The organism is Xanthomonas sp. NCPPB 3200 (genome assembly GCF_056393585.1).
In genome coordinates, this window is record NZ_CM150785.1 from 4,075,592 (window position 1) to 4,131,338 (window position 55,747).

Sequence of the window (55,747 nt, forward strand, 5' to 3'; positions counted from 1 at the left end):
GCGGCGCAGTAGTTCTGGTAGCTCTTCCTAGATGCAGGCGCCATCCTGCGGCATCACGCGTTACCTCAGTTGGAGGTGGCAACTGCCTCTCTATCCGGGAACCACTGCGGTAACTGCTCGGCAAATTTTGTGGCGCATTCCTCGCTGTAGGCCTGTGCGGCCTGCTTGACCAGCGCGTAGTCGTTTGCCTCCCACTCCTCGAGCGATGCGGTGCGCGGTGTGGGCGCGCAGTCCAGATTGACCGGACTCGCCTTGCGCTTCAACAGTCCGGAGCGTTCACCGCCGATCGTCACCGCGTAGCGCAACTCGTAGGGCGACTTGGTATTGGCCAGGCTCTGGTAGACGAGCAGCCAGTCGGACATCAGGACCTGCAGCGGGAACGGTTCTGCCGGCAGTGCTGCCGGATGTCCGGTGAAGTAGCTCTTCAGGCGCGCATTGACCGCATCGCGCTGCAGTTGATAGCCGGGATTGCCCACGCCCTCCATCCTTTCGCCTTTCAGCTGCCCCTTGCCGAAGGCCGACACTGCGACGCCGCGTGTGAACAGGCTGGTGGCGATCTGCAGGCCCACCACTGCCCCGGTGTGCCCGCGCCGCACCACGCGCAACATTTCGTCGCCGTTGGGCAGGCCGTTGGACCCCACGCGCATGCTGGCATGCAACGGCAGCTGCAACGCCCAATCCGCCGACAGCGCAATGACCGTGCCGGCATCGCCCTGCGTCTGTGCGGAGGGCTGTTGCTGTGTCTCGGCGACCGACAGCGTGCCGGCAACTGCAGCCGCGGCGTAAGTCATTGCCGTCGAAAAATCGCCGTTGGCAAATGCGGGCACCACTGCCACCGCCTCGGCACCACGGGTGGCGGTACAGAACGTGCTGGAGGCACGCATCTGCACTTCATGAAATGCGATGCCGTTGACTTGATGCACGGCCGCATCCTGGCCGTACTGCGCGACCAGCCTGGCAACGATGGCGTCCTGCTCGACAGGCTGCTGGCCGCAGACCTTGGCCGCAGCGATGCGCGACCAGGCGAACTGCAGCGCCGGATCCCACCCCATCGCGTCTTCGCCAACGAAGCCATGGTCGTAGTGATAGGCATAGATGGCCGGGTCGATGTCCTGCAAGGTCATGCCGCCCACGCCCGCATAACCGGGCGGCACATCGCTGGCCATTATGGCGCCGCTCAGCGCCGAGATCGCCACTGCAATTAATGCTTTCATGGATTCCTTCCCCTGGAGAGCGTCGCATTGCGTGTCCCCCACGCAATGCGACATGGCACTGTCAGATCGCGCGGACAGCGATCAACGGCACAGTGCTTTGGTCCATCAGACAACGGTCCGCAGTCGGCTAGAACGCTCAGTTGCGAACTTAGTGTGAGCGCATCATGCGCAATTGGCAGTCGGGGCGGTCCCCACAGCTGTAGGGACGGCCCCGGAAGTGACGCTTATCTACGCATGCAGCAGCCCGCCGTGACTGCGCTGCCACTCGCGCGGCGGGCGCAGCGCCGCAAGCGTGCGGACCAACTCGCGATAGGTGGCGGCCAACTGCGCGAACAGACCCGCATCGCTGTAACGCGTGTCGGCTACTTCGAAATACGCGCCGCGGCCCAACGCGATGAAGTAGTCGACGCTGAGCCGCCGGCGCTGCGCAATCCCGGGAAACAGGCCTGCAATCAGCAGGCATTGATCTCCGATGTCGCGCAATGCATCGGCCCGCAGACTGCCGATCTGGTCGTGCGCGTGCAACCAGGCCAGGGCCTGCGTGCGCGAAAACAGCTGCGCATCGCGCTGCAGGCGCAGCAACACGAAAACCAGATAATGCTCGCGCGATTCGTCCAGCGGCTGTGCAATCCGCTGCCCCGCCTCACGTACCAACGCCTGCCACAATTCCGCTGGCGCGCCCTGTTTGAAAGACTCGTGCATACGTCCTCCTGCGTGATGGGACCCTCGCAGGAAGCGTATGCATAACCTGGGCCATCGCGTTGGCAGCCGGAGCGGCAGTCTGCCAAGCTTGGGTTGCTGCGGCACCGGCAGCGACCCGGGCACGTTGCGAAACACGCCTCTGCGCGGCCACCGTGCGATACCGACGCGGGGCCCCAGCAACGCCACCGATGTCCGCAGGCTGCAGGCAATCGCGACAAAGAAACAGGGCGGGCAGTCGTTGGGCATGCGCACCGAGCCACAGCGCATGCAGGGAGATGCCGCACCCGGCGGCCGCGACGCTGATCGCGGCGAGCGCAGCCCCCTCGATCGGCCGCGCTACTCCACCGTCACCGACTTGGCCAGGTTACGCGGCTTGTCCACATCCGTGCCGCGCGCCAGTGCGGTGTGGTAGGCCAGCAACTGCACCGGGATGGTGTGGATCACCGGCGACAGCACGCCGGCGTGGCGCGGGGTGCGGATCACGTGCACGCCTTCGGACTCGCTGAAGTGGCTGTCCTGATCGGCGAACACGAACAGCTCGCCGCCACGGGCGCGCACTTCCTGCATGTTGGATTTGACCTTTTCCAGCAGGCGATCGTTCGGCGCGATCACCACCACCGGCATCGCCGCGTCCACCAGGGCCAGCGGGCCGTGCTTCAACTCGCCGGCCGGATACGCTTCGGCATGGATATAGGAAATTTCCTTGAGCTTGAGCGCGCCTTCCAGCGCGATCGGGTAATGCAGGCCGCGGCCGAGAAACAATGCGTTTTCCTTGGCCGAAAAACGCTCGGCCCAGGCCATGATCTGCGGCTCCAGATTCAGCGCGTGCTGCACGCTGCCCGGCAGGAAGCGCAGCTGCTCCAGATACTCCGCTTCTTCGGCCTCGCTGATGCGCCCCTGCAACTTGCCCAGCACCATGGTGAGCTGGAACAACACCGCCAGCTGGGTGGTGAACGCCTTTGTCGAGGCCACGCCGATCTCGGCGCCGGCACGTGTGTAGCAGACCAGTTCGCTGGCGCGCGGAATCGCGCTTTCGGGCACGTTGCAGATCGACAAGGTGTGCAGGTGCCCCAGCGATTTGGCGTATTTCAACGCCTCCATCGTGTCCAGCGTTTCGCCGGACTGGGAGATGGTGACGATCAGGTGCCTGGGATTGGCGTACGCCGCGCGGTAGCGGTATTCGCTGGCGATCTCCACGCTGCACGGCAGCCCGGCGATGGCTTCGATCCAGTAGCGCGCAGTCATGCCGGCGTAGTAGCTGGTGCCGCAGGCCAGGATCTGCACGCCTTCGATGTCGCGCAACACTGCTTCGGCATTGGCGCCGAACAATGACGCAGGGAAGCCCTTGGCGTCGATCGCCGCCTCGATGGTATCGGCCAGCGCACGCGGCTGCTCGTGGATCTCCTTCTGCATGAAGTGGCGGAACGGGCCCAGTTCCAACGATGCCAGCGACACGTCCGACAGATGCAGCGGGCGTTCGACCGGGGCGTCGTTGCCATCGAAGATGCGCACGCCATCGCGGCGCAGGTCGGCGGTGTCGCCCTCTTCCAGGAAGATCACCTGGCGGGTGGCCTGCACGATGGCCGAGACATCGGAAGCGACGAAGTTCTCGCCCTCGCCCACGCCGATCAGCAGCGGGCAGCCCATGCGCGCGCAGACGAAGCGCTCCGGTTCGGCCTGGCTCATCACCGCCAGCGCGTAGGCACCGGTGAGCTCCTTGACGGTGCGCTGCAGCGCGGTCAACAGGTCGCCTGCGCTGCCCAGATGGTGATGGATCAGGTGCGCGATCACTTCGGTATCGGTCTGCGACTCGAAGGTGTAGCCCAGCGCGCGCAGCTTCTCCCGCTGCTGTTCGTGGTTTTCGATGATGCCGTTGTGCACCAGTGCCACGCCGTCACTGATGTGCGGGTGCGCATTGGCCTCGGTGACGCCGCCATGGGTGGCCCAGCGGGTGTGGCCGATGCCCAGCGTCGCGCCGAACTGCTCGGCCTGCGCGGCCTGCGCCATCTCCGCCACGCGCCCGGTGCGGCGCACGCGGCGTACCTGCGCGCCATCGAGCACGGCGATGCCGGAGGAATCGTAGCCGCGGTACTCAAGGCGCTTGAGTCCTTCGATCAGGACCGGGACCACATCGCGCCCGGCGATCGCTCCGACAATGCCGCACATAGGACAACCCTTGAGGACGAAGCCGGGCATTTTAGCGTGTCCGCTCTTGTCCGCTGCATGACCGTGCCCGGACAGCGTGTCCGCGCCGGTGTCCGCGGACACTGCGGACACCGGCCACGAACGTCTAAAAGCGATTTTATTCAACGACTTGGAGGTTGGCACAGACCCTGCTTTATCACCGTCACGCCACCGAGCCAGCCGACCATGATTCGCGATACCTCCGCCCAGGACCAGGTTCTCCGTACACCCACCCAGAGCGCGCCCTGGCGCCGCTGGCTATGGCCCGGCATCGCGGTGGTCGCCTTGTTGGCCGGTATTGGTTGGGCGGTCACCGCGTGGAGCGCCGGCAGCCGCTCGTTCGATGCCAGCCGGGTGCGGATCGCCACGGTCAGCCAGGGTGACCTGGTGCGCGACATCGCCGCCGACGGGCGCGTCATCGCCGCCAACAGCCCCGTGCTGTACGCCATCTCGGCCGGCACGGTGACGCTGAGCGTGGTGGCCGGCGACGTGGTCAAGCAGGGCCAGGAGCTGGCCCGTATCGACAGCCCGGAGCTGCGCAGCAAGCTGGCGCAGGAGCAGGCCACGCTGGCCGGGCTGGAAGCCGAGTCCAGCCGCGCCGCCCTGGATGCCACCCTGGCTCGCGCCACGGCCAGCAAGCTCACTGACCAGGCCAAGATCGACAAGCAGGCCGCCGCGCGCGACCTGGAGCGCTACCAGCGCGGCTACGATGGCGGCGCGGTGCCGCAGGTGGAGCTGGCCAAGGCGCAGGACACCTTGAAGAAGACCGACATCGATCTGCAGCACGCCCAGCGGGATGCGTCGCTGAAGAGCCAGGGCGCGGACCTGGATTCGCGCAACAAGCGCCTGCTCGCCGACCGCCAGCGCGCGGTGGTGGCCGAGGTGCAGCGCCAGGTCGATGCGCTCACGCTGCTGTCGCCGTTCGATGGCCAGGTCGGCCAGGTGCAGGCGGTGCAGCACACCCAGGTCGCGGCGAACGCGCCGATCCTGGGCGTGGTGGACCTGTCCAAGTTCGAAGTGGAGATCAAGGTGCCGGAAAGTTTTGCGCGCGATCTGGCAATCGGCATGCCGGCGCAGCTCACCAGCGGCAGCGGCGAACCGTTCCCGGGCGCGATCTCGGCGGTGTCGCCGGAAGTGGTCAATGGCGAAGTCACCGCGCGCATCCGCTTTGCCGACAAGCAGCCGCCGGGCCTGCGCCAGAGCCAACGCATGAGCGCACGCGTGGTGATGGACACGCGCCGCAACGTGCTCAAGGTCGAGCGCGGCCCGTTCGTCGAACAGTCCGGCGGCAGCTACGCCTATGTGATGGATGGCAACACCGCGGTGCGCCGTCCGGTGCGCATGGGTGTCAGCAGCCTGGGCGAGGTGCAGGTGCTGTCCGGGCTGCAGGTCGGCGACCGCGTGGTGGTCTCCGGTGCAGACAACTTCGGGGATGCACCGCGCGTCACCGTTCACTAAAGGCGACCAGCACCTGCTGCGCAGCCGTCAGGCTGCTCGCCACGGTTTGTCAGCCACTCTCAATCTCTTTCGCACACACCTCATTCGTAAAGGAATCGGCAATGCTCAAGATGCAATCGGTCTCCAAGGTCTTCCGCACCGAACAGGTGGAAACGCACGCGCTGCGCTCGCTGGACCTGCATGTGCGCGAAGGCGAATTCGTTGCGGTCACCGGCCCCTCCGGCTCGGGCAAGACCACCTTCCTCAACCTGGCCGGGCTGCTGGAGACCTTCACCAGCGGGCAGTACCTGCTCGACGGCGAAGACGTCAGCCACCTGTCCGACGACGCGCGTTCGCGCTTGCGCAACCGCAAGATCGGTTTCATCTTCCAGGGCTTCAATCTGATTCCCGATCTCAACCTGTTCGACAACGTCGATGTGCCGCTGCGCTATCGCGGCATGGCCGCGGCCGAGCGCAAGCAGCGCATCGAAGAAGCCTTGACCAAGGTCGGCCTGGGCTCGCGCTTGAAGCACTACCCCACCGAGCTGTCCGGTGGCCAGCAGCAGCGTGCCGCCATCGCGCGTGCGCTGGCCGGCAGCCCGCGCCTGTTGCTGGCCGACGAACCCACCGGCAACCTGGACTCGCAGATGGCACGCGGGGTGATGGAACTGCTGGAAGAGATCAACAGCCAGGGCACCACCATCGTCATGGTCACCCACGACCCGGAACTGGCCGCACGCGCGCAGCGCAACGTGCATATCGTCGACGGCCAGGCCACCGACCTGGAACGCAACCCCACCCTGATGCGCGCGCGCGACAGCGCCGCCGCCCTGGCCGAGTAAGAGGCACATCCATGTTCGGCTACTACTTGAATCTTGCCTTACGCAGCTTCCGCCGCAACAAGGTGCTCACCGCGCTGATGGTGCTGGCCATCGCACTCGGCATCGGCGCCAGCATGACCACCCTGACGGTGTTCTATGTGCTGTCCGGTGATCCGATCCCGCAAAAGAGCGACCGGCTGTTTAGCGTCCTGGTGGATCCATACCCCAAGGCCGGATACCAGCCGGGAGAAGAGCCAGGCGACCAGGTCACTCGCTTCGATGCCGAAGCGCTGCTGCGTGAAAAGCACGCAAAACGCCAGGCGCTGATGACCGGCGGAAGAGTGGCGATCGAGCCAGACAAGAGCGGCATGACCGCCTTCAAATCAGAAGTTCGCTTTACCTCGGCCGATTTCTTCCCGATGTTCGAAACGCCTTTCCTGTATGGCCAAGGCTGGTCAGCAAGTAGCGACGAGGCGCACGAGCGCGTTGCGGTAATCACCCGGGAACTCAACGACAAGCTGTTCGACGGCGGCAACAGCATCGGCCGCGATTTGCGCATGGACAAGAACACCTTCCGCATCGTTGGCGTTCTCGCTGACTGGAAAGCCAATCCGCGCTTTTACGATCTCAGCAATAGCTATGGCTCGAACGAACAGGTGTATCTGCCGTTTTCCGTGGCGATAGATCTGAAGATGGACCATTACGGCGGTATGAATTGCTACGGCAAGAGCGACAACAGTGATCAAACCGCGCTCAACGCGTCCTGCACCTGGATGCAGTACTGGGTGGAGCTGGATAGCCCAGCGCAGGCTGGCGACTACAAGGCCTATCTGGATAACTACTCCGATCAGCAGCGCGCTGCAGGGCGTTTCGAACGTCCGAACAATACCCGCCTGCGTAACGTGATGGAGTGGCTGGATTATAAGGAAGTGGTTCCTGGCGACGTTCGCCTGCAGCTGTGGCTGGCGATGGGCTTTCTACTGGTGTGCCTGCTTAATACCGTTGGTCTGTTGCTAGCCAAGTTCCTGCGCCGCAGTGGCGAGATCGGTGTGCGTCGCGCCCTTGGCGCCTCACGCGGCGCCATCTTTGCGCAGTGTCTGGTCGAAGCCGGAACCATCGGACTTGCGGGCGGTATTACAGGGCTTGGGCTGGCATGGTTGGGCTTGTGGGTGGTGCGCCAACAACCTGTCGACTACGCCAAGCTTGCGCACCTGGATCCAAAGATGCTGTTGCTCACCTTCGCATTGGCGCTGGTTGCCAGCCTATTGGCCGGCTTGCTGCCGTCCTGGCGCGCCATCCAGGTTGCGCCCGCACTGCAGCTCAAAGCGTCCTGACCACCACGCCCGCCGCGCTGCGGCGGGCACGCCTCTTATCGAAGGTACCACCCATGGACATCCGCCCCATCATTTCCACGTTGCGCCGTCACAAGACCGCAGCAGCACTGATCGTGCTCGAGATCGCACTGGCCTGCGCGATCATCTGCAATGCCATGTTTCTGATCGGCAACCGCATTGAAACGCTGCAGCAGCCCAGCGGCATCGCCGAATCAGAACTGGTCAGCATCCAATTGGGAGGCATCGGCACCCAGGTCAACGCAGAAGCGCGCACGCGTGAGGATCTGGCAGCGCTGCGCAGCCTGCCCGGTGTGCGCGGGGCGACAGCAATCAATCAGATTCCCTTCGTCAATTATTCCTGGAACAGCAGCATCTCCCTGACCCGAGAGCAAGAACGTCAGACGCTCAATGCTGCGCAATACATGTCGGGCGAAAGTGCTGTGAGCACGCTTGGCCTGCAACTGGTGGCAGGCAGGGATTTCACTGCAAACGAAATCATTGATATGGAGCAGGCGAATAACGACAGGTCTCTCGATAAAAAAGGCATTTCGGTGATCATCGCGCAGACCATGGCCGACAAACTGTTCCCGATCCAACCTGCGTTGGGCAAGACAATTTACGCGGGCGAGACGGCGTTACACATCATCGGCATCGTGCAGACACTGGCACGCCCCAACAACAGCAATTCCAATGGCGTCAACCAGAGCAATTACTCGATGCTGCTGCCAATCCGCATCGATTACACCTCAGGCCAGTACATGCTCCGTGTGACCGATCAGACGCGTCGCGCAGAGGTGTTGCAATCTGCGGTCGCCGCATTGATGAAGCTGGACAACAGCCGGCTGGTGCTGAAGCAACAGACCTATAGCGAGATCCGCGAGGAATACTTCCAGAACGACCGCGCGATGGTCTGGTTACTTGGTGCAGTCTGTATCGCACTACTGATCGTCACCGCGCTGGGCATCGTCGGCCTGGCCAGCTTCTGGGTGCAGCAACGCACCAAGCAGATTGGCATCCGCCGTGCACTGGGTGCGACACGCGGCCAGATCCTGCGCTACTTCCAGATCGAGAATTTTCTGCTGGCCTCAGTCGGCATCGTGCTCGGCATGTTGCTGGCGTACTCGATCAATGTCTGGCTGATGGCCCGCTACGAATTGCCGCGCCTGCCGGTGCTGTATCTGCCGATCGGCGCACTGTTGCTCTGGGCGCTGGGCCAGATCGCCGTGTACTGGCCCGCACGGCGTGCCGCGATGGTGCCGCCGGCGGTGGCCACACGCAGCGCGTGATGCGCACGCTGCGCGTCAGCGGTCGCTGTCGACCCGCTGACACGCGGCACACGGCACACGGCACACGGCCATGTTGCGCAGATCCTGCGCGATGGCAGCATCGCTACAAGCGACTTTGCCGTCGGCCGCCCGGGCAATGCCGATTCCGTCACCACCGCCCTGTCTACCAAGGCGCCTGTGTCGCAGGCGCCTGCCCCGTGCTGATAGCCAGCGTTGCGCCGGGACCTTCGCTTGAGCTCGGCATCGACGCACGCCCGCTGCCAACCTCGTCGCACCGATCAGACCATCACGGCATTGCCGGAATCAGCTCCGTCTGGCAAAGGCCTGTCAGTCGCACGCCCTCCCTATTGCCCGCACAGTTCCGCCACGCGCCGAATCCTGTTCTGATAGCCCTTCCCTCCCGCGCCTTTCACCGAGCACCGCGATGCCGCAGATCCTGATCATCGACGACAACACCGCTGTGGCCACTGCGCTGGAGGTGCTGTTCTCGCTGCACGATATCGAGGCGCGGCATGCGCACTCGCCGCAGGCCGGGTTGGCGCTGCTGGACGAGCAGGGGTTCGACCTGGTGATCCAGGACATGAACTTCACCGCCGACACCACCTCCGGCGAGGAAGGCGAAGCGCTGTTCACCCAGATCCGTCAGCGCCACCCAGATTTGCCGGTGATCCTGCTCACCGCCTGGACCCACCTGGGCAGCGCGGTGGGCCTGGTCAAGGCCGGTGCGGCCGACTACATCGCCAAGCCTTGGGACGACACCAAGCTGCTGACCACGGTCAACAACCTGCTGGAGCTGTCCGAAGCGCGCCGTGAGCTGGAACGTCGGCGCGAGCGCGAGCGGCGCGGTCGCGAGCAGCTGACCCAACGTTACGACCTGCGTGGCGCGGTGTTCGCCGACCCCGCCAGCGAACGCGCGATCGCGCTCGCCTGCCAGGTCGCACGCTCGGATCTGCCGGTGCTGATCACCGGCCCCAACGGCAGCGGCAAGGAGAAGATCGCCGAGATCATCCAGGCCAACTCACCGGCCAAACACGGCCCGTTCATTGCGCTCAATTGCGGCGCATTGCCGGGCGAATTGATCGAAGCCGAACTATTCGGCGCCGAAGCCGGCGCGTATACCGGCGCCAACAAGGCGCGCGAAGGCAAGTTCGAAGCCGCCGATGGCGGCACGCTGTTTCTGGACGAAATCGGCAACCTGCCGCTGGCCGGGCAGATGAAGCTGCTGCGCGTGCTGGAAACCGGCCGCTACGAGCGCCTGGGCTCCAACCGCGAACGCCACGCCAAGGTGCGCGTGATCAGCGCCACCAATGCCGACCTGCAGGCCATGATTCGCGATGGCAGCTTCCGCGAAGACCTGTACTACCGCCTCAACACGGTGGAAATCGCGCTGCCCGCCCTGGCCGAACGCCCCGGCGATATCGGGCCGTTGGCCGAGCACTTCCTGGCCGGCGAAAAACCCTTGTCCACGCAGGCGCGTGATGCCTTGCAGCGGCACGCCTGGCCCGGCAACGTGCGCGAGCTGCGCAATGTGCTGCAACGCGCGTCGCTGCTTGCGCAAGGCGTGCGCATCGAGGCCGGCGATCTGAACCTGCCGCGCGCAGCCGCGTCGCGCCCGGCCGCGCCGGCAACCGGCGAGCCGGATCGCGCCCGTATCGAGCAGGCACTGGCGCGCGCGCAGGGCGTCATCGCCCAGGCCGCTGCCGAGCTGGGGCTGAGCAGGCAGGCGCTGTACCGGCGCATGGACCGCTACGGCATCACTTCGGAATGATTCCCGACATGTGGCAACGTTCCTTCACGTTCTCGCTGTTCCTGCGGCTGTTGCCGGTGCTGGCGCTGGCCGCCGCGCTGCCCTGGTTCATGGCGTACTGGATGGACCGTGGCTGGCAAGTGGCCGCGGTGTCGGTAGTCGTGCTGCTGTCGGCGATGTGGTTCAGCCTCAGCCGCGCCACTGCGCCAATGCGCTCGCTGTTCCGTGCGCTGGCCGGCACCACCAGCAGCTACCGCGATGGCGAATACAACTTCGGCGTGTACTGGCGCGGCAACGACGAGCTGGCGCAGCTGGTGCAGGCGCACGCGGAACTGGGCGAGGTGCTGCGCGCGCAACGGCGCAACCTGGTGCAGCGCGAACTGATGCTCGACACCATGCTGCAGAACACCCCGGTGGCGATGCTGCTGGTGGTGGCCGGTGGCGATGGCGTGCGCCGCATCGGCTTTTCCAACAACGCCGCACGCAAGCTGCTGCACGATGGCCGCAAGCTCGAAGGCCAGCACCTGGACGACGTGCTGGCGCGCATGCCCGGCGAACTGCGCGATGCGCTGGCCCGCGGCGGCGATTGCCTGTTTGCGGTCCGCGAGGACGGCGATGACGAAGACGACGAGCAGATCTATCACCTGTCACGCCGCAGTTTCCATCTCAACGGACGCGGTCACGAGCTGCTGCTGATCCGCACCCTCACCACCGAACTGCGGCGCCAGGAAGTGCAGACCTGGAAGAAGGTCATCCGGGTGATCAGCCATGAATTGAACAACTCGCTCGCGCCGATCGCCTCGCTGGCGCATTCCGGTGCCGAGTTGCTGCGCCGCGAACGCACCGACCGGCTCGGCACGGTGTTCGAGACCATCGAAGAACGCGCACGTCATCTGGAAGGCTTCATCCGCGGCTACGCCCGCTTTGCCAAGTTGCCGCAGCCACAGTTGCAGACCATCGAATGGGCACCGTTCCTGGAGCGTTTGCGGCAGCAGATTCCGTTTCAGCTGCAGGGCGCACTGAACGATGTCTCCAGCCGCATCGATGCCGCGCAGATCGAGCAGGCGCTGCTCAACCTGCTCAAGAACGCGCACGAAGCCTGCAGCGAAGCGCAGCCGCCCAACAGCGATGTCGCCGTGCGCGTTACGCGTGTGCCGCAATGGCTGCGGATCGAAGTGCTGGACCGCGGCAACGGCATGAACGAGGCCGTGCTGCATAACGCACTGATGCCGTTCTACTCGACCAAGCGCAATGGCACCGGGCTCGGGCTTGCGCTCACCCGCGAGATCGCCGAAGCACACGGCGGGCGCATCTCGCTGCATAACCGCGAACACGGCGGGTTGTGCGTCACCTTGCTGCTGCCGGCTGCGGCAGCCGGCTAGTTGCCGCGCATCGTTCCGCGCTCTTGGATCCGCGGTTGTTTCAACGCACCACAGGCATCGTCGGCACCGCTGGTGCGGGTGGCGGCGATGGCGCCGTAATAGCCGGCTCCCACGGTGTTGTCGACAAACTTCCCGCCTTGCGACGGACATTCGCCATCGGGCTTGATCCAGTCCGAAAAGGCCGCGTACTTGCCGGCCCGGACGAAACGGTTGGACGCCACGTAGGTGTTGTCGGAGGCATCGCGGGTACGCACGGCATCGCCGTTGACGTCGGTGAAGGTATTGCCTTCGATGCGGTTGCCGGACGAGTGGCGTGCCAGGTAGATCGCGTGCACGAAACCCGAGGTCCGGGTGTCGTTTTCGATCGATACGAAGCGATTGCGTTCGATGCGGTTGTCGCGCGAGTTCTGCAGGCGGATCGCCGCGAACGAATAGGCGGCCTCACTGCTGCTGCCATGGACACCGCCGATCCGCTCGAAGGTCATGTTGCGGATGATGTTGCCGCTGTTGCCGTCCACGCTGCGCTTGCTGCTGCCCAGGTCCATCGCCATCCAGTAATTGCTGACCTTCAACCCGGTGAAGGTCAGCCGGGTGGCAGCATCGCCGCCGCCCTTCAGCGTGAACCAGGTCGCGCCACCGCGCCCGTCGAACCACGGTGGCGCGGCAGCGTCGGACGCGGCGATGAAGCGAATGGGCGCCCCGTTGGTGAACGTCCATTGCACCGACTGCCGCAGATACGTGCCTGCAGCGATCACCACGTCCACCGCACCGCTGGGCCGCTGCTCCAACAGCCGCTGCTGGGCGGCCGCCAGACTCCGCAACGCGGTCGTTGCGCTGGTGCCTGCCGCCGCATCGTTGCCGTCCGGCGCCAGATACAGCCGGTAGGTCTGCGCATGGGCCGCAACTGGCAGCATTGCCGCCAATAGCAGCAGCCATGTCACCAGCAACACGCAACGCGGCGTTCGCACCATGCACCTCCTGAGCCATCGTGACGGGCATAGCCTATGCATGGCATCGCTTTACAGCAGCTGTGCGCGCTGCAGCGACATGCAGCCAGGCCGCAGGCCTGCAGGCAGGCTACTTCTTGGTCGGGCGTTGCCAGCCTTCGACCACGGTCTGACGCGCACGCGTGACGCTGAGCTGCCCGGCAGGCGCATCGCGGGTGATCACCGAGCCCGCGCCGATGGTGGCCATGGCGCCGATCTCGATCGGTGCCACCAGTGCGCTGTTGGAACCGACAAAGGCGCCATCGCCGATGCTGGTCTGCGACTTGTTCACGCCATCGTAGTTGCAGGTGATGGTGCCGGCACCGATGTTGACCTTGCTGCCGATCACCGCATCGCCCAGGTAGGTCAGATGGTTGGCTTTGCTGCCCACGCCCATCGTGACCTTCTTGGTCTCGACAAAGTTGCCGATATGCACGCCATCGGCCAGCACGGTGCCAGGACGCAGCCGCGCGAACGGACCGATCTGCACCGCCCCTTCCGTCACCACGCCTTCCAGATCGCAATGTGCGCGTACCTGCGTACCGGCGCCGAGCGTCACATCGCGCAGGCGCACGAACGGACCGACCACCACGCCATCGCCCAGCGTCACATCGCCTTCCAGGATCACGTCGATATCCAGCTGCACGTCGCTGCCCACCGTCACCGTGCCGCGCTGCTCCACGCGCGCCGGGTCGGCCATGCGCACGCCCTGCAGGCAAAGCGCACGGGCGGCACGCAGCTGCCAGGCGCGTTCCAGCTGCGCCAGTTGCCAGGGGTCGTTGGCGCCTTCCACATCCTGCACGTCGGCCACATGCACCATGTCGGCCGGGGTGAAATCGGCGGCGGCGCTGGCAAACACGTCGGTGAGATAGAACTCTCCTTGCGCATTCTCGTTGGACAGACCGGCCAGCCAGCGGCGCAGCGCCGTGGACTCGGCAGTGAGGATGCCGGTGTTGATGGTGCGGATGCGGCGCTGCTCGTCGTTGGCATCCTTCTGCTCGACGATCGCGGCGACCTTGCCCTCGGCATCGCGCAGGATGCGGCCGTAGCCGGTGGGATTGGGCACATCGGCCACCAGCACCGCCATGCGCCCGGGTGCGTGCAGCAGCTGCAGCAGGTCCTGGGACTGGATCAGCGGCACATCGCCGTACAGCACCAGCACCGTGGCCGCATCCGGAATCGCATCCATCGCCTGCTGCACTGCATGCCCGGTGCCCAGTTGCTGCCGTTGCTCGGCCCAGTGCAGATCGCTCTGCGCGGCAAACGCCGCCTGCACCTGCTCGCCGCCGTGCCCGTGCACCACATGGATCGCTGCCGGCTGCAGCTGCCGCGCCGTGGCGATCACATGTGCCAGCATCGGCTGGCCCGCCAGCGGCTGCAGCACCTTGGGCAGGGACGAGCGCATGCGCTTGCCCTCGCCCGCGGCCAGGATCACGACGTGCAGGGGCAGAGTCATCGAAGCGTTCCAGAACATGGGAGAGCCAAATTCTAGTCGCTGTCCAAGCAGTGCGTCGTGTCCTGCCCGCAGCACGCGCGACGATGACACTTTTCAAGCGCCGCTGCCGTTAGCATGAGCGCCCTTCCACGATGACACGGCCTGCATGAGTCTGTTCCGCCAAGGCAGCCAATTCATGATCATTGGCGCCCTGCAGCTGGCGGTGGACTGCGGCATCTTCATCGCCGCCACCGCGGCCGGCATGCCGGCCGTGCCTGCCAATCTGCTCGGGCGGATCAGCGGCGCGGTGCTGGGCTTCTGGCTCAACGGCCGCTACACCTTTGCCCAGGAAGGCGGCGCACGTCTGGGCTGGCCGCGTTTTCGCCGCTTTGCGCTGATGTGGCTGGCGCTGACACTCATCAGCACCTGGCTGTTGTCGGCAACGGTGGATCTGGTCGGCCTGCGCCAGGCCTGGCTGGCCAAACCGCTGGTGGAAGGCGGCCTGGCGATCGTGTCGTTTTTCCTGGGCCGGCACGTGGTGTATCGCTGAGCGAGCGTCCCTGAGCCCGGGCAGTGTCGGACCCGGCGCGTATCAGTGGCAGAAATCGCCTAGGCTTCTCACCAGTGCCGCACGATGCAGCGCGTCCAGCTGCCATTGCGCGGCGTAATGGGCCGCCGCACGCGCGGTGCTGGTCGCGCATTGCGGCGCTGCACGTGCCGGCGCGACCTCGGCCAGTGCGTCGAGCAATTGACCTTGCAGTTGATCCAGACGCGTGCGCAGGATCGCCAGATCCGGACGCGCCGTGTCCGGCGCGCGTCCGCGTTCGCGCCAGTGGTGCAACAGCGCGTATTGCACCGCCTTGTTGGCCTCGATCTGCGCCGCGAAGAAACGCGCCGCATCGTCGGCCTCCAGCCCATGCGCAGGCGCTTGCTCGCGCACGCTCTGCAGCACCGCCGCCTCGCGGGTCTGGTCCAGCACCGGCTTGCCGCTGTCCCACTTGCTCAGCGCCACCGCATCGCCGATGGCATTGCGTTGCACGATGCGATCCAGCAGCGGATCCAGCGGCGGCTGGCTGCGGGCCGGCAGCGCGCACCCCAGCATCGCCACGGCCAGCAGGCCGCTCAGCGCATAACTACGAAAGCCATCGATCGTGCGGGTCATCGGGTGTTCCTCGACGTGCGTGAGTGAGAGGCTGCGCCGCCTGCAACCGGCGGCACGGCACAAGGCAGGCAGTGTGCCTGCTGTCCCCAGGCATGGGGGCGGCGCCACGCACGCGCAGCTCCAGAAACGAAAACGCCGACCCTGAGGTCGGCGTTTCCAGTCCACACCGGCGTGCGGCGCTGCATCGGGTATCACGTCTGCGTGCGCTACCAAATGCGCGCACGCCCGCGTGCTTAGTGCTTGAGGTTGCGACGCAGGCGTTCCAGTGCCTGCAGCTGCACGGTCGCCTCGGCGAGCCGACGCTGCGCATCGGCCACATCCACCGTGTCGCCACGGTTGGCCAGCAGACGCTCGGCCTCTTCCTTGACCTTGCGCACGGCAGCTTCGTCGATGTCCTGCGCGCGCACCGCGGTGTCGACCAGCACGGTCACCACCTGCGGCTGCACTTCCAAAATGCCACCGGAAATGGCGAAGTCCAGCTGTTCGCCGCTGGCGGTGGTGACCACCACCTTGCCCGGCTTCAGGCGCGTGATCAGCGGTGCGTGCTTGGGCGCGATGCCCAGCTCACCCAACTCGCCGGTAGCCACGACCAGCGTCGCCTCACCGTGGAAGATTTCCTTCTCGGCGCTGACGATGTCGCAACGGATAGTGCTCATGGTGCCTCACTCTGTGAGGCGGGGAATCGGCAATCGGGATTCGGGAATGGGAAGAGCGCCTGGCTGCGCACGCTTCCTGGTTCCCGCACTCCGACTCGCCTACAACCCGCCTTTACGATTCCCAATTCCCGATTCCGATTCCAGCCGCACAGCGGCTGGAATCCATCAGGCCTTGGCGCTCATCTTGTTGGCTTTCTCGACGGCTTCTTCGATGCTGCCGACCATGTAGAACGCCTGCTCCGGCAGGTGGTCGTACTCGCCGTCGCAGATCGCCTTGAAGCCGCGGATGGTGTCCTTCAGCGAGACGTACTTGCCCGGCGAGCCGGTGAACACTTCGGCCACGTGGAAGGGCTGGCTGAAGAAGCGCTCGATCTTGCGTGCGCGCGACACCGACTGCTTGTCTTCTTCGCTCAGCTCGTCCATGCCCAGGATCGCGATGATGTCCTTCAGTTCCTTGTACTTCTGCAAGGTCTGCTGGACGCGCTGGGCGGTGTCGTAATGCTCGGTGCCGATCACCAGCGGGTCCATCTGGCGGCTGGTGGAATCCAGCGGATCCACCGCCGGGTAGATACCCAGCGAAGCGATGTTACGGCTCAGCGTGACGGTGGAGTCCAGGTGGGCGAAGGTGGTCGCCGGCGACGGGTCGGTCAGGTCGTCCGCAGGCACGTACACGGCCTGGATCGAGGTGATCGAACCGCTCTTGGTCGAGGTGATGCGCTCCTGCAACACGCCCATTTCCTCGGCCAGGGTCGGCTGGTAGCCCACTGCCGACGGCATGCGGCCGAGCAGCGCGGACACTTCGGTACCGGCCAGCGTGTAGCGGTAGATGTTGTCCACGAACAACAGCACGTCCTTGCCCTTGCCGTTCTCGTCCTTCTCGTCGCGGAAGTACTCAGCCATGGTCAGGCCGGTCAGCGCAACGCGCAGACGGTTGCCCGGCGGCTCGTTCATCTGGCCGTACACCATCGCGACCTTGTCCAGCACGTTGGAGTCTTTCATCTCGTGGTAGAAGTCGTTGCCCTCACGGGTACGCTCGCCCACGCCGGCAAACACGGACAGACCCGAGTGCGCCTTGGCGATGTTGTTGATCAGTTCCATCATGTTGACGGTCTTGCCGACGCCGGCGCCGCCGAACAGGCCAACCTTGCCGCCCTTGGCGAACGGGCACATCAGGTCGATGACCTTGATGCCGGTTTCCAGCAGCTCGGTGCTGGAGGACTGGTCTTCATACGACGGCGCAGCGCGATGGATTTCCCAATGGTCCGATGCCTGCACGTCGCCGGCTTCGTCGATCGGACGACCCAGCACGTCCATGATGCGGCCCAGCGTCCCGGCACCGACCGGCACCGAAATCGCGCGCTCGGTGTTGGTGGCCAGCAGGTTGCGCTTCAGGCCGTCGGTGGAGCCGAGCGCAATCGTGCGCACCACGCCATCGCCGAGCTGCTGCTGCACTTCCAGGGTGATTTCGGTGCCTTCGACCTTCAACGCGTGATAGACCTTCGGCACTTCATTGCGCTGGAATTCGACGTCGACGACCGCGCCGATGATCTGAACGATCTTGCCCTGACTCATTTGGATAACTCCACTAATGTCTGTTCGATTCTTGTGTCGGGAATAGGGAAACGGGAGTCGGGAATGGGAAGATCAAGTGCTGCTGCTTCGACCATTCCCGATTCTCCATTCCCTATTCCCGGCTATACGGCGGCCGCGCCGCTGACGATTTCCGAAATTTCCTGGGTGATCGCCGCCTGACGCGCCTTGTTGTAGACCAGTTGCAAGGTGCCGATCATCTTGTTGGCGTTGTCGCTGGCGGCCTTCATCGCCACCATGCGCGCAGCATGTTCGGAGGCCACGTTTTCCAGCACGGCCTGGTACACCAGCGACTCGATGTAACGCGTCATCACGTGCTCCAGCACGGTCGCGGCATCGGGTTCGTACAGGTAATCCCAATCGTGGTGCGCCACCTTGTGCTCGGCGGCCGGCAGCGGCAGCAGCTGATCGAAGCTGGCCTTCTGCGTCATCGTGTTCACGAAGCGGTTGTAGACCAGATACACGCGGTCCACCCTGCCCTCGACGAAGGCATCCAGCATCACCTTGATCACACCGATCAACTGCTCGATCTGCGGACTGTCGCCCAGATGGGTGACGCTGCCGACCATGTTGACCTTGATGCGACGGAAGAACGCCGAAGCCTTCTGGCCGATGGTCACCACGTCGATCTCGGCACCCTTGTCCTGCCACGGGCGCACTTCGCCCAGCATCCTGCGGAACAGGTTGTTGTTCAGGCCGCCGGCCAGGCCGCGGTCGGAAGAGATCACGATGTAACCGACCCGCTTGACCTGCTCGCGCTCGACCAGGAACGGATGCTGGTAATCGGTGCTGGCCTGCGCCAGATGCCCGATCACCTGCTTCATCGCCTGCGCGTACGGACGCGAGGTCTTCATACGGTCCTGCGCCTTGCGGATCTTGGAGGCCGAGACCATTTCGAGCGCGCGCGTCACCTTGCGGGTGTTCTGCACGCTCTTGATCTTGGTTTTGATTTCGCGTCCGCCTGCCATACTCGCTCGCTTCGCTCGCTTAGTGGGAATGGGGAATCGTGAGTCGGGAATTGGCACAGCCAACCCGCTTTGACGATTCCCTATTCTCTATTCCCGATTCCCGCAGCTGGATTTACCAGCTGCCCGTGGTCTTGAACTCTTCGATGCCCTTCTTGAAGGCAGCTTCGATGTCGTTGTCCCAGCCGCCGGTGCTGTTGATCTTGGAGACCAGCTCACCCTGGGTGTTGGCGAAGTGCGCGTGCAGGCCTTCTTCGAACGCCAGCAGCTTGTTGACCGGCACTTCGTCGAGATAGCCCTCGTTGACGGCATAGATCGACAGCGCCTGGTTGGCGATGGACATCGGCGCGTACTGCTTCTGCTTCATCAGCTCGGTGACGCGCTGACCACGCTCGAGCTGCTTGCGGGTGGCTTCGTCCAGGTCCGAGGCGAATTGCGCGAACGCGGCCAGCTCACGGTACTGCGCCAGCGAGATACGGATGCCGCCGGACAGCTTCTTGATGATCTTGGTCTGGGCCGCACCACCGACGCGCGACACCGAGATACCGGCGTTCACGGCCGGGCGGATGCCGGCGTTGAACAGGTCGGTTTCCAGGAAGATCTGGCCGTCGGTGATCGAGATCACGTTGGTCGGCACGAACGCGGACACGTCGCCGGCCTGCGTTTCGATGATCGGCAGCGCGGTCAGCGAACCGGTCTTGCCGGTCACCGCACCGTTGGTGAACTTCTCCACGTACTCCTCGGACACGCGCGCAGCACGCTCGAGCAGGCGGGAGTGCAGATAGAACACGTCACCCGGATAGGCTTCGCGGCCCGGCGGGCGCTTGAGCAGCAGCGAGATCTGGCGGTAGGCCACGGCCTGCTTGGACAGATCGTCGTACACGATCAGCGCGTCTTCGCCGCGGTCCATGAAGTACTCGCCCATGGTGCAGCCGGCATACGGGCTGATGTACTGCATCGCGGCCGATTCGGACGCGGTCGCAGCCACCACCACGGTGTGCGCCAGCGCGCCGTTCTCTTCGAGCTTGCGCACGATGTTGGCAACGGTCGAGGCCTTCTGGCCGATCGCCACGTACACGCACTTGATGCCGGTGCCCTTCTGGTTGATCACCGCGTCGATCGCCAGCGCGGTCTTGCCGGTCTGGCGGTCACCGATGACCAGCTCGCGCTGGCCGCGGCCGATCGGGATCATCGCATCGACCGACTTGTAGCCGGTCTGCACCGGCTGGTCGACCGACTTGCGCCAGATCACGCCGGGCGCAACGCGCTCCACCGGTGCGGTCTGGCTGGCGCCCAGCGGGCCCTTGCCGTCGATCGGCTCGCCCAGCGCGTTGACCACGCGACCGAGCAGTTCCGGACCGACCGGCACTTCCAGGATGCGGCCGGTGGTCTTGGCCACGTCGCCTTCGCGCAGGTTCTCGTAATCGCCCAGCACCACGGCGCCGACCGAATCGCGCTCCAGGTTCAGTGCGAGCGCGAAGGTGTTGTTCGGCAGTTCGATCATTTCGCCCTGCATCACGTCGGCCAGGCCGAAGATGCGCACGATGCCGTCGGACACGCTGGTCACGGAGCCTTCGTTGCGCGACTCTGCGGACAGCTTGACCGCCTCGATGCGGGTCTTGATCAGGTCGCTGATTTCGGAGGGGTTGAGCGTGGTTGCCATCGTTCAGTCCTAGGTGCCGGCCGCGAGGGCCATGCGTTTATGTGAATTCAGTGGGCGAGCGAGCTTTGCAGACGCGCAAGCTTGCCCTTCAGCGAGCCGTCGATGACCACGTCGCCGGTGTCGATCACCGCGCCGCCGATCAACGAAGCATCCACCGCGGTGGTGATGTCCACCTCGCGGCCGAAACGCTTCTTCAGCGCAGCAGCGATCGTGTCCAGTTCCGCCTGGCTCATTGCAGCCGCCGAGGTCACCGTCGCCTTGACGACGTGTTCGGCTTCGGCCCGCAGTTGTTCGTACAGTCCTGCCACTTCCGGCAGCAGCGACAGCCGCTGCGCGTCGGCCAGCAGGCCGAGGAAACGCAGGTAGTCTTCGCTCGCCTGCGGCGGCGCCAGCAACGTCACTGCCTGATCCTGGCCCAGGGCCGGGTTGAGCAGCAGCGCGGCCACGCGCGGGTCGCCGGCCACCTGCGCCGAAAACGCCAGCGCATCGGACCAGGGCGCGAAGTTGCCGCCCTCACGCGCGATCGCAAACGCGGCGCGGCCGTACGGACGGGCAAGTGTGAGGGCCTGACTCATCGATTAAATCTCCGCCGCCAGCTCGTCGAGCAGCGCCTTGTGGGCGTTGGCATCGATTTCGCGCTTGAGCAGCTTCTCGGCACCGCTGACGGCCAGCACGGACACCTGCTTGCGCAGTTCCTCGCGGGCACGCGTGGCGGACGCGTCGATCTCGGTCTGCGCCAGATCCTTCTGACGGTTGGCTTCGGCAATTGCCTCGTGCTTGGCCGCTTCGATGATCTGGTTGGCGCGCGCATGGGCCTGATCGATGATCTCGTTGGCCTTGGTGCGTGCGTCCTTCAGTGCTTCGTTGACCTTTTCCTGCGCCTGCGCCAGATCCTTCTGACTGCGATCGGCCGCAGCCAGACCTTCAGCGATCTTTTGCTGACGCTCTTCGATCGCCTGCAGCAGCGGCGGCCAGATCTTGGTCGCGACGATCCAGATCAGACCGGCGAAGGCAAGCGCCTGGGCAAAGATGGTAAGGGTGATATCCATGGGTCGCTCAATCGCTGTTTAGGGGTGAAAGCGCCACCGCATGGCGACGCTTTCCGACCTTCATCCGCGGACGCAACCGCGCACGGTTGCCTCCACATCCTGCTACCGCTGGATCAGCCGGCAGCCTGCGACAGACGCTCGATGAACACCTGGGCCAGCGGGTTGGCGAAGGCGAACAGCAGGCCGACGGCGACGCTGATGATGAACGCGGCGTCGATCAGGCCGGCGGTGATGAACATGCGGACCTGCAGCACCGGGATCAGCTCCGGCTGGCGCGCAGCCGATTCCAGGAACTTGCCAGCCATGATGGCCAGACCGAGGCCGGCACCCAGCGCGGCCAGGCCGATCATGATGCCGACGGCGAGGACGGTGGAGCTCTGGACTTGAGCGAGGTTGGTCAGGACGGCGAGGTACATGGTGATCTCCGAACGAAAGTTTCTAAGGGTGATGGATGAATCGGGATGAAGCGTATGAAGGGTGCAGCGAAACTCAGTGACTGTCTTCGGCAAGGCTCAGATACACGATCGACAGCATCATGAAAATGAAGGCCTGCAGCGGAATCACCAACAGGTGGAACAGCATCCAGCCGAGGCCGAATACGCCGCCAGCGACCATGCCGGCGATGCCCGCACCGCCCAGCACCCAGATCAGCAGGAAGACGATCTCGCCGCCGAACATGTTGCCGAACAGTCGCATCGCCAGCGAAATCGGCTTGCTCAGCCACTCGACGATGTTCAAAAGCAGGTTGAACGGCATCATCCACTTGCCGAACGGCGCCGTCAGGAATTCCTTGGTCATGCCGCCCACGCCCTTGGAGCGCAGCGAGAAGACGATCATCAGGAAGAACACGCTGATCGACATGCCCAGGGTGGCATTGACGTCGGCGGTGGGCACCGGCTTCCAGGCGTGGATGCCGGCCCAGCCCAGCGGGATGGCGATGAAATCGGCCGGGATCATCTTGATGAGGTTCATCAACAGGATCCAGAAGAAGATGGTGATCGCGATCGGCGTCACCAGCTTGCTGCTGCCGTGATAGGTGTCCTTGGCCTGACGGTCGACAAACTCGAGGCAGATTTCGACAAACGCCTGCCACTTGCCCGGCACGCCGGCGGTGGCATTGCGGGTCGCCGTCCAGAACGCGAAGACCATCACCAGGCCCATCAGCACCGCCATGACCAGGGTGTCGACGTGGATGGTCCAAAACGTGCCGCCACCCTCGCGAACCGGATAGATCAGGTTCTGCAAGTGATGCTGGATATAGGAGGTAGGTGTTGCTGCCTCGCCCGCCATGTGTCCGGAGCCCTTTAAGTTCGAATCAACGCCTGGCCAGAGCCAGAACCTGAAAAATCAGCCCGATGGCGATACCCGCCAGCAAGGCCAGAGGAGGCAGCCGCCACAGGCCGAAGCCAAGCGCCAGCGCCACGAAAACCAACACCCACTTCAACACCATCGCCAGGATCAGCCGGACCATGGCAATGCCGGCTGCCTGGATACCGCCACCTAGCGCGGTACGTGCTGCCACCCAACCGCCCAGCACCGTCGCAAACCCGGTCAATGCCAGACCGGCAGAGTAACGGGGACCGACCAACAGCAACCCCAGACTGGTTATAGCTACAGCGGCAAGCGGATATACCGCAGCGCGCAGCATCAACCGCCGACCCGCGTCAACGGAGTTCAGCACTACGGTTACCTTACGTGTGAATGAGTGGGAAGCGCAGATGCGCCTCGTCGAGCCGCGAAAGTATAGCAATGGGACAAATTGCGAGACAACCGGCAGAGGTCATCCGTTGCTGCGTCGCACCATACAGGGTTGCCGCGGCGGGTGGGAACTTTGCCACAAACCGGCGGTCATAACCCGCGAGGCCTGCACATCCTCGTCGAAAGGTCCCGCCGCAGGTCGCGTATGGGAGCCCCGGAGCATCGGGGCTCCTGCTTTTTACGCATTTTGTCGCACCCTGCGACCTTCCCGTTGGCGGTCCAATCGGTGCCATGGCGGCTTGACCCATGCCGCGGCGCTTCGCGCCTGGCGCCCGGATTGCGCAACGTACGACTAAAGTCTGACCCCTGCAGCAGCGGACCGTTTTGTCCGATTGCTATCCCGGCCTTCACGGCAATGCGACAGCTCCTTCACTTATGGAAGACGCCGTCTTATCGAAGATGCGCCGCACAGGCCGAAACGCCTGACCATTCCAAGAATTCGGAGCTCCCCATGAAACACCTTCTCGCACTGGCCATCCCGTGCGTATTGGCTGCCGCCTACGCCGCGCCGGCGCACGCCGAAGATACCGATGACCGCTTCCAGCTCCGTCTGGGTGCGATGAACGTCGACAACGACAACACCATCCGTGGCAACACGCTGGTGGCAGGCAACAATGTGTCGGTCAACGAAGACTTCAAGCTCGGCGGCAAGGAATGGGAGCCGCGCGTCGACGGCGTGTTCCGCATCAGCACCCGCCAGCGCCTGATCTTCGATTACTTCAAGTACGACAAGGATCGCCGCGAGACCCTGACCCAGGACATCAGCGGCGGTGGCGTCACCGTGCCGACCGGCAGCTTCATCAAGGGCGAGCTGAAGTATCAGGTTGCCACCCTGGTGTATGACTACTCGGTGATCGACTCGCCGGAATTCAGCCTGGGCCTGCAGATCGGCGCCGAATACGCCAAGGTCGAAGCCAACGCGTACGCCGACCTGGGCAGCGTCTTCAGCGGCGATGTGCTGGACGAAAGCGAAGACGGCGTTGCGCCGGTGGTCGGCATCCGCTTCACCGCGCGCCCGAGCGAGCATTGGCTGTTCAACGTGCAGGGCCAGTACCTCAACACCAGCTGGGGCGACTTTGGCGATTACGACGGCGACCTGAGCCGCGCCAACGCGATAGCCGAATACCGCTTCACCAAGAACTTCGGCATCTTCGCCGGCTACGACTGGTTCAAGCTCGACGTCGACCAGCGCGGCAGCGATGGCCTGATCGGTCTGAAGCAGGAGTTCAAGGGCCCGGTTGCGGGCGTGACGTTCGCGTTCTGATCGACGCGCAGCGTTGCACCAAAAGGCCCGCGTTTTGCGGGCCTTTTGTTTTCTTGTGCGGTGCCGACGGCACCAGCGAGTGCGCTGGTATCGCCATGCGCTACCTGTTGCGTCAGCGCACCCGGCATCTGCGCCTTGAAGACCGGATCGGCATGGCAATGCCGCACCAGCATCCACACCGTCACGCCCGCCTGCGCCGCACGGCAGGTCATTGTGCCCGGCGACGATGCGCCGGACCCTCGTCCCGCTGCGCAGCTGCAACGCGCCATGGGACCACAGCGCAGAGCATCAGCACTGCGAGCACTGCATTCCGTGGCGCATGCAGCGCCCCGGTGGGAACGGCCGCACCCTGCAACCCCTCCCGGCAGCACACCGAAACGACAACGCCCCGCGCAAGGCGGGGCGTCGCTGGCCGTGCCGCAAATGGCGGCGCTTACTTCTTCTTGGGGATGTACAGGTCGGTGATGGTGCCGTCGTAGACCTCGGCGGCCATGCCGACCGATTCGCTCAGGGTCGGATGCGCGTGGATGGTGTGGCCGATGTCTTCGGCCTCGGCGCCCATCTCGATCGCCAGGCCGATCTCGGCCAGCAGATCACCGGCATGCACGCCGACGATGGCACCACCGATCACGCGGTGGGTTTCTTCGTCGAAGATCAGCTTGGTGAAGCCTTCGGTGCGGCCGATGCCGATCGCGCGGCCACTGGCGGCCCACGGGAACTTGGCCACGCCGACCTTCAGGCCCTTGGCCTTGGCCTCGGTCTCGGTCACGCCGACCCAGGCGATTTCCGGGTTGGTGTAGGCGACCGACGGAATCACCCGCGCCACCCATTCCTTCTTCTCGCCGGCAGCCACTTCGGCGGCCAGCTTGCCCTCGTGGGTGGCCTTGTGCGCCAGCATCGGGTTACCGACGATGTCGCCGATGGCGAAGATGTGCGGCACGTTGGTGCGCATCTGCCGATCGACCGGAATGAAGCCGCGCTCGGTGATGGTGACGCCGGCCTTGTCGGCACCGATCTTCTTGCCGTTGGGCGTGCGGCCAACCGCCACCAGCACGCGGTCGTAGGCGGTGGCCTGCAGACCCGGCTTCTCGCCTTCGGTCGCCGCTTCGAACGACACCGTGATGCCGCCGGCGTCGGCCTTGACGTCGGTGGCCTTGGTCTTGAGATGGACCTCCACGCCCTGCTTCTTCAGGCGATCGGCCAGCGGCTTGACCAGGTCCTTGTCGGCGCCCGGCATCAGCTGGTCCATGAACTCGACCACGGTCACCTTGCTGCCGAGCGCGCTGTACACCGTGGCCATTTCCAGGCCGATGATGCCGCCGCCGACCACCAGCAGGGTCTTGGGAATGTCGTGCAGTTCCAGCGCGTCGGTGGAGTCCATCACGCGCTTGTCGTCCCACGGGAAGTTCGGCAGCTTCACCGCCTGCGAACCGGCGGCGATGATGCAGTGCTCGAAGCGCAGCAGCTGGGTCTTGCCGTCGTCGCCGACGATCTCCAGCTCGTTGGGCGACACGAACGACGCCACGCCGGTGACGGTGCGCACCTTGCGCTGCTTGGCCATGCTGGCCAGGCCGCCGGTGAGCTTGCCGACCACCTTTTCCTTGTACTCGCGCAGCTTGTCCAGGGTGATCCTGGGCTGGCCGAAGTCCACGCCGAAATCGCCGGCGTGCGCCACTTCGTCGATCACCGCGGCGGCATGCAGCAGCGCCTTGGACGGGATGCAGCCGACATTGAGGCAGACCCCGCCCAGGCTGGCGTAGCGCTCGATCAGCACCGTATCCAGGCCCAGGTCGGCGGCGCGGAATGCGGCGGTGTAGCCGCCAGGGCCGGCGCCGAGCACCACCATCTTGCATTCGATATCGGCCGGCTTGCCGCTGGCCAGCGCCGGCTTGGACGGCGCCGGTTCGGCCGGCGCGCGATGCGACGGCGTTACCGGCGGCTTGCTGCCGGGCGCGGCGGCAGGCGCCGCAGCCGCCGGTGCGGGCTTGCTGTCGGCCTTGGCGGGCGCAGCCGGTGCGGCGGCCTCGCCTTCGGCTTCCAGCAGCAGCACCAGCGCACCTTCGGACAGGCTGTCACCCACCTTGACCTTGAGCTCCTTGACCACACCGGCGGCCGAGGACGGCACTTCCAGCGTGGCCTTGTCCGACTCCAGCGTCACCAGGCCCTGATCCTTGACCACGCTGTCGCCGACGGCGACCAGCACTTCGATGACGGGGACATCGCTGTAATCGCCGATGTCGGGAACCTTGATTTCAATGACCGCCATTTGCTTCTCCTGTGGCTCAACCGGCCGTGCCGGCAAGCGTCTGCTGGAGTTCATCCAGCGACGATTCGATTTGGGTCCAGCGCTTGTCGCGCTTCTTTTCCTTGCCTTCGCTGGCTTCGATCAGCAACGCGGCCTGCTGCAGCAGCAACTCGCCGGCGCCGCAGCTCGGGCGGGTGCCGCTGTAACGCACGCCATCGACCTGGAACGACAGCACCTCGCCCTCGCTCACCGGGGCGCTGCGACCGCTCGGCGCCAGTTGCGTCAGTGCGCCGGTCCAGTTGCTGACCAGGCGCCTTGCCAACGCCGCCGGAATCGGGATCTCGACCGTTTCCGGGGTTTGCGCGGTGCGGAACTGCACGCTGCCACGATCGCTCTGGCTGACCCAGCTGTAGACGCGCTCGTCGGCGCGGCTGTGCCGCAAAGTCCAGTCGGCACCGTCCTTGCCCGGCACGAGCGATACGCCGCTTTCCACGCCGCGGGTAGGCAGCGTCAGCAGCGACAGGCTCGGCCTGGTGCCGGCGTCGAGCAGCGTGGTCACCGCGGTGCCGTAGTTGCCCACCGCCGGCGGCCAGCCGCGCCCGAGGGTGCTCTCGCACTCGCGTGCCGCCGCGGATGTCCACGGCAGCACGCCCAGCAGGGCGAAGGTCAGCAGCGCTGCTCTCACAGCAGGACGCGGCGCATGTCGGCCAGCACCTGGCTGAGGTAGGTGGTGAAGCGTGCGGCCAGCGCGCCGTCGATGACGCGGTGGTCGTAGCTCAACGACAGCGGCAGCATCAGCTTGGGTGCGAACTCCTTGCCGTTCCACACCGGCTGCATCGCCGACTTGGACACGCCCAGGATCGCCACTTCCGGCGCATTGATGATCGGCGTGAACGCCGTACCACCGATGCCGCCCAGCGAGCTGATCGAGAAGCAGCCGCCGCTCATGTCGGCCGGGCCGAGCTTGCCGTCGCGCGCCTTCTTGGCCAGCTCGCCGCTTTCCTGCGCGATCTGCAGCACGCCCTTCTTGTCGACGTCGCGGATCACCGGCACGACCAGGCCGTTCGGGGTGTCGGCGGCGAAGCCGATGTTGATGTACTTCTTCAGCGTCAGGTTCTCGCCGGCCGCATCCAGCGAGGCGTTGAACTCGGGGAACTTCTTCAACGCGGCGGCGCTGGCCTTGACCAGGAAGGCGAGCATGGTCAGCTTGATGCCGGCCTTCTCGTTTTCCTTGTTCAACGCCACGCGCAGGGCTTCCAGGTCGGTGATGTCGGCCGATTCGAACTGGGTGACGTGCGGAATCATCGCCCAGTTGCGTGCCAGGTTGGCACCGGAAATCTTCTTGATGCGCGACAGCGGCTGGGTCTCGGTCTCGCCGAACTTGCTGAAGTCCACCTTCGGCCAGGCCAGCAGGTTCAGACCGTTGCCACCACCGGCCGGTGCGGCCCCGGCTGCGGCAGGCGCGCCGCCGCTGAGTGCGGCCTTGACGAAGCGCTGCACGTCCTCACGGGTGATGCGGCCGCCCTTTTCGCTGCCCTTGAGCTGGTTCAGATCCACGCCGAGCTCGCGTGCGAACACGCGCACCACTGGGCTGGCGTAGGCCACCTTGGACGGCAGCACGCTGTCGGCGTCGAAGGTCACCGGCGGGCTGGACGGCTGCCCGGCCGACGGCTGACCGCCCTGCGCAGGCTGCGCGGCCTCGCTGGACCGGGCGCCCTGCACCTGCGCGATCTCGCGCTGGGCCAGCTTGTCCGGCACCGCAGACACGGCGACCGGCTCGACCTTGCCGGCGGTTTCGGCGGTGTCGGTGCTGGGCTTGGCCGGGGACTGCGCCGCTCCGGCGCCGCCATCGCTGGCAGCGATGATCGCCACCACATTGCCCTGCGAGAGCGTGTCGCCGACCTTGACCTTGAGTTCCTTGACCACACCGGCGGCCGAGGACGGCACTTCCATCGTGGCCTTGTCCGATTCCAGCGTGACCAGGCTCTGGTCCTTGACGACGGTATCGCCGACGGCGACCAGCACCTCGATCACCGGGATGTCGGTGTAATCGCCGATATCGGGCACACGGGCCTCGACCAGGCCGCCGTCCGAGGACGCGGCAGGCGCAGCCGGCTCGGCCTTGGCGGCAGGCGCCGGCGCGGCAGCGGGCGCAGCCTTGGCCGGAGCGGCCGGAGCGGCGGCCGGGGCGGGTGCGGCGGCGGTTTCGGCGCCGGCGTCGGCCACTTCGATCAGCGCGACCAGCGCGCCCTGCGACAGCGAATCGCCGACCTTGACCTTGATCTCCTTGACCACGCCGGCCACCGACGAGGGCACTTCCATCGTGGCCTTGTCCGATTCCAGCGTGACCAGGCTCTGGTCCTTGCTGACCGTATCGCCGACCGACACCAGCACCTCGATTACCGGGACATCGCTGTAGTCACCGATATCGGGGACAAGTGCTTCCTTGATTTCGGCCATACGGGGAACTCCGGCAACAGAATGGGGAAACCCCTATTGTGGCCGGCTGCGGGCCGCAGCGCCAACCATTGCCGTGGAAAAAGTCGCGCACCGGACGGGATGCAGCGTTCGCCGGCGCATGCGCCGGATCATTTCGACGCGCGTCGATCGACCCGCAACAGTTGCAGTGGCTCGCCCGAGGGCAAACGATACGCCAGCGCATTGTCCAAGCCGTCGAGCGCCTCGACACGCGTGCACAGTTGCTGCGCGCGTGGCCGCAACGCACGCGCCTGCGGCTCGATCAGGCGCTCGATGCGCGTTTCCACCCCTTCCAGCGACCGCAGCTGCAGATCGTTTCCGGTCAGTGCCGACTGCACCGCACCGGCGACGACATCGCCGATCAGCTGCGGCAGCAGCTCGGCCACCATCGCGCCGATGTCGTCATCGATATCGATCGAGGTGAGCTGGCTCTTGCCGAAACTCTGCTTCAGGCGGGTGTCGATCTTTTCGCGCACGGCCGCCAGCTGCACGCGTGTGGCCTCGGGGCTGCGGCTGAAGCCGGCCGCCACCTCGCCCAGCGCAGTGACGGCGATGTCGGCCGCTTCACGCCCGACCTCCTGCGCCAGCGGCACCACGTCGCGGGTCTGCCGCTCGAACTGGATCAACCGCGCGCGATCGTCCGCGCTCACCGCGACCCAGCGGTCGTCGACGAACAACGCGCCCTGGCGCATCACCAGCCGCTGCGGCGTACCCGACGCGCGGATCAGGATCAGGCTGCGCGGATTGAGCGTGAGGTCGTAGTCGCTGCTGACATTGCAATGCAGATCGTCGGCGCTGGCAGCCGGTACGGCGACCAACAGACCCAGCAGCAGGCCCGCTGCCATCGGTAGTGCGTGCTTGATCGCCATCTGGTCGCTTCCGTTATGCGTTGGCTGCAACATGCCTGCCCAGGAGCAGCACTGGCCCGTGCCGGACGCTGGCATGACTTCCGGCCGGTGGCTGCGCCCTGACCTACACGGCCGGCGTTGCGGTGGTGACAGGTGTCGGCCAACTCCGCCACGACGCAGGCACATGGCTCGCATGGCGCCATTGGCTCGCTGATGTCTTCGCTCATGGATTGGTTGCGCGGCGATCCGACGTCGCTAATCCAGCGCGTCGCGCAGCGGCTGCCACGCCGCGCACAGCCGTGGCAGCGACCATGCTGCATTGGCCGGGCTGGTGGACGGCAAGGCCCATACCGGCACCGTATGCAGGGCAACTGGCAGCAGCGGCTGCACATGGCGGCGCCATGCCTGCGCGGCGGCCGCCCCGTTGCAGGCGACCGCGCGCAGCTGCGGCAGCGTCGCCAGCCGCGCCGCCAGCGGGTTGACCACGATGCTGCTGGCGACGATGGCAGTGTCCAGGCTGCCGTGCCGCTCGCATTGGCCGATCACATCCCACAGGCCCACCCCGCAGTTGGCCAGCGCCTGCAGGCGCGCCGGATATGCCAACCCGGCGTGGATGCCCAGCAGTTCCTGCATCAGCGGCCAGAAACGGTTGCGCGGATGGGCGTAGTACATCGCCGCGTGCAACGAGGCGGTGCCCGGCATCGAGCCGAGCACCAGGACACGGCAATCGTTAGGAATGTGCGCTGGAAGGCCCTGCAACAGGTCGGTTTTCGTCACGGCGATCGCATCTGCGTGAATGTCTTTTTCAGCTTGCCTGTTGCAGCCACGGCCTTCTCCGGAAACTTGCTGAACAAACGAAATTTTAGCGAGCCACGGGTGGGCGTGGATTCAGATTTTCAGGAATAGCTTTGGCGCGGCCCACTCCACGGGCCTAACAAGAACACTGAGGAGACCCCCAATGCGTGCCATTTCCATCCTGAGCCTGGCTGCCGTATCCGCACTTGCGTTTGCGCCGTCGGCATTTGCACAAGACACCACCTACACCGGCGACACCTCCTCGGCTTCCACCAGCGCCGATAGCGCTTCCGGAAAGCATTGGGCAGTGGTCGGCGGTGTTGCTCTGATCAAGCCGAAGAACGATCCGGCTCCCGGCCTGGACGTCGATGGCGGCCCGGCACCGACGCTGAGCGCCAGCTACTACATCAACGACAACTGGGCCGTTGAGCTGTGGGGCGCCGCTGACAAGTTCAACCACCGTGTCAACGCCGATGGCGTGGGCAAGATCGGTACCGTCGAGCAGCAGCCGATCGCCATCAGCGGCCAGTACCACTTCGGCCAGGCCGATAACGTGTTCCGTCCGTTCGTGGGCGTGGGCTACTACGAGTCGAACTTCAGCAACGAGAAGATCGACGCGGCGTCGGCCACCGGCCAGCACGTGGGCCTGGACACCGCCAAGGGTGTCATCGGCACCGTCGGCGTGGACATGAACATCAACTCCACCTGGTTCGCACGTGCCGACGCCCGCTACATGCGTTCGCGTCCGGAACTGCGCGTGGGCGGCCAGGGCACCGGCAGCGAGCTGGAACTGGATCCGTGGACCGTCGGCTTCGGCGTCGGCGCGCGCTTCTAAGCACGCCGGCAAGCGACGTTTCAGTCGAACAAGAACGGGCCGCAAGGCCCGTTTTTTTATGCTTTGGAATCGTGGCGCCGCCCGCTCAGCGCCAGTAGACGCTGCCGCGCAGGCGCGCGCTGCGCCAGCGCCACCACAACAAGGTGGCATAGGCGAGCGCATAGCCGAGCAGTACGCCGGCCGCGCCCAACAGGCTGGCGTGACTGAGCCACCCTTCCGTGGGCCAGGCAGCACCCTGCCAAGTGCTGCGCCACCCCTGCACCATGCCGGCGATCACACGTACCACCACCAGCGCGGTCAAGGCCAGCACCAGCCACAGGTTGGGCCGGTAGAACAGCCCCTGCTGGGTGCGCTCGAAGCGGGTCAGACGCAGTGCCAGCAGCCCCAGCGCCAGCCCGCAGGCCCAGCCGAAGGCGGCATGGCTGATCGCGCCGGGCCAGAACGCGGCGGCGATCAACACGAAGATCACGAACAACACCGTGGAAAGGCCGGCCGAGACCAGATTGATCATCAACAGCCAGCCGCGTGCCTGCCGCCGCGCGGTGCCGACACGAAAGCGCTGCACCAGCGACAACGGCAACAGCACCGCGAACACCGCCAGGGCGATGATCACGGCCAGCGGTATGGCGAGGAGAAGTGGCATCACATGCTCGGTGGCGGCGAAGAGTGGTTGGCAACCCGAAACGCGCGGACGCCAGGTGAACGTGGACGGCGCGCAGCAACCGGCGTGTCCGCGAGGTGCATGCCGATGCCGGGCGCCGGCCGCACCCGCCTGGCGGTGAGCGCGGTCGGTTGGACCGCCGCTCTTAGAACGCCGGCAATACCGCGCCTTTGTACTTCTGCTCGATAAACGCCTTCACTTCCGGGCTGGTCAAGGCCTTGGCCAGCTTCTGCACGCGCGGGTCGTCCTTGTTGTCCGGGCGCGAGACCAGGAAGTTCACGTACGGCGAGTCCTTGCTCTCGATCGCCAGCGCGTCGCGGGTCGGATTGAGGCCGGCGTCGAGCGCGTAGTTGGTATTGATCAGTGCCAGGTCGACCTGGTCGAGCACGCGCGGCAGCATCGCCGAGTCGAGCTCGCGGAACTTCAGCTGCTTGGGGTTCTCGACGATGTCGCGCTGGCTGGACAGGGCATTGCTCGGGTCCTTGAGTTTGATCACGCCCGCCTTGTCGAGCAGGATCAGCGCGCGGCTGTTGTTGCTCGGGTCGTTGGGAATCACCACATCTGCGCCGGTAGGCAGCTCGGCCAGCGTCTTGAACCGGCGCGAATACGCACCGAACGGCTCGATATGCACGCCGACCACGGTCACCAGCTGGCTCTTGCGGTCGCGGTTGTAGGCGTCCAGGTACGGCTCGGTCTGGAAGTAATTGACGTCGATCTGCTTCTGCACGACCTGGTCGTTGGGCTGCACGTAGTCGTTGAACACGCGCACGTCCAGCTTGACGCCCTGCTTGGCCAGCAGCGGTTCGACCACCTCCAGGATCTCGGCATGCGGCACCGCGGTGGCGGCCACCGTCAGTGTGTCGCCGCCGCTGCTGCCACCGCTACCGCCACAGGAGGCCAGGGCCAGCGTGGCCGCAGCCAGGAGGGAACGAAACGCGAATGTGTTCATGTGGGGGTCCGTGGGAGGAGGAATGCGGCACTGCCGCAAGCGCTAAACCTAGCAGACCGCAGGTGGAGCCGCGATCGGCAGGCCCGTGTGCTTGCTGGGCCCTGCGCGCGCCGGCAACACGCGATCGCGGTCGAGCTCAGCGCCGGCTGTAGCGCGCCACCAGCCAGTCGCCCAGCATCTGCAGCAGCTGCACCAGCACCAGCAGGGCGATCACGGTGATCAGCGCGACATCCGAATGCGAGCGCAGATAGCCCTCGCGGTACGCGACATCGCCCAGCCCGCCGGAGCCGATCGCACCGCCCATCGCGGTGAAACCGATCAGCGCGATGGTGGTCACGGTGGCGCCGGCGATCAGGCCCGGGCGCGCTTCGGGCAGCAGCACGCGCAACACCAGCTGGCGGGTGGTGGCGCCCATCGCCTGGCTGGCTTCGATGATCCCGCGGTCCACTTCGCGCAAGGCGGTTTCCACCAGCCGCGCGTAGAACGGTGCGGCGCCGACCACCAGCGGCAGGATCGCGCCGCGCACGCCCAGCGAGGTGCCCATCAGCATCAGCGTGAGCGGAATCATCGCGATCATCAGGATGATGAAGGGCACCGAGCGCAGCAGGTTGATCAGTGCCGCGAGCACCCCGTACAGCACCGGGCGGCGGCGCAGCTGCGGGGCACCGCACAGGAACAGCGCAACGCCCAGCGGCAGGCCGATCAGCAGCGTCAGCGGCAACGCGCCGGCCAGCATCAGCAAGGTGTCGAGCGTGGCCTGGCCGATATCGCCCCACTTGGCGGCATCGAGATTGCGGAAAAACCCGCTTGTCGTGGCGATCAGAGTCATACGCGCAGATCCTCCACGTGCACGCCGGCAGCGACGAAGCCGGCGCGTGCCGCGTTATGGTCGCCGCCGGTCAGCGCGACGATGAGCTGGCCGTACGGGGTGTCCTTGATGCGGTCCACGCGCCCGGACAGGATGTTGTAGTCGACCCCGGTCTCGCGGGCGATACGGCCCAGCACCGGTTCGTAGGTGCCGTTGCCCAGGAAGGTCAGCCGCACGATGCGCCCGCCCACCGCAGCGAAGTCGCGATGCAGCTCGGCCTCGTCCACGTGCTCGGCTTCGGACACGAAGCGCCGGGTGGTGGCGTGCTGCGGGTGCAGGAATACCTCGGTCACCGGGCCGGTTTCCACCAGCTTGCCGGCATCCAGCACCGCGACGCGGTCGCAGACCCGGCGGATCACGTCCATCTCGTGGGTGATCAGCACGATGGTCAGGCCCAGCTCGCGGTTGATCTGCGCCAGCAGCTGCAGCACCGAGGCGGTGGTCTGCGGGTCCAGCGCGCTGGTGGCCTCGTCGCACAGCAGGATCTGCGGCCGGGTGGCCAGCGCGCGCGCGATGCCCACGCGCTGCTTCTGCCCGCCGGACAGCTGCGCCGGATACTTGCTGGCATGCTGCTCCAGCCCGACCCGTGCCAGCAGCTCGGCCACGCGCGCATCGACCTCGGCGCGCGGGGTGCCGGCCAGTTCCAGCGGAAACGCCACATTGCCGGCGACGGTGCGCGAGGACAGCAGGTTGAAGTGCTGGAAGATCATCCCGACACGCCGACGCAGCGCGCGCAGGCCCTGGCTGTCCAGCGCAGTGACGTCCTCGTCGCCGATCAGCAGCCGCCCGCCGCTGGGCTCTTCCAGCCGGTTGATCAGCCGGATCAGGGTCGACTTGCCGGCACCGGAATGGCCGATGATGCCGAACACCTCGCCGGGGCCGATCCGCAGATCGAGTGGATGCAGCGCCACGATCTGGCGACCGTCAACGGAATAAGACTTGTGCAGGCGCTGAAACTGGATCACCGCGCGTGGCCGATTGGGGGGCCGTGAAGCCTACCAGTCAATGTTTGCGGACGATATTCCAATGAGTTCTAAGTTGGGATTTGGGAGTCGGGATTAGGGATTGGCATAGGACGGGATTGGAAATTCGGGATTCGGGATTCGCAAAAGCCAGAGTGCCTTGCCGTTGCTCTGGCGAATCCCCAATCCCAAATCCCGAATCCCCAATCACGGCTTATCCAACGACATCGGCCGATCCGCCTTCCGAATCCGCTCCCGGCGCAGCAGATACAGCCCGCTGGCGACGATGATGCCGGCGCCAGTCCAGGTCCAGCTGTCGGGCAGGGTCTGCCACAGCAGCCAGTCCCAGCCGATCACCCAGACCAGGCCGGTGTATTCCAGCGGCGCGATCATCGAGGCCTCGCCGCGCAGGAAGGCCTGGGTCAGCGCAATCTGCCCCAGTGCGCCGGCCAGGCCCATGCCGGCGATCAGCCAGGCGTGCTCGCCCCGCAACGGCACCCAGTCGGGAATGGCCAGCAGGCCGGCACCGACCGCCATGAACAGCAGGAACCACACCACCATCGCCTGCGGGGTGTCGGTGCGGGTCAGCAAACTGACGGTGATGGCGGCGATGGCATAGGCGGTGGCCGCCAGCAGCACCATCAGCCCGGGCAGCGAGATCAGCCCGTCCACGCCCGGGCGCAACACCACGATCACCCCGACCAGGCCGATGCCGATCGCCGTCCAGCGGCGTGGCCCGACCCGCTCGCCCAGCAATGGCACCGACAGCGCCGCCACCAGCAACGGGGCGACGAAATACAGCGTGTAGGCGGTCGACAGCGGCATGCGCTTCAGGCCGTAGACGAAGCAGCCGATCATCACCATGCCCAGCGCCCCGCGCAGCAGGTGCAGGCCCCAGCGCACCGGCACGATCGAGCGCGGGCCGGCGGTGGCGAATACCCACACCAGCACGAACGGCAGCGAGGCGGCGCCGCGCAGCAGGGTGACCTGCAGCGGCGGGTAATGCGCCGACAGCAGCTTCATTCCCGCATCCATCAGCGAGAAGCAGGCCACGGCGGCCACCATCCAGGCGATGGCGGGAAGCGGAGAGCGGGTGGTGGGCATGGACCATTATCGCTGCGCGTGCGCGCAGCCTGGCAACCCTGTGTCGACAGGGGCGATGACGCGATGCCCTAGAATGGCGGCTGTTTACAGACAGCAGGAGCTTTGCATGCCTTCCTTCGACGTGGTGTCCGAAGTCGACAAGCACGAACTGACCAATGCGGTGGACCAGGCCAACCGCGAGCTGGATACGCGCTTCGATTTCAAGGGGGTCGAGGCCAGGTTCGAGCTGGAAGACGGCAAGGCGATCAACCAGTCCGCACCCAGCGATTTCCAGGTCAAGCAGATGACCGACATCCTGCGCGCGCGCCTGCTGGCACGCGGCATCGACGTGCGTTGCCTGGAGTTCGGCGACATGGAAACCAACCTGGCCGGTGCGCGCCAGAAGGTCACCGTCAAGCAGGGCATCGAGCAGAAGCAGGCCAAGCAACTGGTGGCCAAGCTGAAGGAAGCCAAGCTCAAGGTCGAGGCGCAGATCAATGGCGACAAGCTGCGCGTGAGCGGCAAGAAGCGCGACGATCTGCAGGACGCGATGGCGCTGCTGAAGAAGGCCGATTTCGAGCTGCCGCTGCAGTTCGACAACTTCCGCGACTGAGCACGCGTGATGGCTGACACGGCGCCTTGTCGTGCCGCGCTGTGCAGGCGGGCCGCACAGCGCGGCGTGGCAGCCGTCCGCTGCCCGGGCATCGGCCGCGCGCACACCGGCGCGTTACGGATCTGATGCAAGCATGCGCGGCCTGCTCTCCAGCCTGTTGCAACGCGCGCACCCGGCCACGGTGCCGCAGGCGCCGCCCGCTGCCGGGACGGCGTGCGCCGTGACGCACGCACAGCCACGCATCGAAGCCGGCTCGACGCTGCACACGTTGGCCGGGCTGGACCCGCTGGCGGCCGCGGCGTTTGCCGATGCGTTTGCGGTGGAAGTGCAGCGCGCCATCGCCAGCTGCACGCTCGGCCAGGCCAGCACCACCCAGGCGCAGGCACTGGAGCAGATCCATGCGCTCAAGAACACGCTCTCGCTGACCGGCTCTGGCGAACTGCTGAACGCCTGCGACCGGTTGCGCGGCGATGTCGACGGCGGCGAACCCGGGTCCGCGCTCGCGCAGCGCTACACCGCGATTGCGACCGCGGCCGGCCTGCTGGTCGAGAATTACCGGCGCACCCTCCCCAACGACGACACCGCCCCCGATGCGTAGTGGATCCAACCGTGCAGCGCCCGGCCTGATTCTGGCCGCCCGGCAGCTGCGCAACGACAGGCTGGTGCGGCTGTTCGAATCGTTCCTGGAATACCGCGCCTGCGTCGGCCGGGTGATCGTGCAGACCATCGTGGCGCTGTGGTGCTTCGGCTGGCTGTACGGGCCGCAGCCGGTGCTGGTCAGGGATGCACAGGCGGTCTTCCCCACCGCAGTGACGCTGTGGATGGTGGCGGTGATCTGGATGGTGCTGGTGCGACGCAGGATCATCCCGCCGGGCGAGTGGCTGGACGCGGTCGGGTTTGCGATGAACCTGCTGTTCATCGGCATCCAGACCTATCTGGCCTTTATCCTGCTGATGTCGCTGAACGCCTTCCTGCCCTTCATCACCATCGCCGCGGTGGCGCGCTATGGGCAGAAGGCGACGCTGCTGGTGCTGCTCAGCACCTTCGTGCTGATGCTGCTGACCGCGCCGGCGGGCTACTGGCTGTCGCGGCCGGCCTACTTTGTTTATGCAGTGGCGCTGAGCGTGGTGCTGCCGCTGCTGGTGGCGCGCATCGTCAGCGCAATGCAGGAGATCGCCCTGCAGGCGCTGGCCGCGCGCGATGCGCAGAGCCGCTTCATCAGCACCATGAACCACGAACTGCGCACGCCGTTGAACGCGGTCATCAACTGCGCGCAACTGATCGACAGCGACACCTTGTCGGCGCAACAGCGCGAACTGATGCAGGCGGTGACGGTCAATGCGATCGCGCTGCGGCATCGGGTGAACGAAGTGATCGACGTGGCCAGCATCGACGGTGGCCGGCTGCAGCTGCACAGCAAGCCGCTGAGCCTGCTCGACGTGCTGGCCACGGTCAAAGCGGTGTGCGCGAGTGCAGCGTCGACCAAGGGCGTGGCGCTGGCGCTGCGCAGCGATGCCGCGCAGACGCCTGACCTCATCGGCGACGAGGGGCGTATCGAACAGGTCATCACCAATCTGGTCATCAATGCGATCAAGTTCACCCCGGCCGGTGGCGCGGTCGATGTGCTGATCGCCGCCACGCAGGTGCAGCAGCGCTGGGCGATCGCGGTAACCGTGACCGATACCGGCATCGGCATCCCCGACGCCCAGAAGGCCTATATCTTCACGCCCTTCACCCAGCTCAGCACCGGTTTCAGCCGTGCCGAGGGCGGGGTCGGGCTGGGCCTGTTCATAGCGCTGTCGGTGTCCGAGGCGATGGGCGGCAGCCTGAGCGTGCGCGACAACCCCGGCGGCGGCAGCGTATTTCGCTGGACCTTCGCACTGGCCGCCGCCGCAGCGCAAGGCTGCCGCCCGCCGGCGCTGCGCGAGGCCCTGCAACAGCATGCCGAGACGGTGCCGCCGCTGCACTGCCTGGTGTTCGAGGACATGGACACCAATCGGCTGGTGATCGGCAATCTGCTCACCCGCGCTGGGCACCGGGTGAGCTTTCACAGCGATGGCAGCAACGCGGTGCAGCGCATCCGCGAGGCAGCGCCGGACCTGGTGTTCCTCGACCTGCACATGCCCGGCACCTCGGGCTGGGACGCGCTGGGTGAGGCGCGCGCGGCGATCGCCGCGCTGCCGCCGATCATCGTGCTGACCGCCGACACCCGCACCGATTCGATGCGCGAGGCCACCGCGGCCGGCGTGGCCGGCTATCTGTCCAAACCGATCAATGCGCACCAATTGCTGGCCATCCTCGCCGCGCATGCCACCCATGCAACCGGCTGACCTGAAACCGGGCAACGCGGCACGCCGGCACTGGCACACCGCCGCGCGCACACGCACGCCGCTGGCGCTGCTGTACCTGCACGGGTTCGCCGCCAGCCCGGGAGAAGCCGGCGAACTGCCCGAGCAGATCGCCGATGCGCTGGCTGCCAACCTGTACGTGCACCGTTGGCCCGGGCATGGCCGCAGCGCCGCCGATGCGATGCAGGGGCTGACGCCGGCAGCGTTACAGGCCTCGGCCCTAGATGCACTGGCGCAGGCACGGCGCATGGGCACACGCGTGGCGATCGTCGGCTCGTCCATGGGTGCCACGCTGGGCTTGTGGCTTGCGGCGCAGCGCCCCGACGCGGTGGCTGCGGTGGTCGCCTGGTCACCGGGCATCCGGCCGGCCGACCCGGCGCTGCTGGATCAGGTCTGCGCCGCGCAGACGCCCTTGACCGACCCGCGCCCGCGCACCGCCGCGTCGCTGGCGTTCTGGTCCGGCACCATCCACCCAGATGGATTGCGCGCGCTGCGCAGCCTGTTCGACGCGGTTGCCGCCGATCCACCGTGGCCACGCGTGCAATGCCCGGTGTTTCTGGGCTATTACCGCGCTGCCAACGGCGAGGAGGATCCCACCGCCTCGGTGCCGGCGATGCTGGCGATGTTCGCTGCGCTCGGCACCGCGGCGGAGCACACCTGCGCGATGGCCTTCGACACCGGCGCGCATGCGATCGGCTCGCCGCACAAGACCGCGCACGCCGATAAAGTTGCGCAGGCATCGATTGCGTTTTTGCGCGCGCATGTCGGCGCAAACACGCATGCGGATGCCACCTAGGCCGCCTCAGCGCTGCAACTGCTGCAGTTCTTCCCGCATTCCGCCAAGCGCCGGCTTTGCGCTGCGCTGCACCGGCACAGGCGGCCGCGCCGGCAGCGATCGCATACACTGGCCCACCATCACGCCGCCGCCACGATGACGACCACGCCTGCCACGCTCGACCCGTTGACCGCCACCCGCCAGTGGATCGAGCGCGCGGTGATCGGCCTGAATCTGTGCCCGTTCGCCAAGGCGGTCTACGTCAAGGAGCAGGTGCGGCTGGTGCTCAGCGATGCCAGCACGCCCGAAGCGCTGCTCGAACAACTGGCCGAGGAGCTGGTGTTGCTGCGCGACACGCCGGCCGAGCAGATCGACACCACCTTGATCGTGCATCCGGACGTGCTCACCGATTTCCTGGACTACAATGACTTCCTCGACAACGCCGATGCGGCGGTGGAAGCGCTGGATCTGGGTGGCGTGTTGCAGGTGGCCAGCTTCCATCCGGACTATCAGTTCGCAGGCGCGGCGGTGGATGACGTGGCCAACTTCACCAACCGCTCGCCCTACCCCACCCTGCACCTGCTGCGCGAAGACAGCGTGGAGCGTGCGGTGGCCGCGTTTCCGGATCCGGACGTGATCGTCGAACGCAATATCCAGACGCTGGAACGCCTGGGCCAGGACGGCTGGGAGCGGTTGTTGAGCGCATCGCAGCACTGACCGCCGCATCGGGTGCGGTTGCGCGTGCCTGAAACGCGCAGCGATGCCGGCGCGCAGCAGCGCGGCATGACGCGCTAACGGCGGGCAAGCCACCAATCTGCATGCCTCGCGCGCGGCGATCGCGTTGCTACGGCCACCACGGCGCCCGCGTTACAGTGCGCGCGACCTCACTCCCCTGGTGCGCCCGATGCCCCTGACCCCCGCCGTCTCCGCATGGAATCCCTCCCCGTTGCAGGACCGCGTGGTGGTGATCACCGGCGGCGCCCAAGGCATCGGCCGTGGCATCGCGCAGGCGGTGCTGGGCGCCGGTGGCAGCGTGGTGATCGGCGACCTGGATGCCGATGCCGGCAAGGCCTGCCTGCAGGAGTGGGCATTGCCGCGACGCAGTGCCTTCGTGCGGTGCGATGCCGCGCGCCCGGCCCAGGCAGCGCGCCTGATCGCCACCGCGCGCACCCGCTTCGGGCGACTCGATGGCCTGGTCAACAACGCCGGTGTGGCCGATCCGCATGTGGCGCCACTGCCGCAGCTGGACTGGGACGAGTGGAATCACCGGCTGGCCAGCCTGCATGGCGCCTTCCTGTGCAGCAAGCAGGCCTTGCCCGCATTGGCGCAGGCCCAGGGCGGCGGTGCGATCGTCAACATCGCCTCCACCCGCGCCTGGCAATCCGAGCCGCATAGCGAAGCCTATGCCGCCGCCAAGGGCGGGCTGGTGGCCTTCACCCACGCCTTGGCGCTAAGCGAAGGCCCGCAGGTGCGCGTCAACAGCATCAGTCCGGGCTGGATCAGCACCGACGCCTGGCGCGCACCGGCGCGCCGGCGCACACCCAAGTTGTCGCGGCGCGACCATGCCCAGCATCCGGCCGGACGGGTCGGCACACCGGAAGACATCGCGCAACTGGCGGTCTATCTGCTGTCGCCGCAGCTGTCCGGCTTTGTGACCGGGCAGGACTTCATCGTCGATGGCGGCATGTCGCGCAAGATGCAGTACGTCTGAAGCATTGCGGCGCACGCGGCCTGCAGTAGACCGCGCAGGCCCGGAGCGCCGCAGGCGCAAGCACTAGCGGCGTGGCTCAGGCCTGCTCGCTGCGGCCGAACAACACCGCAAGATCCCCTGCCTCCAGCGCGCGCCATTGCCCGGACGGCAGACCGTCCAGCGCCAAGCCACCGATGCGGCTGCGGTGCAAGGCCACCACGTGATTGCCGGCGGCGGCGAACATGCGCCGCACCTGGTGGTAGCGGCCTTCGTGCAGGGTCAGGCGTGCCTCGCGTGGGCCGAGCACTTCCAGTTCGGCCGGCAGCAGCGGCTTGGTTTCGCCGTCCAGCAACAGCGTGCCGCTGGCAAACAGCGCCGCCTCGTCGCCGCGCAGGTCGTCGGCCAGGGTGACGTCGTAGACCTTGTCCAGCGCCGACTTGGGCGAAATGATCCGGTGCAGCAGCGCGCCGTCGTCGGTCATCAGCAACATGCCGCTGGTCTCGCGATCCAGCCGCCCCACCGGCGCCAGCACCGGCGCGCGCGAACGGAAGCGCGGCGGCAGCAGTTCGTAGATCAGCCGGCCGGTGTCCTTGGTCGAGCAGGTGTAGCCGCCGGGCTTGTGCAGCAACAGGCTGAAACCAGCTGGCGGATCCAGCGGTTCGCCATCGATGCGGATCGCATCGTGCTCCACCTGGTCGTCGGCATACAGCACCTCGCCGGCGGCGTCGGTGACCGCGCCCTGGCGAAACAACTGGGTCACCTGCTTGCGGCTGCCGTAGCCGAGGTTGGCGATGTGCTTGACCAGCTTCATGCGCGCGCTCCGCGGCCACGGATGGCGGAAATCAGCTTGAAGCCGTCGCGTTCGGCGGCCACGCGCACCTGCCCGAAGCTTTCGTTGAGCACGGACTCGTAGGGCAGATGCCGGTTGGCGACCAGCAGCAGCTGCCCACCCGGGCGCAGGGCCTGCGCGGCTACGGCGATGAAGCGCTGGCCGATATCCGGACGATCGGCGCGCGAAGGCGTGTGGAACGGCGGGTTGCTGACGATGAAATCGTACTGCGCCCCCAGGCCGGCGGTGACGTCGCGCCAGTGGTACTGCAGCTGCGCCGGATGCGCGATGGCCTGCAGGTTGCGCCGCGCCAGGGTCAGCGCGCGCGCCTCGGCCTCGTACAGATCCAACCCGGTGACCTTGGGGCAACGCGCCAGCACCTCGGCCGACAGATAGCCGAAGCCCGCGCCCAGATCGGCGCCGTGTCCGGCCAGGGTGCTCGGCAGATGCTCGACCAGCAGCGCCGAGGCAGGATCGATGCGGTCCCAGGCAAACACACCGGGGCGACTGACGAAGCGCCCGTCCAGAATGGGGCGCGGCGCATCCAGCGCGGCCCAGCGCGCCTGCAGCGCCGCATCGGTGTCGGCAGGCAGCGGCGCGCTCCAGTAGGTGCGGCAATGGTGCTTGGTCAGGCTGCCGGCCAGGCCGGTGAGCTGACGCAGATCCGCCTCGCCCGAGCGCGCGCCCTCGTTGTTGGACTGGCAGGCCACCACGCGGCCGCCCGGTGCGGCCAGCGCGACCGCGCGCGCGAACAGGGCACGCGCTTCCTCGCGTTGCCGCGGCGGCAACACCAGCACCAGGGCATAACGGGTGCTGTCGGCCTCGATCTCGCTCTCTTCGCGCACGTTCCAGCCATTGCGCTCCAGCGCCTCGGCGAAGGGGCGAAAGCTCTGCTCGCAGGTCAGCGCATCGGCAGCCGCATGCTCGCGCAGCGGGAACCCGTCGCGCGCGCGCAGGAACAGCACCGGGCCGCTGGGCCATGGCAGCACGCCCTGGGCGAAGGGCAGAAACAGAGCTTGAAGCGGGGCATCGTGCGGGCCAGCCATCGGATCATCGGGTCGGGAACAGGCCGCCATTGTAAGGGAGCGCTGCCTGCCGCCCGCCCTGGCGCCCGCTTGGGCGGGCATTCGATTGCGTGACCCGCAGACGGCGGCCCTTCCAATGTCTATACGGTCTATTGATGCGCACGCAACATCCGCCCGCCTAGGCTGGAATCACACCAATACCGGAGAGACGCGATGCGAGCCCTGTTCGTGGGTGGAGTGGTCGACAACAGCGAAATGGATCTGGATGACACCCCGCCACCGATGCACTACCCCGAAAACACCGGTGCGGGCCGGCCGCGTTACCGCCTGCACCAGGTCGGCGAGCGCGACGACGGCAGCGTGGCATATGCGGTGTATGGCGCCCCGGAAATGGCCGATGACGACATCAGCCGGATCACCGAAGAACGTGGCTATGCGCGGCGCTTCAGTGCCTCGCCCGAACCGCCGCGCTGAGCGCGTGCGCATTGGCGTGATACCGCGCACGACTGCGGCACACGCATGAAAAAACCGGGCCTGGGCCCGGTTTTTTTCGCTTGAACGCCTGAGCCAGCGCGTTGTCTGGATCAGCGCGCCTTGGGTGTCACCCGCCAGATCACGTTGCCGACATCGTCGGCCACCAGCAGCGCCCCGGTATTGTCCGGGCTCACGCCCACCGGGCGCCCCTGCGCATTGCCTTCGGCATCCAGGAAACCGTCCAGCACCGTGATCGGCGTGCCGCTGGGCTTGCCGTCGACGAACGGCACGAACAGCACCTTGTAGCCGCTGGGCGGGTCGCGATTCCACGAGCCGTGCTGGCCGATGAAGGCGCCCTGGCGGAAGCGCTCCGGCAGCAGGCTTCCGCTGGCAAAGCTCAGGCCCAGCGAGGCGGTATGTGGGCCCAGCGCGTAGTCGGGCTTGATCGCCTTGGCCACCAGCTCGGGGTTCTGCGGTTTGACCCGCTCGTCCACATGCTGGCCGTAATAGCTGTAGGGCCAGCCATAAAAACCGCCGTCGCGCACCGAGGTCAGGTAATCCGGCACAAGATCGCTGCCGATCTCGTCGCGCTCGTTGACCACCACCCACAGCGATTTGCTCTGCGGCTCCCAGGCGGTGCCGACCGGATTGCGCAGGCCGCTGGCGAACACGCGGCTGCTGCCGGTGGCCGGATCGATCTCCAGGATCGCGGCGCGGTTGAGTTCGGCCTCCATGCCGTTTTCGGCCACGTTGCTGTTGGAGCCGACGCCGACATACAGCTTGCTGCCGTCGGCGCTGGCCAGCAGCGACTTGGTCCAATGGTGATTCAGGCCGCCGGGCAAGTTGGCCACGAAGGTCGGCTTGGCGGTGATATGCGTCTCGCCGGGCTTGTACGGAAAGCTCACCAGCGCATCGGCATTGGCCACGTAGAAACGATCGCCGATCAGGGCCATGCCGAACGGGGAAAACAGCCCGCTGATGAACTGGGTGCGCACTTCGGCCACGCCGTCGCCATCGGCATCGCGCAGCAAGGTGATGCGGTTGGCACTGGGCACCACGGCGCCGGCCTTGCTCATCATCGCGCCCTGCACCTTCTTGCGGATGCCGCCGCCTTCGGCGTCTTCCGGCTTGGGCGGCTCGGCGGTCTCGGCCACCAGCACGTCGCCGTTCGGCAGCACATAGACCCAGCGCGGGTGATCCAGGTCGCGCGCAAACGCAGCAACCTGCAGGTCGTCGGCGGCGATCGGCTTGGCGTTCTCGGTCCAGCGCTTGACCGGCGCCACCTTGACGGTGGGGATCAGGCGTTTGACCGGCTCGGGCAATTGCGGGTTCGGCCCGGTCCCTTGTTCGATGGCAAGCGTGGCGGTATCGCCGCAGGCGGCGAGGAGGGCGACGGTCATTAACGACAGCGGCCAGCGGGCGAGCTTCAACGCGGGAGCATTCATTGCGCGATCGATCCTGAACAGTTACGACAATCGGCCATCATGCCGTCAACGCCACGACGAGAAGTAAACACATCGTCAATGCGTGACTCAGGGAGCGGCTTGCGGGTCGCTGCCCAGCGGCAAGGGGTGCACTGCCACGATGCGGTCCATCCAGATCCAGTGCGGCTCCTGCGCGGCATCCAGCTGGTCGATGCGCAGCTGGCCATTGAGGCCTTCGCGCTGCTGGTCGTCCAGATAGGTCTGGATGCTCGGGCGCACGGCGACGGTGCCGCTGATCATGCTGCCGTCGTCGAGCTCGACGCGCACGCGCTCCTGACCACCGAGCAGCGACACCCAGTGTTCGAGCGTGGCGATCTGCACTTGTTCCGAATAGACATGCGGGGCGTATCTGGACATGGCGTCATCTCCATCGAGGGAATGCACCACGCTAGGCCATCGGCCGTGAAAGAGGCAGTAAACAGCCTCTTTCACCTGCTGCCTGTCAGCCGGAGCAGCGGCGCGACATCGGCGCCGCCTGCCGTCTCACTCCACCGATTCGCGCGCGGCACGCACCGCGGTGACCAGTTGGGCGACGCTGTAGGGCTTGGCCAGATGCTCCTGGAAACCGGAGTCCAGCGCGCGCTTGCGATCGTCGTCGCGTGCCAGCGCGGTCACTGCCACGGCCGGCAGTGCCGCCGCGTCCAGCCCCATGTTCTCGCGCACGGTGCGGATCAGCCCGTAGCCGTCCATGCCCGGCATGCCGATGTCGGTCAGCATCAGGTCGAAGCGTGCATGGCCGCGGTGATCGATCAATGCCAGCGCATCGGTGGCGCTGCCGGCGGTGACCACTTCGGCGCCCTGCTCTTCCAGCAGGCGGCGCAGGTAATCGAGCATGTCCGGCTGGTCTTCCACCGCCAGCAGGCGCAAGCCATTGAGCGCGCGCGCTTCGATGATCTGTTCGGACATCAAGCGCCGGCGCAGTTCGCGCCGCGGACGCCTGGCCTGATCGGGAATATGCTCCGGCAGGCGCACCGTGAAGGTGGCGCCCTTGCCGCGACCGCCGCTGGTGGCGCTGACCTGGCCGCCATGCATTTCCACCAGCTGCTGCACGATCGCCAGGCCCAGGCCCAGCCCACCATGCTGGCGCGTGGTGGTGCCATCGGCCTGGCGGAAGCGGCCGAACAGATGCGGCAGGAATTCCGCTGCGATGCCGTCACCCGAATCGCGTATCGCGACCAGCAGGTGGCCGTCGTCGCGTTCGATGGTGACATCGATGCGGCCATGCGCCGGGGTGAACTTGATCGCATTGGACAGCAGATTCCACAGCACCTGCTGCAGCCGCGTGGCATCGCCCAGCACCAGGCACGGCGTGGACGGGGCATGCACCTCCAGCACCTGGTCCTTGCCCTCGGCAGCCAGCTCCTGGGTGTTCAGGGCCTCGCGCACCTGTTCGACCAGATCCAGCGACTCGACCTCCAGCTGCACCTTGCCCAGCAACATGCTGCTGAGGTCGAGCATGTCCGAGATCAGGCGTTTCTGCGCACGGGCGCTGCTGGCGATCACCGACAGGCCCTTGTAATTGGGATGACCTTCTTCGACCCGCTGCAGCAGCAGCTCGCTCCAGCCCAGGATGGTGGTCAGCGGCGTGCGCAATTCGTGCGACAAGGTGGCCAGGAACTCGTCCTTCAGCCGCGCCATGCTCTCGGCTTCGTTGCGTGCGCTGCGCTCGGATTCGAGCAGCTGTTCGCGCGCCAGTTCGATCTCGCGTTGTTCGGTCACGTCCGGGCTGCTGCCGGCCAGGCCGATGAAGCGCCCGTCGGCCGAGTAGCGCGGCGTGGCGGTCATTTCGATCCAGCGCCAATGCCCGTCGTGGCGGCGCGCGCGCACCAGTGCATGCAGGCCGCGCTGTTCCTCCAACGCGGTGGCCAGTTCGAACTGGAAGATCGACAGGTCGTCCGGATGCAGCAACTCGCTCCAGGCCGACACCGTGCCGCTGGAAATGTCGATGCCGAAAAATTCGCCATAGGCACTGTTGACGAAGCGCACCACGCCTTGCGCGTCCAGTACCCAGACCGGCATCGGCAGGCCGTCGGCCAGGGCGCTGAAACGCGCCTCGCTCTCGGCCAGCTCGCGCTCCACCCGCTTGCGCTCGGTGATGTCCATGAACAATACCGCCACCCGCGCCTGCTCCGGCTGCCCGACCCGGAACGCATCCACCGAGTACCAGCGGCGCAATGCCTTGGCCTGCATTTCGAAGTGGATGCGGTTACCGGTGCGGGCGACATGGCCGTAGCGGTCGAACCATTCCTGTTCGTGATCGACCAGCATGCCGCGAATGGAGACATTCAATACATTGGATAGACCGGTGTAGCGCTCGAATGCGCCATTGGTCATCCGGATCACGTAATCGACGGCCCGGTCGCCATCGAACACCATATCGATGACGCAAAACCCCGCGTCCAGATTATGGAAGATCTCGTGGTACATCCCCGGGTCGAGGAAGGGCGCGGCGAGGGCTGCCGGGTGGCTGGTGGCCAGATCGGGGCTGGTGGTCGAGGTGCTCAAATCGGGATCCAGGGGTGTTGCCAGGGCGGATGACGGGCAGATGAAACCACGCCCGGTGTCGTCAGCGGGTGCACAGCCGGCCGACCCGGTTCACGCGCGTGCCGCCGGCTCCCCAGGGATCACCACAGCAGCGCCGCGCACAGCGCGATGCATGCCGCCAGCACCACGATCCCGGCGATCACGCCGCGAAACACCCACTCGCCTTCGCGACGCAACTGCTCGTCCATCCAGCGCTGCGCTTCTTCGCGCCAGGCGGTGGAACGCGCGTACTCGGCGTCCAGCAACAGCAGCCGCACACGCGACAGGCCAAGTTTGGCGCATTCGCTGCGGCAGCGCTCGCTGAAACCATCCTCGCCGGTGGCGACCTGTGCGCCCAGCGGCAACTGCAGTTCGAGTTCATGCCTGGACATAACGGGGGCGCTCCTGATCAAGCTCGTGTTCCAGCGCCATCCGCGCCAGTTGGGTGTAGTTGGCGCGCGGGCCCTGGCCGCGGCCGGTGAGCATTCCCTGGTAATCCAGGTCCTGCCAGACCCGCCCCGTCCACTCGACGCAATCCTCGGCGATCACCAGCATCAGCGAGTAGCGGTACTCAAGTCCGTTGGCGGCGGTGTAGGCGTAGACCGGCGGGAACTGCACCGCCACATCGCCCTGGCGCGCCAGCGCGGCCAGGTGTTCGCGCAAGGCATCGCGCGGCGAGGCTCCCGGTTCCATCCGCAGCGCGCGGGTCGCCAGATCCAGATCCACATCGCTTTGCAGGGCGACGAAGGCGGCGGCCCCGGTGGACGGGTTATGACCGTGCTGCTTCGCCCAGTCGATGAACTGCAGGCGCACGTCCGACGGCAGGTGTGCCGGCGCCGAAGAGGCTGACTTTGTGCGGAAAGAGTGGGTGTCCATGCTGGCGATCTTCCTGGCTGCGCCGTGAAGCGCAGGCGCAGGCGCGGTGAACCCGCCGTCATGGCGCCAGCGCTGCGGATTAACCGCGTGGCAATGGCCGGCCAGCCCTTGCGTGGCAAGCGTTGCCGGCACGCAGACGCGCCCCCACACTGCAAGGACGCCCGGTACGTCCACGTACCTTCCGCTTGGAGACTTTCCATGAAACGTTCCAGCCTTTGCGGCGCCAGCCTGTTGCTGGCAGGACTGCTCGCGGCAACCGGCGCGCAGGCACGTGTACGCAACGTCACCGACCCGCAGGCGCCACGCGCGCTGACCGGCGATGGCAAGGTCGATGTGCGCTGGACCGACCCGGCGCAGTTTTCCGAAGTGCGCTTCAGCGGCAACCGCTGGGAAGCGCAGCGTGGCGACTGGGTGACCCAGCTGGCGACCTATTTCCAGCAGAGCGCCGCGCGCAAGCTGCCCGACGGCCAGCGCCTGAGCGTGACCATCACCGACATCCGCCGCGCCGGCCAGTACGAGCCCTGGCACGGGCCGCGCATGCAGGACGTGCGCATCGTCAAGGACATCTACCCGCCGCGCCTGAGCTTCAACTACACGCTGACCGGCGCTGATGGTCAGGTGATCGACCAGGGCGAACGCAAGCTGGTGGATTCGGCGTTTCTGATGAGCGGCCCGCGTCTGACCGACAGCGATCCGCTGCGCTTCGAAAAAGCGATGATCGACGACTGGGTGCGCAAGCAGTTCCGCGGCGACCGGAGTACCGCCGGGCTGTAAGCAGCCGCTTCAAGCCTCTCCCGTCGGCAGAGGGGTTGGGGCGAGGGCACGGAGCGAAGCCAACGCGTTGTTCCAAGTGCATGTGGCTTCGCACGTCCCCTCATCCGCCCCTTCGGGGCACCTTCTCCCGATGGGAGAAGTGACACCTCACCGCGTGACTCCCTCGCCCACTGTCGCCTCACCCACATACGTCCGCGGCACGCGCTTGAGTCCACACAGCAGTTGATATGCGCTGACATTGCACTGCGTTGCCAGCGGACTGACGCGCGGCGCATCTCCCCACAGCTGCACTGACGCACCGATGTCGGCCTGCGGGTGCTCGGTGAGATCCACGGTCAGCATGTCCATCGACACACGCCCGATCAGCGGGCAGACCTGGCCATCCACCAGCACCGGGGTGCCGTTGGGAGCGAACTGCGGATAGCCGTCGGCATAGCCGGCCGCCACCACGCCGACGCGGGTGGGACGCTCGGCGACGAAGCGGGCGCCGTACCCCACCGGCTCGCCGGCCGGCAGCTCGCGCACGGAGATGATGCGCGAGCGCAGCGTCATCACCGGGCGCAGTTGCGCGGTGGTGTCGGTGTCCTGCGGGAACGGGTTTGCGCCATACAGCATCAGCCCCGGACGCGACCAATCGTTGCGCAGCGCCGGCCAGCCGAGCAGGCCGGGCGAATTGCGCAGGCTGGTCTCGGCCTGCATGCCGCCTGCGGTGAGTGCGAACGCCACCGCCTGCTCGTCGGTGCGGCTGCACTCCAGCTCATCGGCGCGCGCCAGATGGGTCATCAGCACCAGCGAGGCGATCTGCGGCAGCCCGCGCAGACGCAACCACGCCGCACGAAAGTCTTCCGGCGACAGGCCCAGCCGGTGCATGCCGCTGTCCAGCTTCAGCCAAACCCGCAACGGACGCGGGCTCTGGAACTCGGCCAGCGCGCGCACCTGCTGCGGCGTGGCCACCACCGTCCACAGATCATGCTCGGCAATCAGGCGCAGTTCGTCGTGTTCGAAGAACCCTTCCAGTAGCAGGATCGGCGCACGGATGCCGGCCTGACGCAGCTCCAGCGCTTCTTCGATGCAGGCCACCGCAAAGCCGTCGGCCTCGCCGTCCAGCGCCTGCGCGCAGCGCACCGCGCCGTGGCCGTAGGCATCGGCCTTGACCACCGCCAGGGCCTTGCTGCCGCCCAGGCGCTTGGCCAGGCGGTAGTTGTGACGCAATGCGTCCAGGTCGATCAACGCTTGCGCAGGACGCACTATGCGGCCTCCTGCTGCGCACGGGCGCTGCGTGGCGACAGGTAACGGAAGATGTCCAGGCCTTCGCTATCGATGTCGGGCGTGCGGCCCTGCATCAGGTCGGCCAGATAGCGGCCCGAGCCGCAGGCCATGGTCCAGCCCAGGGTGCCGTGGCCGGTATTGAGGAACAGGTTGGCATACGGCGTGGCGCCGACCACCGGCGTGCCGTCCGGCGTGGCCGGGCGCAGGCCGGTCCAGAACTCGGCCTGGGCCAGATCGCCGGCGCCGGGGAACAGGTCGTTGACCACCATCTCCAGCGTGGCGCGGCGGCGCGGATTCAACGACAGGTCGAAGCCGGCCACCTCGGCCATGCCGCCGACGCGGATACGGTCGTCGAAGCGGGTCAACGCGATCTTGTAGCTCTCGTCCAGCACCGTGGAGGTCGGCGCGCGCGCGGCATCCACGATCGGGATGGTCAGCGAATAGCCCTTGAGCGGATACACCGGCAGGTGCAGGCCGAGCGAGAGCAGCAGGTCGGCCGAATAGCTGCCCAGCGCCAGCACGTAGCGGTCGGCGGTCTCGATGCGGCCATCGATCTGCACGCCGGTGACGCGCCCGCCTGCGTGCTGCAGATGCTCGATCTGCTGCCCGTAGCGGAACTCCACCCCCGCCTGCGCGGCCAGTTCGGCCAGGCGCTGGGTGAACAGCCGGCAGTCGCCGGTCTGGTCCTCGGGCAGGCGCAGGGCGCCGGCCATCTGCGCGCCACCGCCGGCCAGGCCCGGTTCGAACTGGGCGATCTGCGCCGGGGTCAGCAGCTCGTAGGGCACGCCGTACTGGGCCAGCACCTCGATGTCCTGCGCGGCGGCATCCAGTTGCTGCTGGGTGCGGAACAGCTGGGTGGTACCGAGCTGGCGGCCCTCGAACTCGATGCCGGTGCTGGCACGCAATGCATTCAGGCAATCGCGGCTGTAGTCGGACATGCGCACCATGCGCGCCTTGTTCACTGCATAGCGCTCGGCGGTGCAGTTGCGCAGCATCTGGCTGAGCCAGGCCAGCTGACGCAGGTCGCGGGTGGGCCGGATCGACAGCGGTGCATGCTGCTCGAACAGCCACTTCACCGCCTTGCCGGGCACGCCGGGCGCGGCCCACGGCGAGGTGTAGCCGAACGACAGCTGGCCGGCGTTGGCGTAGCTGGTTTCCAGCGCCGCCGCCGGCTGGCGGTCGACCACGGTGACCTCGCAACCGGCCTGCGCCAGATACCAGGCCGTGGTGGTGCCGATGACGCCACTACCGAGAATGAGCACCCGCATGTCGTTCTCCTGGAAAGGGTATTCCCCCACAACCAGGCGCCGAGGGGGACAGTTAGACGCAGTATATTGCGAGCCAGGCAGTGCCATTTCTGGAATCGGCCCGCCCTGGCAGTGAATCCTCCTGTCAAACCCTGCAGAGACAGACCTGATGACGACCCGCACCCGCGAGCTGGACAAGATCGACCGCAAGATTCTGCGCATCCTGCAGCAGGAGGGGCGGATTTCCTTTACCGAACTGGGCGAGCGGGTGGGCCTGTCGACCACGCCCTGCACCGAGCGCGTGCGCCGGCTGGAGCGCGATGGCGCCATCACCGGCTACTACGCGCGGCTGGACCCGCACTATCTCAAGGCCAGCCTGCTGGTGTTCGTGGAAATCAGTCTGGCCTACAAGTCCGGCGACATCTTCGAGGAGTTCCGGCGCGCCGCGCTCAAGCTGCCCAACGTGCTGGAATGCCATCTGGTCTCGGGCGATTTCGACTACCTGCTCAAGGCGCGCATCAGCGAGATGGCCTCCTACCGCAAGCTGCTCGGCAGCACCTTGCTGACCATGCCGCATGTGCGCGAATCCAAGAGCTACATCGTGATGGAAGAGGTCAAGGAGACCCTGGCGTTGCCGATCGAGGGCTGAGATTTGGGATTCGGGAGTCGGGATTGGTAACGGCGCGGGTCAGCGCACCACGCGCATGCCGTCACCGGCCGGGACCGCGTCGTAATAGCGCCCGGTCTTGGTATCCAGCACGCGGTTGGCGCCGGCCGGCTGCATGCCCTGCAGCAAGCGGCCATTGCGGTCGTAGACCATCGGCGCACTGGCCGGCGCAACCTGGCTGCCGGCCGGCGCCACCGGCGTCTGGGCCGGGCCACGGGTCGGGATGGTGGGCGCGGACGGGCGCTGGCCGAGCTGCGATGGCACCGGAGCCGTAGCCGGCGCGGGCTGCACCGCGCGCGGCGCGGTCAGCGTGGGCTGGGCGGGCGTCGGGCTGGTGATCGGCTGCAGGGTATTGGACGAGCGTGTGCTGGTGGCCGATTGCGCCGCCGCAGCGCCGGCGGCAGCCAGCAGGCCGCACAGCAGCAGGCCGCGCGTTGAAGAAAGGATCGCCATGACGGACACCGTGCTTGATCGAGGAGTATTCACTGGATGGGGGCGCCGGCGTGCTGCGGCAATGCATCGGGCCGGCTATGGCCTGAACGCGTTCGCGAGATGAGCGCCGCGCGAAAGGCACTTCCCGCTCCCATCGGGACGATGTGGCGCGCAGTGCCGGATGGGGGTGCGTGAAGCCTGGCAATCAGTACTGCGTCGTGGCTTCGCCGCCGTAACCTCCCCCCAACTCCCACTCCGCGCCCCGGCCTGCGCCAGCGGCGCCTGGTCCCGGCACGCTTGAACCACGCCGACAGCGCCCACATCACGGGTGCAGGCGCGGCACCCTGCCAGCGCGCGCATGCGAGAACCCCATGAGCCAGTTCGATCTGACCCCTCCCTCCCCCGCCCAACGCGACGCCCTGATCGCCGGGCTCAGCGACGAGGAACAGCGCGTGCTGCTGCACCATGGCACCGAAGCGCCGTTCTGCGGGGTGTTCCTGGACAACAAGCTCGACGGCGTCTACACCTGCCGCCTGTGCGGGTTGCCGTTGTTCCGCTCCAGCGCCAAGTTCGAATCCGGCACCGGCTGGCCGAGCTTCTTTGCCCCGTACGACACCGCCCATGTGCGCGAAATCCGTGACACCAGCTACGGCATGATCCGCACCGAGATCGTCTGTGCGCGCTGCGACAGCCACCTGGGCCACGTGTTCCCCGACGGCCCGCCGCCGACCGGTGAACGCCACTGCCTGAACTCGGTCTCGCTGGGCTTTACCGAAAACGGCCAGGCCCTGCCCAACCCCTTGCAGCGCGAAGGCGCCGAGACGCAACCGGCCTGAGCCGACACATGCATCCGGCCCGGAGGGATTCCGTGCCGGATGCATGCCTGCAACACCTGCGCCTACTGGCAGGCGCTGCCGCATCGCCGACGCAATGCAGCGACCCCGACAAGGCGTCGAACCGCCATTGCGACCATGCGCGATTCACCTAAGCAGTGCTACGTCACGACGAGCGTTGCAGAGATTGCTTGCAGTGGGTATCCGCGCCGCAAAGCCCTTCAATCAAGGGCTGGAACGGCCTGAGCGCACCTGGCGCAAGTAACGACAGCGCCACAACCTGCCGCGTGAAGATGCGATCGACCAAGCGATCGTTCAGTTACACCGCACACCTTCACGCCGTGCGCTTCAAGAATCCGCCGCGCAAGCCGAAACAACAGCAACCCTGTTTGCTTTTGGCTGCGCCATGCTCATCATCATCGGCTTCATCGTCGTCATCGTCAGTGTCCTCGGCGGCTATGTGCTGTCGCACGGCAAGCTGGGCGCGCTCTGGCAGCCGTACGAGCTGATGATCATCGGTGGCGCGGCGTTCGGTGCGTTTCTGGTCAGCACGCCCGGCAAGATCGTCAAGGAGACCTTCAGCAGCATCCTGGGCGTGTTCAAGGGCCCGCAGTACAAGTCCGACGACTACAAGGACACGCTGAGCCTGATCTACGAGCTGCTCAACAAGGCGCGCCGCGATGGCTTCATGGCGCTGGAAGATCACGTCGAAAAACCGCAGGACAGCACCATCTTCGGCAACTACCCCAAGGTGGTCGCCGACCATCACCTGCTGGACTTCATCACCGACTGCCTGCGCCTGATGATCGGCAGCAACATCGAGCCGCACGAGCTGGAGCCGCTGCTCGAGCTGGAGCTGGAAAAACATCACCACGAAGCGCTGGCGCCCTCGCATGCGCTGAGCAAGGTGTCCGACGGCCTGCCCGGCTTCGGCATCGTGGCCGCCGTGCTCGGCATCGTGATCACCATGGGCTCGATCGGCGGGCCGATCGAGGAGATCGGCCACCACGTCGGCGCCGCCCTGGTAGGCACCTTCCTGGGCATTTTGCTGGCCTATGGCTTTGTCGCACCGCTGGCCGCGGCGATGGAAGCGCGCGCCGAGCAGGACGGGCGCATGTACGAGGCGGTCAAGACCGCGCTGCTGGCCTGCCTGCGTGGCTACAACCCGAAGATTGCGCTGGAATTTGCGCGCAAGACGCTGCCCTCCAACGTGCGTCCGAGCTTTGCGGATTTCGAAACGCACCTGAAGACGATCAAGTAGGACCGCGGTCATGGCCGAGGGCAAATCCACCGTCGTCATCCGACGGGTCAAGAAGGTGCAGGGCGGCGGCCATCATGGCGGCGCCTGGAAGGTGGCGTTTGCCGACTTCGTGACCGCGATGATGGCGTTCTTCCTGGTGCTGTGGCTGATGGCCGCCACCACCAAGGAGCAGCGCGCGGCGATCTCGGAATACTTCCGCAATCCCAGCCCGTTGTCGGGCAAGTCACCGGCCCCCTCGCCGGGCATGAACGGCCCTGGTGGCGCCAGC

General features: G+C 66.3%; 56 protein-coding genes and 1 other RNA gene (1 of these 57 only partly in view). 21 read left to right on the plus strand and 36 right to left on the minus strand.

Annotation, left to right across the window (positions count from 1 at the left end; translation table 11 throughout):
- Window positions 1-65: 65 nt before the first annotated feature.
- The 3 genes from AC06DU_RS17445 to glmS all read right to left on the minus strand — a co-directional run bounded on the left by AC06DU_RS17445 (window position 66) and on the right by glmS (window position 4,082).
- Window positions 66-1,214, minus strand: coding sequence for a hypothetical protein (locus AC06DU_RS17445; RefSeq protein ID WP_478202916.1), 1,149 nt, complete (start codon window positions 1,212-1,214; stop codon window positions 66-68).
- Between the two features lie 228 nt (window positions 1,215-1,442).
- Complete coding sequence (locus AC06DU_RS17450) at window positions 1,443-1,916, minus strand: hypothetical protein (RefSeq protein ID WP_024938393.1); 474 nt, start codon at window positions 1,914-1,916, stop codon at window positions 1,443-1,445.
- Window positions 1,917-2,252: 336 nt separating this feature from the next.
- The gene (gene glmS, locus AC06DU_RS17455) at window positions 2,253-4,082 is read right to left on the minus strand and encodes a glutamine--fructose-6-phosphate transaminase (isomerizing) (protein ID WP_478204447.1); all 1,830 of its coding nucleotides are present in this window, start codon (window positions 4,080-4,082) and stop codon (window positions 2,253-2,255) included.
- Between the two features lie 204 nt (window positions 4,083-4,286).
- Between glmS and AC06DU_RS17460 the strand changes: the two genes are divergently transcribed.
- From AC06DU_RS17460 to AC06DU_RS17485, 6 genes are all read left to right on the plus strand, one after another.
- Window positions 4,287-5,558: an efflux RND transporter periplasmic adaptor subunit gene (locus AC06DU_RS17460; RefSeq protein WP_478202917.1), complete on the plus strand. Its 1,272-nt coding sequence runs from the start codon at window positions 4,287-4,289 to the stop codon at window positions 5,556-5,558.
- A gap of 101 nt (window positions 5,559-5,659) precedes the next feature.
- Window positions 5,660-6,379, plus strand: a complete 720-nt coding sequence (locus AC06DU_RS17465) for an ABC transporter ATP-binding protein (RefSeq protein ID WP_166770220.1) — start codon at window positions 5,660-5,662, stop codon at window positions 6,377-6,379.
- Window positions 6,380-6,390: 11 nt separating this feature from the next.
- On the plus strand, window positions 6,391-7,692 hold the full coding sequence (locus AC06DU_RS17470; protein ID WP_478202918.1) for an ABC transporter permease: 1,302 nt from the start codon (window positions 6,391-6,393) through the stop codon (window positions 7,690-7,692).
- 53 nt (window positions 7,693-7,745) lie between these two features.
- Window positions 7,746-8,978: an ABC transporter permease gene (locus tag AC06DU_RS17475; protein ID WP_478204448.1), complete on the plus strand. Its 1,233-nt coding sequence runs from the start codon at window positions 7,746-7,748 to the stop codon at window positions 8,976-8,978.
- 424 nt (window positions 8,979-9,402) lie between these two features.
- The gene (locus AC06DU_RS17480) at window positions 9,403-10,746 is read left to right on the plus strand and encodes a sigma-54-dependent transcriptional regulator (protein WP_053054038.1); all 1,344 of its coding nucleotides are present in this window, start codon (window positions 9,403-9,405) and stop codon (window positions 10,744-10,746) included.
- A gap of 8 nt (window positions 10,747-10,754) precedes the next feature.
- Window positions 10,755-12,107, plus strand: coding sequence for a sensor histidine kinase (locus AC06DU_RS17485; RefSeq protein WP_046344461.1), 1,353 nt, complete (start codon window positions 10,755-10,757; stop codon window positions 12,105-12,107).
- Here AC06DU_RS17485 and AC06DU_RS17490 read toward each other — a convergent pair.
- Together AC06DU_RS17490 and glmU are read right to left on the minus strand one after the other, a co-directional pair.
- Window positions 12,104-13,078, minus strand: coding sequence for a right-handed parallel beta-helix repeat-containing protein (locus tag AC06DU_RS17490; protein WP_478202919.1), 975 nt, complete (start codon window positions 13,076-13,078; stop codon window positions 12,104-12,106). The two genes, AC06DU_RS17485 and AC06DU_RS17490, sit on opposite strands and share 4 nt — an antisense overlap.
- 106 nt (window positions 13,079-13,184) lie before the next feature.
- Window positions 13,185-14,549 carry a bifunctional UDP-N-acetylglucosamine diphosphorylase/glucosamine-1-phosphate N-acetyltransferase GlmU gene (gene glmU / locus AC06DU_RS17495; protein ID WP_184433383.1) on the minus strand — a complete coding sequence of 455 codons (1,365 nt, stop codon included), beginning with the start codon at window positions 14,547-14,549 and terminating at the stop codon, window positions 13,185-13,187.
- Window positions 14,550-14,694: 145 nt separating this feature from the next.
- Here glmU and AC06DU_RS17500 point away from each other — a divergent pair, with 145 nt between their 5' ends.
- Window positions 14,695-15,078 (plus strand): GtrA family protein, encoded by a 384-nt coding sequence (locus tag AC06DU_RS17500; RefSeq protein WP_016901007.1) that lies wholly within the window; start codon window positions 14,695-14,697, stop codon window positions 15,076-15,078.
- A 42-nt stretch (window positions 15,079-15,120) separates the two neighbouring features.
- Here the strand turns inward: AC06DU_RS17500 and AC06DU_RS17505 are convergent, their stop codons facing one another.
- The 10 genes from AC06DU_RS17505 to AC06DU_RS17550 form a co-directional block, all read right to left on the minus strand.
- A complete protein-coding gene (locus tag AC06DU_RS17505) occupies window positions 15,121-15,690 on the minus strand; it encodes a chorismate mutase (protein WP_434982621.1) in 570 nt (189 codons plus the stop codon).
- A gap of 233 nt (window positions 15,691-15,923) precedes the next feature.
- Window positions 15,924-16,346, minus strand: coding sequence for a F0F1 ATP synthase subunit epsilon (locus AC06DU_RS17510; RefSeq protein WP_024938404.1), 423 nt, complete (start codon window positions 16,344-16,346; stop codon window positions 15,924-15,926).
- 165 nt (window positions 16,347-16,511) lie between these two features.
- Window positions 16,512-17,918 (minus strand): F0F1 ATP synthase subunit beta, encoded by a 1,407-nt coding sequence (gene atpD, locus AC06DU_RS17515; protein WP_016901010.1) that lies wholly within the window; start codon window positions 17,916-17,918, stop codon window positions 16,512-16,514.
- Window positions 17,919-18,040: 122 nt separating this feature from the next.
- Window positions 18,041-18,904, minus strand: a complete 864-nt coding sequence (atpG, locus tag AC06DU_RS17520) for a F0F1 ATP synthase subunit gamma (RefSeq protein ID WP_047129381.1) — start codon at window positions 18,902-18,904, stop codon at window positions 18,041-18,043.
- Between the two features lie 112 nt (window positions 18,905-19,016).
- Window positions 19,017-20,564: a F0F1 ATP synthase subunit alpha gene (gene atpA / locus AC06DU_RS17525; protein ID WP_047127371.1), complete on the minus strand. Its 1,548-nt coding sequence runs from the start codon at window positions 20,562-20,564 to the stop codon at window positions 19,017-19,019.
- Between the two features lie 47 nt (window positions 20,565-20,611).
- Window positions 20,612-21,139, minus strand: a complete 528-nt coding sequence (locus AC06DU_RS17530; protein WP_016901013.1) for a F0F1 ATP synthase subunit delta — start codon at window positions 21,137-21,139, stop codon at window positions 20,612-20,614.
- A gap of 3 nt (window positions 21,140-21,142) precedes the next feature.
- Window positions 21,143-21,613, minus strand: coding sequence for a F0F1 ATP synthase subunit B (locus AC06DU_RS17535; RefSeq protein WP_016901014.1), 471 nt, complete (start codon window positions 21,611-21,613; stop codon window positions 21,143-21,145).
- A gap of 113 nt (window positions 21,614-21,726) precedes the next feature.
- Entirely contained in the window at window positions 21,727-22,029 is a 303-nt protein-coding gene (gene atpE / locus AC06DU_RS17540) for a F0F1 ATP synthase subunit C (RefSeq protein WP_002814105.1), read from the minus strand.
- 73 nt (window positions 22,030-22,102) lie between these two features.
- Window positions 22,103-22,903, minus strand: a complete 801-nt coding sequence (gene atpB, locus AC06DU_RS17545; protein ID WP_016901015.1) for a F0F1 ATP synthase subunit A — start codon at window positions 22,901-22,903, stop codon at window positions 22,103-22,105.
- A 25-nt stretch (window positions 22,904-22,928) separates the two neighbouring features.
- Complete coding sequence (locus AC06DU_RS17550; protein ID WP_016901016.1) at window positions 22,929-23,294, minus strand: hypothetical protein; 366 nt, start codon at window positions 23,292-23,294, stop codon at window positions 22,929-22,931.
- A 528-nt stretch (window positions 23,295-23,822) separates the two neighbouring features.
- Between AC06DU_RS17550 and AC06DU_RS17555 the strand changes: the two genes are divergently transcribed.
- A complete protein-coding gene (locus tag AC06DU_RS17555; protein ID WP_026064024.1) occupies window positions 23,823-24,635 on the plus strand; it encodes a hypothetical protein in 813 nt (270 codons plus the stop codon).
- A 433-nt stretch (window positions 24,636-25,068) separates the two neighbouring features.
- On the opposite strand, the gene lpdA is transcribed toward AC06DU_RS17555, so the two are convergent.
- From lpdA to AC06DU_RS17580, 5 genes are all read right to left on the minus strand, one after another.
- Window positions 25,069-26,901: a dihydrolipoyl dehydrogenase gene (lpdA, locus tag AC06DU_RS17560; RefSeq protein ID WP_039525258.1), complete on the minus strand. Its 1,833-nt coding sequence runs from the start codon at window positions 26,899-26,901 to the stop codon at window positions 25,069-25,071.
- Between the two features lie 16 nt (window positions 26,902-26,917).
- Window positions 26,918-27,565 carry a hypothetical protein gene (locus AC06DU_RS17565; protein ID WP_054592378.1) on the minus strand — a complete coding sequence of 216 codons (648 nt, stop codon included), beginning with the start codon at window positions 27,563-27,565 and terminating at the stop codon, window positions 26,918-26,920.
- On the minus strand, window positions 27,562-29,340 hold the full coding sequence (locus AC06DU_RS17570; RefSeq protein WP_478202920.1) for a dihydrolipoyllysine-residue acetyltransferase: 1,779 nt from the start codon (window positions 29,338-29,340) through the stop codon (window positions 27,562-27,564). The genes AC06DU_RS17565 and AC06DU_RS17570 overlap by 4 nt, the downstream gene beginning before the upstream one ends.
- A gap of 128 nt (window positions 29,341-29,468) precedes the next feature.
- The gene (locus AC06DU_RS17575) at window positions 29,469-30,227 is read right to left on the minus strand and encodes a DUF2884 family protein (protein ID WP_039529675.1); all 759 of its coding nucleotides are present in this window, start codon (window positions 30,225-30,227) and stop codon (window positions 29,469-29,471) included.
- Between the two features lie 234 nt (window positions 30,228-30,461).
- Window positions 30,462-30,989, minus strand: a complete 528-nt coding sequence (locus tag AC06DU_RS17580; RefSeq protein WP_478204449.1) for a DNA-deoxyinosine glycosylase — start codon at window positions 30,987-30,989, stop codon at window positions 30,462-30,464.
- A gap of 175 nt (window positions 30,990-31,164) precedes the next feature.
- Here AC06DU_RS17580 and AC06DU_RS17585 point away from each other — a divergent pair, with 175 nt between their 5' ends.
- On the plus strand, window positions 31,165-31,836 hold the full coding sequence (locus AC06DU_RS17585) for an OmpW/AlkL family protein (RefSeq protein WP_016901022.1): 672 nt from the start codon (window positions 31,165-31,167) through the stop codon (window positions 31,834-31,836).
- Between the two features lie 85 nt (window positions 31,837-31,921).
- Here AC06DU_RS17585 and AC06DU_RS17590 read toward each other — a convergent pair whose 3' ends face one another.
- The 6 genes from AC06DU_RS17590 to AC06DU_RS17615 all read right to left on the minus strand — a co-directional run bounded on the left by AC06DU_RS17590 (window position 31,922) and on the right by AC06DU_RS17615 (window position 36,380).
- A complete protein-coding gene (locus AC06DU_RS17590) occupies window positions 31,922-32,479 on the minus strand; it encodes a CcdC protein domain-containing protein (RefSeq protein ID WP_024940264.1) in 558 nt (185 codons plus the stop codon).
- A gap of 25 nt (window positions 32,480-32,504) precedes the next feature.
- A non-coding RNA gene (locus tag AC06DU_RS17595) (sX9 sRNA) lies at window positions 32,505-32,580 on the minus strand.
- Between the two features lie 62 nt (window positions 32,581-32,642).
- Entirely contained in the window at window positions 32,643-33,446 is an 804-nt protein-coding gene (locus tag AC06DU_RS17600; RefSeq protein WP_054592382.1) for a MetQ/NlpA family ABC transporter substrate-binding protein, read from the minus strand.
- A gap of 136 nt (window positions 33,447-33,582) precedes the next feature.
- Window positions 33,583-34,275, minus strand: coding sequence for a methionine ABC transporter permease (locus tag AC06DU_RS17605; RefSeq protein ID WP_024940266.1), 693 nt, complete (start codon window positions 34,273-34,275; stop codon window positions 33,583-33,585).
- Window positions 34,272-35,279: a methionine ABC transporter ATP-binding protein gene (locus tag AC06DU_RS17610; RefSeq protein ID WP_016903462.1), complete on the minus strand. Its 1,008-nt coding sequence runs from the start codon at window positions 35,277-35,279 to the stop codon at window positions 34,272-34,274. Before AC06DU_RS17610 ends, AC06DU_RS17605 begins: the two co-directional genes overlap by 4 nt.
- Before the next feature lie 204 nt (window positions 35,280-35,483).
- Window positions 35,484-36,380, minus strand: a complete 897-nt coding sequence (locus AC06DU_RS17615) for a DMT family transporter (protein WP_065032901.1) — start codon at window positions 36,378-36,380, stop codon at window positions 35,484-35,486.
- Window positions 36,381-36,486: 106 nt separating this feature from the next.
- Between AC06DU_RS17615 and AC06DU_RS17620 the strand changes: the two genes are divergently transcribed.
- The 6 genes from AC06DU_RS17620 to AC06DU_RS17645 all read left to right on the plus strand — a co-directional run bounded on the left by AC06DU_RS17620 (window position 36,487) and on the right by AC06DU_RS17645 (window position 41,806).
- Complete coding sequence (locus AC06DU_RS17620) at window positions 36,487-36,972, plus strand: YajQ family cyclic di-GMP-binding protein (RefSeq protein ID WP_016903460.1); 486 nt, start codon at window positions 36,487-36,489, stop codon at window positions 36,970-36,972.
- A gap of 133 nt (window positions 36,973-37,105) precedes the next feature.
- Entirely contained in the window at window positions 37,106-37,570 is a 465-nt protein-coding gene (locus AC06DU_RS17625; RefSeq protein WP_126966604.1) for a hypothetical protein, read from the plus strand.
- Window positions 37,563-39,302, plus strand: coding sequence for an ATP-binding response regulator (locus tag AC06DU_RS17630; protein WP_478202921.1), 1,740 nt, complete (start codon window positions 37,563-37,565; stop codon window positions 39,300-39,302). The genes AC06DU_RS17625 and AC06DU_RS17630 overlap by 8 nt, the downstream gene beginning before the upstream one ends.
- A complete protein-coding gene (locus AC06DU_RS17635) occupies window positions 39,289-40,116 on the plus strand; it encodes an alpha/beta hydrolase (protein WP_478202922.1) in 828 nt (275 codons plus the stop codon). The genes AC06DU_RS17630 and AC06DU_RS17635 overlap by 14 nt, the downstream gene beginning before the upstream one ends.
- A 135-nt stretch (window positions 40,117-40,251) precedes the next feature.
- Entirely contained in the window at window positions 40,252-40,812 is a 561-nt protein-coding gene (locus AC06DU_RS17640) for a DUF1415 domain-containing protein (RefSeq protein WP_016903456.1), read from the plus strand.
- A 187-nt stretch (window positions 40,813-40,999) separates the two neighbouring features.
- Entirely contained in the window at window positions 41,000-41,806 is an 807-nt protein-coding gene (locus tag AC06DU_RS17645; protein ID WP_047129393.1) for an SDR family oxidoreductase, read from the plus strand.
- A 76-nt stretch (window positions 41,807-41,882) separates the two neighbouring features.
- Here AC06DU_RS17645 and AC06DU_RS17650 read toward each other — a convergent pair whose 3' ends face one another.
- Window positions 41,883-42,596, minus strand: a complete 714-nt coding sequence (locus AC06DU_RS17650; RefSeq protein WP_478202923.1) for a pseudouridine synthase — start codon at window positions 42,594-42,596, stop codon at window positions 41,883-41,885.
- Window positions 42,593-43,660 carry a class I SAM-dependent methyltransferase gene (locus AC06DU_RS17655; protein ID WP_478202924.1) on the minus strand — a complete coding sequence of 356 codons (1,068 nt, stop codon included), beginning with the start codon at window positions 43,658-43,660 and terminating at the stop codon, window positions 42,593-42,595. The genes AC06DU_RS17650 and AC06DU_RS17655 overlap by 4 nt, the downstream gene beginning before the upstream one ends.
- Window positions 43,661-43,852: 192 nt before the next feature.
- Between AC06DU_RS17655 and AC06DU_RS17660 the strand changes: the two genes are divergently transcribed.
- Entirely contained in the window at window positions 43,853-44,113 is a 261-nt protein-coding gene (locus AC06DU_RS17660) for a hypothetical protein (RefSeq protein ID WP_087962350.1), read from the plus strand.
- A gap of 110 nt (window positions 44,114-44,223) precedes the next feature.
- On the opposite strand, the gene AC06DU_RS17665 is transcribed toward AC06DU_RS17660, so the two are convergent.
- The 5 genes from AC06DU_RS17665 to AC06DU_RS17685 all read right to left on the minus strand — a co-directional run bounded on the left by AC06DU_RS17665 (window position 44,224) and on the right by AC06DU_RS17685 (window position 48,945).
- Window positions 44,224-45,558, minus strand: coding sequence for a PQQ-dependent sugar dehydrogenase (locus AC06DU_RS17665; RefSeq protein WP_024940276.1), 1,335 nt, complete (start codon window positions 45,556-45,558; stop codon window positions 44,224-44,226).
- A gap of 87 nt (window positions 45,559-45,645) precedes the next feature.
- On the minus strand, window positions 45,646-45,954 hold the full coding sequence (locus AC06DU_RS17670; RefSeq protein ID WP_016903450.1) for a DUF3247 family protein: 309 nt from the start codon (window positions 45,952-45,954) through the stop codon (window positions 45,646-45,648).
- A 126-nt stretch (window positions 45,955-46,080) separates the two neighbouring features.
- A complete protein-coding gene (locus tag AC06DU_RS17675; RefSeq protein ID WP_478204451.1) occupies window positions 46,081-48,114 on the minus strand; it encodes a hybrid sensor histidine kinase/response regulator in 2,034 nt (677 codons plus the stop codon).
- 107 nt (window positions 48,115-48,221) lie between these two features.
- On the minus strand, window positions 48,222-48,512 hold the full coding sequence (locus AC06DU_RS17680; RefSeq protein ID WP_016903448.1) for a hypothetical protein: 291 nt from the start codon (window positions 48,510-48,512) through the stop codon (window positions 48,222-48,224).
- A complete protein-coding gene (locus tag AC06DU_RS17685) occupies window positions 48,499-48,945 on the minus strand; it encodes a hypothetical protein (RefSeq protein WP_046346071.1) in 447 nt (148 codons plus the stop codon). Before AC06DU_RS17685 ends, AC06DU_RS17680 begins: the two co-directional genes overlap by 14 nt.
- Before the next feature lie 249 nt (window positions 48,946-49,194).
- Here AC06DU_RS17685 and AC06DU_RS17690 point away from each other — a divergent pair, with 249 nt between their 5' ends.
- Window positions 49,195-49,770 carry a DUF3016 domain-containing protein gene (locus AC06DU_RS17690; protein ID WP_024940281.1) on the plus strand — a complete coding sequence of 192 codons (576 nt, stop codon included), beginning with the start codon at window positions 49,195-49,197 and terminating at the stop codon, window positions 49,768-49,770.
- Window positions 49,771-49,917: 147 nt separating this feature from the next.
- Here the strand turns inward: AC06DU_RS17690 and alr are convergent, their stop codons facing one another.
- Together alr and AC06DU_RS17700 are read right to left on the minus strand one after the other, a co-directional pair.
- Window positions 49,918-51,018 carry an alanine racemase gene (alr, locus tag AC06DU_RS17695; protein WP_184433371.1) on the minus strand — a complete coding sequence of 367 codons (1,101 nt, stop codon included), beginning with the start codon at window positions 51,016-51,018 and terminating at the stop codon, window positions 49,918-49,920.
- Window positions 51,018-52,307: a D-amino acid dehydrogenase gene (locus AC06DU_RS17700; RefSeq protein ID WP_039525213.1), complete on the minus strand. Its 1,290-nt coding sequence runs from the start codon at window positions 52,305-52,307 to the stop codon at window positions 51,018-51,020. Before AC06DU_RS17700 ends, alr begins: the two co-directional genes overlap by 1 nt.
- Before the next feature lie 148 nt (window positions 52,308-52,455).
- On the opposite strand from AC06DU_RS17700, the gene AC06DU_RS17705 reads away from it, so the two are divergent.
- The gene (locus AC06DU_RS17705; protein WP_024940284.1) at window positions 52,456-52,935 is read left to right on the plus strand and encodes an Lrp/AsnC ligand binding domain-containing protein; all 480 of its coding nucleotides are present in this window, start codon (window positions 52,456-52,458) and stop codon (window positions 52,933-52,935) included.
- 39 nt (window positions 52,936-52,974) lie between these two features.
- Here the strand turns inward: AC06DU_RS17705 and AC06DU_RS17710 are convergent, their stop codons facing one another.
- Entirely contained in the window at window positions 52,975-53,406 is a 432-nt protein-coding gene (locus AC06DU_RS17710) for a hypothetical protein (protein ID WP_102580606.1), read from the minus strand.
- A gap of 350 nt (window positions 53,407-53,756) precedes the next feature.
- Here AC06DU_RS17710 and msrB point away from each other — a divergent pair, with 350 nt between their 5' ends.
- The 3 genes from msrB to motB all read left to right on the plus strand — a co-directional run.
- A complete protein-coding gene (gene msrB / locus AC06DU_RS17715; protein ID WP_102583545.1) occupies window positions 53,757-54,221 on the plus strand; it encodes a peptide-methionine (R)-S-oxide reductase MsrB in 465 nt (154 codons plus the stop codon).
- Window positions 54,222-54,624: 403 nt separating this feature from the next.
- On the plus strand, window positions 54,625-55,479 hold the full coding sequence (motA, locus tag AC06DU_RS17720) for a flagellar motor stator protein MotA (RefSeq protein WP_024940287.1): 855 nt from the start codon (window positions 54,625-54,627) through the stop codon (window positions 55,477-55,479).
- 10 nt (window positions 55,480-55,489) lie between these two features.
- Window positions 55,490-55,747 carry the 5' portion of a flagellar motor protein MotB gene (gene motB, locus AC06DU_RS17725; protein WP_478202925.1) on the plus strand. It continues 939 nt past the right edge of the window, so 258 of the gene's 1,197 nt are visible here — the first part of the coding sequence; the start codon lies at window positions 55,490-55,492; its stop codon lies beyond the right edge, outside the window.

Bases quoted from the DNA above. Each gene is read 5' to 3' on its own strand.
- AC06DU_RS17445 (WP_478202916.1), bottom strand. From the start codon at position 1,214: ATGAAAGCATTAATTGCAGTGGCGATCTCGGCGCTGAGCGGCGCCATA.
- AC06DU_RS17450 (WP_024938393.1), bottom strand. From the start codon at position 1,916: ATGCACGAGTCTTTCAAACAGGGCGCGCCAGCGGAATTGTGGCAGGCG.
- glmS (WP_478204447.1), bottom strand. From the start codon at position 4,082: ATGTGCGGCATTGTCGGAGCGATCGCCGGGCGCGATGTGGTCCCGGTC.
- AC06DU_RS17460 (WP_478202917.1), top strand. From the start codon at position 4,287: ATGATTCGCGATACCTCCGCCCAGGACCAGGTTCTCCGTACACCCACC.
- AC06DU_RS17465 (WP_166770220.1), top strand. From the start codon at position 5,660: ATGCTCAAGATGCAATCGGTCTCCAAGGTCTTCCGCACCGAACAGGTG.
- AC06DU_RS17470 (WP_478202918.1), top strand. From the start codon at position 6,391: ATGTTCGGCTACTACTTGAATCTTGCCTTACGCAGCTTCCGCCGCAAC.
- AC06DU_RS17475 (WP_478204448.1), top strand. From the start codon at position 7,746: ATGGACATCCGCCCCATCATTTCCACGTTGCGCCGTCACAAGACCGCA.
- AC06DU_RS17480 (WP_053054038.1), top strand. From the start codon at position 9,403: ATGCCGCAGATCCTGATCATCGACGACAACACCGCTGTGGCCACTGCG.
- AC06DU_RS17485 (WP_046344461.1), top strand. From the start codon at position 10,755: ATGTGGCAACGTTCCTTCACGTTCTCGCTGTTCCTGCGGCTGTTGCCG.
- AC06DU_RS17490 (WP_478202919.1), bottom strand. From the start codon at position 13,078: ATGGTGCGAACGCCGCGTTGCGTGTTGCTGGTGACATGGCTGCTGCTA.
- glmU (WP_184433383.1), bottom strand. From the start codon at position 14,549: ATGACTCTGCCCCTGCACGTCGTGATCCTGGCCGCGGGCGAGGGCAAG.
- AC06DU_RS17500 (WP_016901007.1), top strand. From the start codon at position 14,695: ATGAGTCTGTTCCGCCAAGGCAGCCAATTCATGATCATTGGCGCCCTG.
- AC06DU_RS17505 (WP_434982621.1), bottom strand. From the start codon at position 15,690: ATGACCCGCACGATCGATGGCTTTCGTAGTTATGCGCTGAGCGGCCTG.
- AC06DU_RS17510 (WP_024938404.1), bottom strand. From the start codon at position 16,346: ATGAGCACTATCCGTTGCGACATCGTCAGCGCCGAGAAGGAAATCTTC.
- atpD (WP_016901010.1), bottom strand. From the start codon at position 17,918: ATGAGTCAGGGCAAGATCGTTCAGATCATCGGCGCGGTCGTCGACGTC.
- atpG (WP_047129381.1), bottom strand. From the start codon at position 18,904: ATGGCAGGCGGACGCGAAATCAAAACCAAGATCAAGAGCGTGCAGAAC.
- atpA (WP_047127371.1), bottom strand. From the start codon at position 20,564: ATGGCAACCACGCTCAACCCCTCCGAAATCAGCGACCTGATCAAGACC.
- AC06DU_RS17530 (WP_016901013.1), bottom strand. From the start codon at position 21,139: ATGAGTCAGGCCCTCACACTTGCCCGTCCGTACGGCCGCGCCGCGTTT.
- AC06DU_RS17535 (WP_016901014.1), bottom strand. From the start codon at position 21,613: ATGGATATCACCCTTACCATCTTTGCCCAGGCGCTTGCCTTCGCCGGT.
- atpE (WP_002814105.1), bottom strand. From the start codon at position 22,029: ATGTACCTCGCCGTCCTGACCAACCTCGCTCAAGTCCAGAGCTCCACC.
- atpB (WP_016901015.1), bottom strand. From the start codon at position 22,903: ATGGCGGGCGAGGCAGCAACACCTACCTCCTATATCCAGCATCACTTG.
- AC06DU_RS17555 (WP_026064024.1), top strand. From the start codon at position 23,823: ATGAAACACCTTCTCGCACTGGCCATCCCGTGCGTATTGGCTGCCGCC.
- lpdA (WP_039525258.1), bottom strand. From the start codon at position 26,901: ATGGCGGTCATTGAAATCAAGGTTCCCGACATCGGCGATTACAGCGAT.
- AC06DU_RS17570 (WP_478202920.1), bottom strand. From the start codon at position 29,340: ATGGCCGAAATCAAGGAAGCACTTGTCCCCGATATCGGTGACTACAGC.
- AC06DU_RS17575 (WP_039529675.1), bottom strand. From the start codon at position 30,227: ATGGCGATCAAGCACGCACTACCGATGGCAGCGGGCCTGCTGCTGGGT.
- AC06DU_RS17585 (WP_016901022.1), top strand. From the start codon at position 31,165: ATGCGTGCCATTTCCATCCTGAGCCTGGCTGCCGTATCCGCACTTGCG.
- AC06DU_RS17590 (WP_024940264.1), bottom strand. From the start codon at position 32,479: ATGCCACTTCTCCTCGCCATACCGCTGGCCGTGATCATCGCCCTGGCG.
- AC06DU_RS17600 (WP_054592382.1), bottom strand. From the start codon at position 33,446: ATGAACACATTCGCGTTTCGTTCCCTCCTGGCTGCGGCCACGCTGGCC.
- AC06DU_RS17605 (WP_024940266.1), bottom strand. From the start codon at position 34,275: ATGACTCTGATCGCCACGACAAGCGGGTTTTTCCGCAATCTCGATGCC.
- AC06DU_RS17615 (WP_065032901.1), bottom strand. From the start codon at position 36,380: ATGCCCACCACCCGCTCTCCGCTTCCCGCCATCGCCTGGATGGTGGCC.
- AC06DU_RS17620 (WP_016903460.1), top strand. From the start codon at position 36,487: ATGCCTTCCTTCGACGTGGTGTCCGAAGTCGACAAGCACGAACTGACC.
- AC06DU_RS17625 (WP_126966604.1), top strand. From the start codon at position 37,106: ATGCGCGGCCTGCTCTCCAGCCTGTTGCAACGCGCGCACCCGGCCACG.
- AC06DU_RS17630 (WP_478202921.1), top strand. From the start codon at position 37,563: ATGCGTAGTGGATCCAACCGTGCAGCGCCCGGCCTGATTCTGGCCGCC.
- AC06DU_RS17635 (WP_478202922.1), top strand. From the start codon at position 39,289: ATGCAACCGGCTGACCTGAAACCGGGCAACGCGGCACGCCGGCACTGG.
- AC06DU_RS17640 (WP_016903456.1), top strand. From the start codon at position 40,252: ATGACGACCACGCCTGCCACGCTCGACCCGTTGACCGCCACCCGCCAG.
- AC06DU_RS17645 (WP_047129393.1), top strand. From the start codon at position 41,000: ATGCCCCTGACCCCCGCCGTCTCCGCATGGAATCCCTCCCCGTTGCAG.
- AC06DU_RS17650 (WP_478202923.1), bottom strand. From the start codon at position 42,596: ATGAAGCTGGTCAAGCACATCGCCAACCTCGGCTACGGCAGCCGCAAG.
- AC06DU_RS17655 (WP_478202924.1), bottom strand. From the start codon at position 43,660: ATGGCTGGCCCGCACGATGCCCCGCTTCAAGCTCTGTTTCTGCCCTTC.
- AC06DU_RS17660 (WP_087962350.1), top strand. From the start codon at position 43,853: ATGCGAGCCCTGTTCGTGGGTGGAGTGGTCGACAACAGCGAAATGGAT.
- AC06DU_RS17665 (WP_024940276.1), bottom strand. From the start codon at position 45,558: ATGAATGCTCCCGCGTTGAAGCTCGCCCGCTGGCCGCTGTCGTTAATG.
- AC06DU_RS17670 (WP_016903450.1), bottom strand. From the start codon at position 45,954: ATGTCCAGATACGCCCCGCATGTCTATTCGGAACAAGTGCAGATCGCC.
- AC06DU_RS17680 (WP_016903448.1), bottom strand. From the start codon at position 48,512: ATGTCCAGGCATGAACTCGAACTGCAGTTGCCGCTGGGCGCACAGGTC.
- AC06DU_RS17690 (WP_024940281.1), top strand. From the start codon at position 49,195: ATGAAACGTTCCAGCCTTTGCGGCGCCAGCCTGTTGCTGGCAGGACTG.
- AC06DU_RS17700 (WP_039525213.1), bottom strand. From the start codon at position 52,307: ATGCGGGTGCTCATTCTCGGTAGTGGCGTCATCGGCACCACCACGGCC.
- AC06DU_RS17705 (WP_024940284.1), top strand. From the start codon at position 52,456: ATGACGACCCGCACCCGCGAGCTGGACAAGATCGACCGCAAGATTCTG.
- AC06DU_RS17710 (WP_102580606.1), bottom strand. From the start codon at position 53,406: ATGGCGATCCTTTCTTCAACGCGCGGCCTGCTGCTGTGCGGCCTGCTG.
- msrB (WP_102583545.1), top strand. From the start codon at position 53,757: ATGAGCCAGTTCGATCTGACCCCTCCCTCCCCCGCCCAACGCGACGCC.
- motA (WP_024940287.1), top strand. From the start codon at position 54,625: ATGCTCATCATCATCGGCTTCATCGTCGTCATCGTCAGTGTCCTCGGC.